Below are 56,186 nucleotides of genomic sequence, written 5' to 3' on the forward strand. Positions count from 1 at the left end.
ATTTGCCCTGGCTTCTTCATGACGAAGATGGCCGCCGGCCTGATCAAGTCGCTCGGTGAGGAAAAGATGGCCTCGCATGCACCGCTCGGCCGGCTGGGCGACGAAGAAGACCTGAAGGGCCTGACGCTGCTGTACGCAAGCGATGCCGGCAAGCACATTACCGGCCAGTGGCTGGCGGTGGACGGCGGTGTCAGCGTGGTGCTCGGTGCGTAAGCTTGGTACGCAATGGCTGAAGATTCCACCGACATCAACATCCGCTCGTACACGAGCCAGATTCCGTTTGCGCGCCACCTGGGCTTCGAGCTCACCAGGTTCGAGGGTGGCGAATCCGAAATCGTCTACACCGCCAAGCCCGAGCACCTGAACACCTTCGACGTGACCCACGGCGGCGCCTGCATGACGCTGCTCGACATCACCATGGCGGCCGCAGCGCGCAGCGTGGCGCCCGAGACGGGCGTGGTCACCATCGAGATGAAGACCAGCTTCATGCAGCCGTCGGTCGGCCCGCTGCATGCGCGCGGCACGCTCATTCATCGCACCGCGACGCTGGCTTTTACCGAGGCCAAGATCTACGACGAGCAGGAGCGCGTGTGCGCCCATGCCACAGGCACCTTCAAGTACGTGAAGCGCCGCCTGCCGACAGGGCCCGCCAGCGCGAATGCGATGCGTCCGCCCTCGACCGACTGAATCGAACCAACGACCGACCGAATTCCCAGGAGCCATACATGCCCACCAACAAACAGATCCACCTCGACAACCGCCCCGATGGCGAAGCCGTTGCCAGCAACTTCAAGCTCGTGACTGCCGAAACGCCCGCGCTGGCCGACAACCAGGTGCTGGTGCGCCACCACTACATGAGCCTGGACCCGTACATGCGCGGCCGCATGAACGACTCCAAGAGCTATGCGCAGCCCCAGCCGCTCGGCCAGGTGATGCAGGGCGGCACCGCCGGTGAGGTGGTGGAAAGCAAACATCCCAAGTTCGCCCCCGGCGACAAGGTGGTGGGCTTTGGCGGCTGGCAGGAATACAGCGTCGTCGACGCATCGCAGCCCGGTGCGCTCAAGAAGGTCGACACCACGCACGTGCCGCTGTCGCATTACCTTGGCGCCGTCGGCATGCCGGGCGTTACTGCCTGGTACGGGCTGGTGAAGATCATTGCGCCCAAGGCCGGCGAGACGATGGTCGTTACCGCCGCCAGTGGTGCGGTGGGCAGCGCGTTCGGCGCGCTGGCCAAGGCGCGCGGCTGCAGGGTGGTCGGCATTGCGGGCGGGCCGGACAAGTGCAAGTACGTGACCGACGAGCTGGGCTTCGACGCCTGCATCGACTACCGCCAGCATCCCGATGTGAAGAGCATGAGCGCCGCTCTCAAGGAAGCCTGCCCGAACGGCATCGACGGCTACTTCGAGAACGTGGGCGGCTATATCTTCGACGCGGTGCTGCTGCGCGCAAATGCCTTCTCGCGCGTTGCGTTGTGCGGAATGATCGCGGGCTACGACGGACAGCCGCTGCCGCTGGCCAACCCGGCGCTCATTCTCATCAACCGCATGAAGATCGAAGGCTTCATCGTGAGCGAGCACATGGAAGTGTGGCCCGAGGCTTTGACCGAACTCGGCACGCTGGTGGCCACCGGCAAGCTAAAGCCGCGGGAATCGGTGGCGCAAGGCATCGCGGCCGCCCCCGAGGCCTTCCTGGGTTTGCTCAAGGGCAAGAATTTCGGCAAGCAACTCGTCAAGCTGGTCTAGGCTGCCGGGGGCCACGCCAGCGGCCCGGCAAGGCCGGCGCCGCGGTTTTTCTGGAACTCGTCCATCGGAGGTTCTGTATGAAGAATGCTGGAACGCACGAGGTGTTCAACCAGCCCGAGCCGCTGGTGGATTACAACCTCTTCGAAACCAACAGGCCCCTGCGCGACGCGTTGCAGTTCAATGCACCGGCGCTTGAACTGGCGCAGCTGCATGAACTGGGTGCGGCTGTCGGCTCGGCAGACATGCAGGCGCATGCGCGCCTTGCCAACGCCCACACGCCCGAGCTGCACACGCATGACCGCTTCGGCCGGCGCACCGATGAGGTGGAGTTCCACCCCAGCTATCACGCCCTGATGAAGGCCGCCGTCGGTGCGGGCCTGCATGGCACGCCCTGGACCGGCACATCGGCTTCGCCGCATGTGCAGCGTGCCGCGGGCTTCATGCTCTTCACCGAGCTGGAGCCGTCGATTCTTTGCCCCATCTCGATGACCTATGCAGCAACGCCCGCGCTGCGGAGCAATGCGTCGGTTTACGCGGATTGGGGCCCCAAGCTCGGCAGCCTCTGGTATGACCCGGCGCTCAAGCCGCTCAAGGACAAGCCCGGCGTAACCATGGGCATGGGCATGACCGAGAAGCAGGGCGGCTCGGACGTGCGCGCCAACACCACAAGTGCCGTGCACGAGGGCAGCGATGCCTGGGGCGAGCGCTACGCGCTCACCGGCCACAAGTGGTTCTTTTCGGCGCCCATGTGCGACGCCTTCCTGGTGCTGGCGCAAGCGCCTGCCGGGCTGAGTTGCTTCTTCCTGCCTCGCGTGTTGCCGGAATGGATGGGCGAAGGCAGCCGCAACGCCATTCGCATCCAGCGCCTGAAGGACAAGCTCGGCAACAAGGCCAATGCGAGCTCGGAGGTCGAGTTTCATGGTGCCAGCGCGTGGCTGGTGGGCGAAGAAGGGCGGGGCATTCCGCAGATCCTCGAGATGGGCACCATGACGCGGCTCGACTGCGCGCTGGGCACCAGCGGCCTTATGCGCCAGGCGCTCAGCCTTGCCATCAACCACACCGTGCAGCGCAACGCCTTCGGCAAGCCGCTGGTCGAACAGCCGCTCATGAAAAACGTGCTGGCAGACCTTGCGCTCGAAAGCGAAGCCGCTACTGCGCTGGCCGTCCGGCTTGCACGCGCCTTCGACCGCCAAGGCGACGAACACGAACGCCTCATGGCGCGCCTGCTCACGCCGGTTGCCAAGTTCTGGATCTGCAAACGCGGCAGCCACTTTGCGCAAGAGGCGATGGAATGCCTGGGCGGCAACGGCTATGTGGAAGAGGGCGGCGAAGGCACCATGGCCCGCATCTATCGCGAGATGCCGCTCAACTCCATCTGGGAAGGCGCCGGCAACATCATGGCGCTCGACCTGCTGCGCGGCCTGCGCAAGGGCGATGCCGTGGCCGCGCTCGCCAACGAGCTGGCGCCTGCGCGCGGCCAGCATGCCGCCCTCGACCGGCTGGCCGATGCACTGCCTGCGCGCATCGAGGCAATGGCCTCCGAAACCGAGGCGCGCCGTCTGGCACAGGACGTAGCACTGGCCGTGCAGGCTGCGTTGCTTGCACAGACCGCGCCACCGGCCGTTGTGGGCGCCTTTTGTGCGTCGCGCCTTGGCGGCGATTGGGGCAATGCCTTCGGTACGCTGGGTACCGGCACCGATTTCGATTCGATCATCCAGCGCGCCAGCCCCCGCTGATCGCAGCCCCCCGAACAATTCAAGAAAAGCGCAAAAGGACCCCGATGGCCGAACTCATTCTCCACCACTACAACACCTCGCCGTTTTCCGAGAAGGTGCGGCTCATCCTCGGCGCCAAGAAGCTGCCGTGGAAGTCCGTTCTCATTCCGGCCGTGATGCCCAAGCCCGAGGTGGGAATACTCACCGGCGGCTACCGCAAGACGCCGTTCCTGCAGATAGGGGCCGACATCTACTGCGACAGCGCGCTCATCGCCGATGTGCTGGAGCATCTGCAGCCCGAGGCCACGCTCTATCCGGAGCCCGAAAAGGGCATGTCGCGCATCCTCTCGCAATGGGCGGACACCACGCTGTTCTGGGCCGCCATGGCCTGGAACATGCAGCCACGCGGCGTGGCCGAGGTGTTTGCCAAGGCTCCGCCCGAAGCCGCCAAGGCCTTCGGCGAAGACCGGGCGAAAATGAGCACGGGCAACATGACGCGCCTGCGCCCCGCCGATGCAACCAGTGCGTACAAGTCTTACCTGCGCCGCCTGTCCGACATGCTCGACGACAAGCCTTACCTGCTGGGCGAAGCGCCGTGCATTGCCGACTTTTCGGCGTACCACCCGCTCTGGTACACGCGCCGCATCGATTCGGTGCGGGGCATTCTCGACCTCACGCCCGCAGTGGTCGACTGGATGGACCGCATGGCAGCCATTGGCCACGGTGCGCCCGAAAGATCGAACCCCGACGAAGCCATTGCCATAGCCAAGGCTGCAACGCCGCACACGCTGCTGACGGACAGCACCTTTCAGGACGACCACGGCATTCCCCTCGGCAGCGCCGTGACGGTCCGCGCCGAGAGCTTCGGCCTTGAAGAAACGCCCGGCACGCTGGTGGCCGCCACGCGCACGCACTACACGCTGGAGCGCAGCCACGAGCGGGTCGGCACGGTGCACGTGCACTTTCCGCGCATCGGCTACGTGCTGAAGCAAGCCGAAGCCTGAAGATTTTTTGCGCGGGAACCTTCGTGACTGCGCCGCGGCGCTTTTCGTATTTCAATTGCGGCACCAACATCAGTCAGAGACAAACTTTCAACGCAAGAAGGACACCGGCAAATGATTCAGGACTTCAAGGGCAAGACGGCCGTACTCACCGGCGCAGGCTCGGGCTTTGGGCTGGAGTGCGCACGCATCGGGGCCGCGCGCGGCATGAACCTGGTGCTGGTCGATGTGCAGCAAGACGCGCTCGACAAGGCCCGCGCCGAGATGGAAGCCGCCGGCGCACAGGTGCTGGCCCGCAAGGTCGACGTGTCGGACGCCGCACAAATGGAGGCGCTGGCCCTTGCCGTGAAAGAACGCTTCGGTGCACCGCACTTCGTGTTCAACAATGCCGGCGTGGGAGCGGGCGGCCTGGTGTGGGAAAACACGGTGGCCGACTGGGAATGGGTGCTGGGCGTCGACTTGTGGGGCGTGATTCACGGCGTGCGCCTGTTCACGCCCATGATGCTCGAAGCCGCAGCCAAAGACCCGGCCTACCGCGGCCACATCACCAACACGGCCAGCATGGCGGGGCTGCTCACGCCGCCCAACATGGGCATCTACAACGCCGCCAAGGCCGCGGTGGTGAGCCTGACCGAAACGCTTTACCAGGACCTGAACCTCGTCACCGACCAGATCGGTGCAAGCCTGCTGTGCCCGTACTTCGTGCCCACGGGCATCACAAGCAGCGAGCGCAACCGCCCGAATGCGCCGAAGGAAACCGAGCTCACCAAGAGCCAGCTGATCGGCCAGGCCATGAGCAACAAGGCGGTGAGCAGCGGCAAGATCACGGCGGCCGAGGTAGCGGCGAAGGTGTTCGAGGCCATCAGCGACAACCAGTTCTACGTGTTCAGCCATCCGAAGGCGTTGGGCAATGTGCGAAACCGCATGGAGAACATCGTTGCGGTCAAGAATCCGGCGGATCCGTTCCTCGAGCGGCCCGAGATCGGGCAGAAACTGCGGGAGCAGTTGCGGGCTGGTTGATCGTTTGCGGCTACAACCGGGGCATGAATCCTTCGACTTCTCCCTCGATCCTTCAACTCCAGGACCTGGGCTTCGCATATCCGGACCAGCCCGCACTCGCGTCCGGTTGGTCCGTAGCCATCGGGGAGGGCGTCACGCTGCTGTATGGCGACACCGGCACCGGAAAGTCCACCTTGCTTCGCATGATGGCCGGCGCGCTGGCTGCGACCGGGCGGCTGACGGTAGTGGGCGCGCGGCTCGACCTCGCACCCGATGCCTATCGCCGGAACGTTTTCTTCTGCGACCCAACGACGGAAGCCTTCGACCAGGTAACCGCCCACGCATGCACGGCAACGCTCAGCGAAGGTGATGCGGATTTCGATGAGGCTTCATGGCACGGCCTCGTCGAAGGCTTCGCGCTGACCCCGCATCTCGAGAAACCGATGTACATGCTCTCGACCGGCTCGAAGCGCAAGGTGTGGCTGGCGGCAGCACTGGCATCGGGACGCCCGCTGGTGCTGCTCGACGAGCCTACGGGCGCGCTCGATGCGCGATCGATTCATCACCTGTGGAATGCGCTGGCCAGGCGCGCCGCGCAGCCCGGCCGCGCCGTCGTCATAGCGAGCAGCGAACGCGTTACCGCGGTGCCGCTTGCGGGCTGCATCGAGCTGCCGCTGCGCTGAAGCTTTCAGGCCGCCGACGCTGACGGAAGCTGCTTCTCCAGCAGCCGCAAGCCGAATGCCATGACCAGGAAGATCACGGCAACCACCACCGAGTTGAGCACCGCACGCCCGAACCCCAGCGCACCGACATCCATGAACGGATACGGATACCAGCTGACAAACGCACCGCGCGCGAAGGTGTAGACGATCCATGCCAGCGGCAGCAGTACCGAAAGACCGATGGTGCCGCCGTCGATGCGCGGCCGCGGGCCGACGAGCAACCAGCCAAGCACCGCGACGACCGGTGTCACCGTGTGCAGCAGAAAGTTGGCCAGTTGCCCGGACGGCGTCAACTCGCGCAGCCCCGTGAGCACGGTGTGGAAGACGATGCCCGTCACGGCAATGCTCAGGACGGCGGTCAGCCGCAGCGGACGGAACAGCCGGCCATCGTGCGCGGGACGAAAAGCGAGCAGAGCGCTCACGCCGCCGATGAGGATGTTCGCGTCGATGGTGAAGTAGCTGAAGAGCCGCACGAAGCGCTCGAGATGCGTCGGGGCGGCTCCCGCGCCACCCGTGATTGCCGCGGAGAGTTCGAGGCCGATGCCCGCCAGCGCGGCGAATGCGACAACGCCGTGAAGAAGGCGCGCCAGTGCGACGTTCATGTTCTTCATCTTGGGTGCCTTTCAGGTATGTGAGGCTGCATCAGGCAGCTGCCGCGGGCTGCGACGCGATCCAGTCCCAGACGCCGCGAATTGCTGGTTCATTTTCGCGTCCCTGCGCCGTCGCGAGAAAGTAGCTTCCGGTGTCCAGCGCCGGCCCGAAGGGTTGCACCAGCGCGCCACTGCGCAGCTCTTCGGCCGCGAGGGTAAGGCTGAGCAGCGCCACGCCATGGCCTGCGAGGGCGGCGAGGATGGCGTGGGTTTCGTCCGAAAACGACAGGCCTGCAGCCTTCATCGACCGGCCGCGAGGTGGCGCAATGCCGGCCTCGCGAAACCAACGCGGCCAGGTTGCGGGCGCAGCGGCTCCCGGCTGCCAGTCAGCGTGAATCAGCTGGTGCTTCGGCAAATCGCTTGCGCGCTTCAGGCCGAGCATCGGGCTGCACAGCGGTGCGTACTGTTCGGCCATCAACTCGCTCACCGTGAGGCCGGGCCAGTTGCCGCTGCCTGACCGCACGGCAATATCGGCGTCGCCGCGCGCGAGGTCGACCAGGTTGTCGCTGGCGTGCAGCCGCAGCTCGATGCCCGGGCATGCCTTGCGAAAGCCGGCCATGCGGGGCAGCACCCAGCGGGCGGCAAAAGCGGTGTTGGTGGTGAGCGTGACGGCCTGCAGTGCGGCTGGCTGTCGCAGCCTTTCGATTCCGGCTTCGAGCGCGTCGAATCCTGCGCGCAAGTCGTCGAAAAGCCTCTGACCCGCGGGTGTCAATGCCAGTTGCCGCGTGAGCCGGCGGAACAGCGGCCGGCCGAGCGTGTCTTCGAGCGCGCGCACCTGGTGGCTGATGGCCGAAGGCGTGACGGAAAGTTCGTGTGCCGCACGCTGGAAGCTCAAATGCGCGGCAGCTGCTTCGAATGCACGCAGCGAGAGCAGGGGTGGCAAGCTGCGCGGCCGCCGAGCAGGTGAGCCAATTTCATTCATCGGTGGAGAAAAGATCGTTCGTCGCAAGCGTGTTGCATCCCTAGATTAATGCCTGTGCAGCCATTTTGATGCACCAGACAGAACAGACCAATTCATCCATCAAAGACCATGAACCTTCTCCATATCGACACCAGCGCCCGCCCCGGACTTTCAGGTATCGACCCTCACGGCTCGCACACGCGCCGGCTGTCCGCGCGCTTTGTCGAGCGTTGGCGCCAGGCCCGCCCGAACGATCGCATCGACTATCTCGACGTAGGCCAGCACCCGCCGGCACACGTCAACGGCCGCTGGATACATGCGGCGTTTACACCGCCCGCCGAACGTGAACCCTGGATGGCCGGCGCACTGGCCGAGAGCGACCGGCTCGTCGACCAGCTGATTGCCGCCGACCTGATCGTGGTGGGCTTGCCGATGTACAACTTCAGCGTGCCCGCGCAGTTCAAGGCCTACATCGACAACATCGTGCGTGTGGGCCGCACATTTGGCTTCGACCGTGCACGCGGCGCCGTGCCGTACTGGCCGATGCTCGCCGATGCGGGCAAGCGCATGGTGCTGCTCGGCGCTCGCGGCGATCACGGCTATGGCCCGGGTGGACGCATCGCGCACCTGAACCATGTCGAAAGCTCGGTGCGCGCCGTGTTCGGCTACATCGGAATTACCGATGTCTACGAAGCAGCGGTGGAGTCCGACGAGTTCGGCGGCGAGGAGCTCGCGCAATCGATTCGCAAGGCCGAGCAGGAAGTCGACCGGCTGGTAGGCTTGCTCAGCGGCACGCTGGCAAATGAGCGCACTGTCGACGCCACACCGGAGTAGGCGGTTCTCTACCACCCGGGTGACGTGCTTCGCAGGACGTCGGCGAAGAGTGCTGTGACGCAACGTCTTGGAGGTGCCGCAGGTGGTGGTGGGCATTTGTCACGGCACTTTGGTTTAGATGTGCGGTGCGACGTCATGTCAGGATTGGCGGGATACATTCGGCCAATACCGGTTTTCATCCGGAAGCCTTGGTGGTGCGGCGATCACGTCCGCTTGTCACGGCGTCTTCTTCCCCCGTTAGATATGGCCAATCGTTCTTACCTCTACAGCCTCAGCAATCGGCCCAGTTCATTTGCGGATCGTCCAGAGACGATTTCGGGCCTGTCCGAATGGGCATACGACGTACCGTTCATGTACCGCGTTCTCATGTCTGGCGATCCGCAGTTGTGTGCTTCGCTGGCGGCGGATGGCCTGGACGATGACGAGCCTGGGCACCACAGCATGCTTCGCGCGATCAGCAGCCGCTTCGATCTTGGCTTCGGGCGCATGCAGCGCTTTGCCGACATCGTACGGGCCTCGCTGGCTGAGCACACGCCGGCGCCCGAGCCGCAAGTTACCGTTGTGGCGCAACCAGTGTCCTTGCTCGGGCGTCTCAGAGGGCTTGTTTTTCCGCAGAGAGAGGCCGCGCCCACTGTATTGAAGGCGACGCCTGCTGCCGCGATGCAACTGCCGGGTTGGCTGGACTGGACGGTCGCCTTCCTCGAAGCCCATCGCGACCGCTACTTGCTCTTGGAGACGGTTGAGCTCGACATCATGTCTTATGGAGAAGAAGCGACGCTGCGGTCCTGCGTGGAGCAGGAGATCGCGCGATGCCTTCATGTGGGTGCCGCCATCGACGCTCTGCCGAACGACATTGCGGAGGCAGGGCGGCAACTAAAAAGGGCGGTCGCACAGAAGTGCGAAGCCCCACTTGATGCCTTTTTCGGGCTTCGGCTGGATGACGATTGCGACAGCACTCGCACTGGCGCCACGGAGCACCCGCTCGGCTTGCAGTGGTCCGACGTGCTGTACTTCAGTCTGTCCAACCGGGCCGAATACGAGGCGCAACAAGGCTAGCCGCCTGCGCGACTCAGTCGGTCGGGCCTCCCATCTAGACCGCGATGGGCGCACGCTCGGCGAACTGCCCGTTCCAGTACGGGTAGTAAGGGTAGGGCGGCGTGACGGCGCTGGCCGCGTCGAGCCGCTTGATCTGGTCGGCGCTGAGCTGCCAGCCGAGTGCGCCGAGGTTCTGCTTGAACTGCTCTTCGTTGCGCGCACCGATCAGCACGCTCGAAACAGTGGGCCGCTGCAGCAGCCAGTTGAGCGCAATCTGCGGTACGGTCTTGCCGGTTTCCTCGGCCACCTGGTCCATCGCATCGACCACGCGGTACAGGCGCTCGTCCTCCACGGGCGGTGCGAAGCCGGCGGTTTCGTGCAGGCGGCTGCCGGCAGGCAGCGGCTGGCCGCGCCGCACCTTGCCCGTGAGGCGGCCCCAGCCCAGCGGGCTCCAGACGATGGCGCCCAGGCCCTGGTCGATGCCGAGCGGCATCAGTTCGAATTCGTAGTCGCGGCCGATCAGCGAGTAATAGGTCTGGTTGGCCACAAAGCGCTGCAGCCCGAGCCGGTCGGAGGCGGCAAGCGATTTCATCAGCTGCCAGCCCGAGAGGTTCGACGCGCCGATGAGCCTCACCTTGCCCGCGCGCACGAGGTCGTCGAGCGTGTCGAGCACCACTTCGACGGGCGTCATTGCATCGAACGCGTGCAGCTGCAGGATGTCGATGTAGTCGGTGTCCAGGCGCTTGAGCGCGGCCTCTGTTGCCGCAATGAGGTGGTGGCGCGAGGCGCCGACGTCGTTCGGCCCGTCGCCCGCGCGCAGCGAGAGCTTGGTCGAGATGATCGCCTTGTCGCGCCGGCCCTTGAGCGCGGCGCCGAGTATCGATTCCGATGCGCCGTTCGAATACACGTCGGCCGTGTCGAACAGCGTTACGCCGGCATCGAGCGCCAGGTCGACGATGCCGCGTGCGCCTTCGACGTCGGTGTTGCCCCAGGCGCTGAAGAGCGGGCCTTGTCCGCCGAAGGTGCCGGCACCGAAGCCGAGTGCCGGAACCTTGAAGCCGGAGCGGCCGAGAAAGCGTTGTTCCATGATGGTGTCCTTGTAGTTGTCGTTGAGTCGTGGTGTTTCAGGCCTGCGCCGAAGAGGCGCAGTCGGCCGGAGCGCCGTTGTTGCTCTCGCGTCGGTCGAGCGAGCGGCTCCAGAGTGCAATCGCCAGGCCCACCAGCGTGAGCAGCGCAGCCACCCAGCCGAGCGAGCGCAGGCCCGGGCCGTGGTCGATGACGGCGCCGCCGGCCCACGCGCCGAGCGCATTTCCCAGGTTGAAGGCCGCGATGTTCAGGCTCGACGCCAGGTTCTGCCCGGAGCCCGAGGCCTTCTCGAGCACGCGCAGTTGCATGGGTGCCACCGTCGCGAAAGAAGCGACGCCGAGCAGGCCGACGAACACCACCGCGGTGAATGGCGTGCCGATGGCGAACTGCATTGCGCCAAGCACGGCGGCGAGCGCCACCAGCGTGCCGATCACAGCGGGCATCGTTGCGCGGTCTGCCAGCTTGCCCCCCAGAATATTGCCCACGGCAAGGCCGCCGCCGAACACCAGCAGGATCGGCGACACCGCCGATTCAGGCAAGCCGGTGACTTGCGTCAGCAATGGCTGGATGTAGGTGAACACCACGAACACGCCGGCAAAGCCGAGCACCGTCATCGCCAAGCCAAGCAGCACTTGCGGCCGGGCAAGCACCGCAAGCTCGTCGCGCAGCGGCGCCGGCTTGGATTCGGCCTTGACGCGGGGCACGAACAGCGCGAGCACGGCAAATGCCAGCACGCCGATCAGGGTGACAGCCCAGAAGGTGGCGCGCCATCCGTACTGCAAGCCCAGCCAGGCACCGGCAGGCACGCCAAGCAGCGTGGCCGCAGTCAGGCCGGTGAACATGACGGCAATGGCGGACGCGCGGCGTTCGGGGGACACCAGGCCCATGGCCACCACGGACCCCACGCCGAAGAACGTGCCGTGCGCAAGCGATGTGATCACGCGGGCGGCCATCAGCAGCTCGTAGTTGGGCGCGAGCGCGCAGGCCAGGTTGCCGAGCGTGAAGATCGCCATCAGCGCCAGCAGCACGGTCTTGCGCGGCAACTTGCGCGTGGCAATCGTGAGCATGGGCGCGCCTACCGCAACGCCCAGCGCATAGCCTGATATCAGCAATCCGGCCGCGGTAATCGAGACATGAAGATCCGCCGAAACCTGCATCAGCAGGCCCATGATGACGAATTCGGTGGTGCCTATTCCGAAGGCACCGGCGGTAAGGGCGAGTAGGGCAATTGGCATGATGGCTCTACTGTGCGGGTTATCCCCATGGATGACTAGAATGCCGCCTGTACATAGACTTGTGAATTGAAGTCACAGTAATGAGGAGCAAGGAGCCGCCATGCCGCGCATCGATGTCAACCGCTCCGGTGAGATGGAAGCCTTTGTGCAGGTGGTCGAATCCGGCGGCTTTTCCGCCGCGGCAAGGCTGCTCGACATGACGCCTTCCGCGGTGAGCAAGCTTGTCGCGCGGCTCGAATTGCGCCTAGGTATTCAGCTGGTGCACCGCTCCACGCGCAAACTGCAGCTGACGCCCGAAGGCCTGCACTTTTATGAGCGCAGCACGCGCGTGCTGGCCGACATGGACGAGGCGGAGCGTTGCGCCGCAGCGGGCGCCGCGCCGCGAGGGCGGGTGAGCATCAATGCAAGCGTGTCTTTCGGGCACCACAAGCTGGTGCCGCTGGTGCCGAAGCTGCTCGAACTGCATCCGCAAATTACGCTGGACATTGCGCTGACCGACCGCATCGTCGACCTGATGGACGAGCGTGCCGACATCGCAATCCGCTGGGGGCAACTGCCGCCTTCCGACCTTGTGGCGCGCCGCCTCGGCGAAACCAGCCAGGCGATCGTGGCTTCACCCGGCTATCTTGCGAAATACGGCACGCCTCATACGCCGCAAGAACTCGAGGCGCACAACAGGCTGGGCTGGAGCTACAGGCGCAATACGCCGGACTGGCCGCTGCGTGTCGATGGGCGAATGATCTCGTTGCCCGTGGCCGGCCCGGTGCGCGCGGGCGATGGCGAAACCTTGCGGCAGCTGGCCATTGCCGGCGCGGGCGTGGCGCGGCTGTCGCTGTATCACACCCAGCACGACATCGACGCTGGCCGGCTGGTGCCGCTGCTGCACGAATTCAACCCCGGCGAAGTGGAGCCGATCCACGCGGTGTACATCGGCAAGGCCGGCACCTTGCCAGCGCGGGTGCGCGCGGTGCTCGACTTTCTGGTGGCGTGCTCGGACGTGGGGGGAGGGCGCTACACAATCAAGCGAACCGAGCCGATGCCCGCAAATTCCGCCGTGACCTGATCGCCGCGGCGGCAGGGCAAGATGCCAACCCACGAGCCGGTGGTAACCACGGTTCCGGCCGGCGCGGTGTGGCCGTGGCGCGTGATGTGGCGCAGCCAGATGGGCAGCAGCCATGCGGGGTCGGCCAGCGGATGGGTGCCTTCGCGCACCACGGTTTCCGAAGCGCCGACTTTGGTTTCGCAGCGCTGCGAAGCCCAGTCGACGGCCGCGTAAGGTTGCCATTGGCCGATCACCAGTGCCCCGTGCACTTGCGAATCGGCAAGGCGAAGCAATGGAGGCGTAGCGGCCAGGTCTTTCCAGCGCGAGTCGACGACTTCTACCGAGACTGCCATGGCGCCTATCAGTGAAGCCGCGTCTTTGTGGTCGAGGTTCGCGGCCATTTCCGGTGTCACGTCCTGTCCAAGCCGCAGGGCGATTTCAGCTTCGATGCCGGGTGCGTGGAACGTCAGGTCGCTGAAGTCCGCAGGGCTGGTGCGCACGCCGTGTGGCGGCAGTGGCGCATGCGTGAGGGTCGCGTTTCTGGAGGCGCCGCCGGATTTCCAGTGAGCCGGAACGGTGGTGTTACCAAACCAGCCTAGCGCCGAGGCGACTGCGTCCTGGACTTCGTAGGCTTGGGCTGCGTCTTGCAGCGCGTCGGTCCAGGGTGAGGCATCGAGGGTGGTGTTGCTGCGGCGGGCTGCAACGAGCGCATCGGTCAGGGCTGTCATTTGTGAGGTCATTTGGAGATTTTGTCAGTTGAGTTTGGGGCGAGTGCAAAGGCCATCGGGTACGCGCCCGAATCTCCTGAATCCCTGAACAACGCAGCAAGTCAAGTATCGACATGCACCTTGCCATCCTTCACCACCTTGGCCCACTTGGCGATCTCGGTGGCAATGAACTGCTTGAACTTGTCCTGCGAGCCGCCGCCGTCCTCCGCGCCATAGGTGTCGAGCTTTTCCTGCACATCGGGCATCGCAAGCACCGTGTTGACGTCGCGATTGATCTTTTCGGCCACGGGCTGCGGTAGCTTGCCCGGGCCTGCGAGGCCGTACCACGTGGTGGCCTCGAAACCCGCGAAGCCTTGCTCCTGCATCGTGGGCACGTTGGGGTGGCCCTTGGCACGTTTGGCCCGGGTCTGCGCCACCGCCAGAACTCGGCCGCTTTTTACGTGCGGCGTGGCTGCGGTCATGGTTTCGAAGCTGTACTGAATCTGGCCGCCCATCAGGTCGGCCAGTAGCGGGCCGCTGCCCTTGTACGGCACATGCAGCGCATCCACCTTGGCCTGCAGCTTGAACATTTCGAGTGCCAGGTGCTGCGCCGAGCCCGCGCCCGCGGAGCCGAAGCTCACCGTGCCGGGAGAGGCCTTGCATGCGGTCACGATGTCGTTGACCGTAAGCGCCTTTTGCGCCGGGCTGGCAATCAGCAGGTTGGGCGTGACACCCACGAGAACGATCGGGACAAAGTCGCGCTCCAAGCTGTAGCGCAGCTTGGGCTGCAGGCTTGGCGCGAGCGCATGGCTGTTGATGTGCGCCATGAGGAGCGTGCTGCCGTCGCTGGGTTGCTGCGCCACATATTCGGCCGCGAGCACGCCCGCCACACCGCCCTTGTTCTCGACGATGACCTGCTGGTTCCACATTGTCGTGAGCTTTTGCGCCACCACGCGTGCGAGCGCATCGGTGCCCCCGCCCGGCGGAAACCCCACCACGATGCGCACCGGCCCGCTGGGCCACTCTTGCGCGAAGAGCCGGGGCACGCCCAGCGTGGCGGCCGCGGCGCCTGCGGCTTGAATCAGCGAACGTCTCTGCATCATCTTTGTCTCCAGTGTGTGGTGGGTCCGATGCGCGCCGGTGTCGTGTGCGACTACGCGGCTTTTTGCAGGCTGGCGGGCGCTGCCGCGTGACTTGCAAAATGGTCCATTGCCGCGTGCACGCCGCTGCCCGCCAGCTTGATGCCCGCGAGCTTCATGCCCATTTCAACGCCGGCAACCATGGCCACCAGCGTCAGGTCATTGCTGTCGCCCAGATGGCCCATTCGGAACATGCGGCCCTTGAGCTTGCCGAGGCCGGTGCCCAGCGAAAGATCGAAGCGCTGGTGAATCAGGCGGCGCAGCGCGTCGGCATCGACGCCTTCGGGCGTGATCACGCCGGTGAGCACTGGCGAGTACACCGCCGGGTCGGCGCATTGAATCGGCAGGCCCCAGGCATCGACCGCCGCGCGCACGCCGGCAGCCCAGCGCTGGTGGCGCGCAAACACGTTGTCCAGCCCTTCGCCGAGCAGCATGTCGAGCGATTCCGAGAGGCCATAGAGCAGGTTGGTATTGGGCGTGTAGGGCCAGTAGCCGTCCTTGTTCATCTCCACGATCTCGTCCCAGGCCCAGAAGGCGCGCGGCAGCTTTGCGCTTTTCGAGGCTTCGAGCGCTCGCGGCGAGAGCGCGTTGAAGCTGATGCCGGGCGGCAGCATCAAACCCTTTTGCGAGCCGCTGATGGTGACGTCCACGCCCCATTCGTCGTGCCGGAAATCTGCGCTCGCGAGGCCCGAGATGCTGTCGACCATCAAGAGCGCGGGGTGGCCCGCCGCATCGATTGCCTTGCGCACCGAGGCAATGTCGGACGTGACGCCGGTGGAGGTTTCGTTGTGCACCACGCACACGGCCTTGATTTTCTTTTCAGTGTCTTTGCGAAGGCGCGCCTCGATGAGGTCGGCCTGCACGCCGCGGCGCCAGCTGGGCGCGGCGGGCAGCTGCTCGTCCTTGCCCGTCCACGCGAGGAACTCGGTCGAGAGGCCGAGCCGCGTGGCCATTTTTTGCCACAGCGATGCGAAGTGCCCTGTTTCGTACATCAGCACGTGGTCGCCAGGGCTCAGCGTGTTGGCGAGCGCCGCCTCCCATGCGCCCGTGCCCGAGGCGGGGTAGATCGCAACCGGATGCCTGGTCTTGAAGATCTGCTTGATGCCGCCGAGCACCTTGAGGCCGAGCGTTCCGAATTCGGGCCCGCGATGGTCGATGGTGGGCAGGCTCATGGCCCGCAGGATGCGGTCGGGCACCGGGCTCGGGCCGGGAATCTGGAGGAAGTGGCGGCCGGTGGGGTGGATGTCGAGTTGCAGCATGGGCTGTCCTTTCGCTTTCAGTTTTGCATTCAAAATTGAATAAAGCATGATGGTTTACCCTTAACCAGACCGATTGCGGCTGTGGTTTTTTGCATTCAAAATGCATTCAAGGGAAACAGCCATGACCGCCGACATCATCGAAATCTCACGCCTCGCACTGCACGACCAGGTGGCTTCGCGCCTGCGCACGATGCTGGTCGAAGGGCACATTGCCCCGGGCGCAAAGCTCAACGAGCGCGAGCTTTGCCTGCAGTTGCGCGTGTCGCGCACGCCGCTGCGCGAGGCGATCAAGCTGCTTGCGGCCGAAGGGCTGGTCGACTTGCTGCCAAACCGCGGCGCCGTGGCGGTAAAGCTCACCGAGGCCGATGTGCTCAACACCTTCGAAGTGCTGGCCATGCTCGAGGGCATGTCGGGCGAGTTGGCGGCCAAGCGGATTACCGATGAAGAACTGGCCGAGGTGCGCGCGCTGCACTACGAAATGATGGCCTGCTTCGCGCGGCGAGATCTCTCGGGCTACTACCGCCTCAACGCGCGCATTCACACCGCCATCAACGAGGCCGCGGGCAACCCGGTGCTGGCCAGCACCTACCGCTCCATCAACGCCCGCGTGCAGTCGCTGCGCTTTCGAACCAACCAGAACGACGCCAAGTGGAAGCACGCCGTCGAAGAGCACGAACAGATGATCGATGCGCTGGCCGCACGCGACGCCGGGGCCATGCGAAAGGTGCTGGTGTCCCACCTCATGCGCAAGCGGGACACGGTGCTGGAGCTGATGCGCGCCGGCGAAATTTATCCCCAGACCCACAAAGCGAGCTGACCCCCACACCATGCGCGTCGATCCCGCAAGCCATATCCAGCCCGCCGGAACCGTTCTTCCGCCCAATGAGACTTGCGACGCGCTCGCACGCCGGCTGCGCGCCGAAACGCAGGGCGAGGTGCTGTTCGACGACGGTTCGCGCGGGCGCTACGCCACCGATGCGTCGATCTACCAGATCACGCCGGTCGGCGCCTTCGTACCGACGAACGAGCAGGACATTGCCACCGCCATCGACATTGCGCGCGACCTGAAGGTGCCCGTGCTCGCGCGTGGCGGCGGCACCAGCCAATGCGGCCAGACCACGGGCGCGGCACTGGTGATCGACAACAGCAAGCATTTCCGCCGCGTGCTCGACGTGAACGTGCAAGAGGGCACCGCCACCGTCGAGCCCGGCCTGGTGCTGGACCACCTGAACGCGCAGCTCAAGCCGCACGGCTTGTGGTACCCGGTCGATGTGTCTACCAGTGCGCAGGCCACGCTGGGCGGCATGGCGGGCAACAACTCTTGCGGGTCGCGCTCCATTGCCTACGGCAACATGGTGCACAACGTGCTGGGCGCGAGCGCATGGCTCTCGAGCGGCGAGCTGGTCGAATTTGGACCGCAGGCCACACTGGGTGCGCGCGCGGCCGGCATTGCGCAGTTCGTGCACGGGCTGGCCGTCGAGCACCGCAAACAGATTCGCGCCAACTGGCCCAAGGTGCTGCGCCGCGTGGCCGGCTACAACCTGGACATCTTCGACAACCAGAGCGAGCGGCCCTATACGGCCGACGGCAGCGTCAACCTTGCACACCTGCTGATTGGTGCCGAAGGCACGCTGGCCTATACGAAGAGCCTGAAGCTCAAGCTTGCCCCGTTGCCGCGCGCCAAGGTGCTGGGCATCGTGAACTTTCCGACCTTCCATGCGGCCATGGATGCGGCGCAGCACATCGTGAAGCTCGGCCCCACGGCGGTGGAACTGGTCGACCGCACGATGATCGAGCTGAGCCTTGCCAACCCGGCCTTCAAGCCCACGGTGGAAACGGCGCTCATCGGCAAGCCGGCGGCCATTCTGCTGGTGGAGTTTGCGGGTGCTGAAAAAACAGGGCTGCTGCCGCGGCTCAAAGAACTGGTCGAGCTCATGGGCGATCTGGGGTTGCCCGGCAGCGTGGTCGAAATGCCCGACGACGCGCGCCAGAAAAACCTGTGGGAAGTGCGCAAGGCCGGCCTCAACATCATGATGAGCCTGAAGGGCGACGGCAAGCCGGTGAGCTTCATCGAAGACTGCGCCGTGCCGCTGGAGCATCTGGCCGAATACACCGACGCGCTGACCGAAGTGTTCGCCAGATACGGGAGCCGCGGCACCTGGTATGCGCATGCGTCGGTAGGCACGTTGCATGTTCGGCCGATTCTGGACATGCGCGCGGACGGCGGCGCCAAGATGCGCGCCATTGCCGAAGAAGCCGCCGCACTGGTGCGCAAGTACAAGGGCGCCTTCAGCGGCGAGCATGGCGACGGCCTGTGCCGCGGCGAATGGATCGAATGGCAGTTCGGCCCGGCCATCAACGAGGCGTTTCGCGCCATCAAGCACAAGCTCGATCCGGCCAACCTTTTCAACCCCGGCAAGATCATCGACACACCGCGCATGGACGACGGCGCGCTGTTCCGTTTTGCGCCGCCCACTGCACCCAAGCCCTACAGGCGCATCGAACTCAAGCCCGTGCTCGACTGGTCGGCCTGGAACGTCAACGCCGACCCGGTAACCGAGCAGACCACCGCACCCGGCACCGGCGGCGACACCACCGGCGGCCTGGCCAAGGCTGCAGAAATGTGCAACAACAACGGCCACTGCAGAAAGTTCGACGCCGGCACCATGTGCCCGAGCTACCGCGTGACGCGCGACGAGCAGCACCTGACGCGCGGCCGTGCCAACACGCTGCGGCTCGCGCTCTCGGGCCAGCTCGGCCCGGACGCCTTCACCAGCGAAGAGATGCACGAGACGATGGACCTGTGCGTCGGCTGCAAGGGCTGCAAGCGCGACTGCCCGACCGGCGTGGACATGGCGAAGATGAAGATCGAGTTTCTCGATCACTACAAAAAGCGCCACGGCCACACGCTGAAGGACAAGATCGTGGCCTACATGCCCGACTACGCCCGCACGGCCAGCCGCATGCCGTGGCTCATGAACCTGCGCAACACCTTGCCCGGCGCGGCCTGGCTGGGTGAAAAACTGCTGGGCTTTTCCGCCCGCCGTTCGCTGCCCGAATGGCGCTCCGACACCTTCTGGCGCGCCAAGGCCGACCTGCACGGCATGTTCGCCAGCCGAGAAGCGGTGCTTTCGGTACAGGCCAACGGCGGCAAGGCCGCGGTGCTTTTCGTCGACACCTTCAACGGCACTTTCGAAAGCGAGAACGCGTTGGCCGCGGCGCGCGTGCTCAAGGCTGCGGGCTACACGTTGCACACGGTCGAGAAAGACGGCGGGCACTACTGCTGCGGCCGCACCTTCCTGGCCAGCGGCATGGTGGCCGAGGCCAAGCGCCGGGCCGAGGCATTGATCGACGCGCTCAGGCCGCTTGCCTTGGCGGGCATTCCCATCGTCGGGCTCGAGCCTTCATGCCTGCTCACGCTGCGCGACGAAACGCTGGTAATGGGCTTCGGCAAGAAGGCCGAAGTGGTCGCCAGGCAGGCGCTGCTGTTCGAAGAGTTCATTGCGCGCGAGTTGAAGGCCGGCCGCTTTGCGCTTGCGCTCACGCCCGCCACGGCACCGATCCTGCTGCACGGCCACTGCCACCAGAAGGCGTTCGGCGCGGTAAGCCCGGTGCTGGAAGTGCTGCGGCTCATTCCCGGCGCCGAGCCCGAGCTGATCGAAAGCTCATGCTGCGGCATGGCAGGCAGCTTTGGCTACGAGGCGCGGCACATCGATGTGTCGATGCAGATGGCCGAGGCCAGCCTGTTGCCGGCCATTCGCGCGAAGCCCGGCGCAACAGTGGTGGCCGACGGCACCAGCTGCCGCCACCAGATCGGCGACGGCGCACAGCGCGAAGCCGTGCACGTGGCCGTGCTGCTGGAGCGGCACCTGGCGCCGCAAGCCACGGTCGGTTGAACGGCCTGTGCGGCTGGCACAAAATGGCGCAATGAACGATGAAGCAGCAGCGACAACACCAGCAGTTGCGGCGGAGCCCGGCTTCGCGCTGTTCGACACCGCCATAGGCACCTGCGCGCTCGCCTGGGGCCCGCGCGGGCTCATCGGCGTACAGCTGCCTGAAGAAAGCGGGGCTGACGCAACCCGCGCACGCATGCAGCGCCGCTTTCCGGATCTTCGCGAGGCGGAACCGCCCGAGAGCGCACAAAAGGCTGTCGCGGCCATTCAGGCCCTGCTGCAAGGCGCGCCCGACGACCTGGCAAACATCGAGCTCGACATGAGCCGCGTGTCGGAGTTCCATCAGCGCATCTACGCAATTGCCCGCCGCATTCCGCCAGGCCAGACGCGCACCTATGGCGAAATTGCGGCTGAACTGGGCGACAAGGGCCTTTCGCGCGCGGTGGGCCAGGCCATGGGCCACAACCCCTTCGCGCCGGTGGTGCCGTGCCATCGCGTGCTGGCCGCCGGCAACAAGCCCGGCGGGTTTTCTGCGGGCGGCGGCGCACTGACAAAGCTGCGCATGCTCGACATCGAGGGCGCGCGGCCGAACGGCATGGCGTCGCTTTTCTAGAAAAATCGGCGAAAGATCAAATCACATTCATGACCCACGCCATCGAAACCACCGAGCAGCTCGCAGCACTTTTCGGCCTGCCCGGCGAAGCCTCGCTCAAGAAAGAAGTGCAGTACCTGCACCCGGCCTACCAGGCGTTGATTGCCGCGTCTCCGTTTGCGGTGCTCGCCACCTGCGGCCCCGGCGGTCTCGACGCTTCGCCGCGTGGAGACGCACCGGGCTTTGTGATGGTGCAAGACGAGAAGACGTTGTTGCTGCCCGAGCGCCGAGGCAACAACCGCATCGACAGCCTTCGCAACATCGTGGGTGACCCGCGCGTGGCATCCTGTCGGCGCGGACCGATGCGGCGTTCGACGGCGCAACCTACGACCGCGAACTGCCGGCACGGCAGCGCGCCACCTTGTACTAGCGGCTAGCTGGCGGCCTGGGGGAAGTTCTTCCGACCGGAACGTGCACGTTCCATGGCTTGTGGGGCAGCGCGACCTGGGCGCAGCTGACCATCACATTGCGTCCCGTCATTCCGTAGCTGCGCGGTGTCCACTGCGTCTTGAGAGGAACCGCGCACCTGGCGACGAGAATTTTCAGATTGGGATCGAGCGCAATCCAATCGCCTTGCCCCGTTGCGTTTTCCCTGGCGACAAAGCGGCGGGCTTCTTCCCGTATCTCGTACAGGCCGTGAATCTCGGCGGTGGAGCGGGCGTCTTCAATGCTCCATGAAGCCAGGCAGGGCGCCGATGCAGCCAGCAACGCGAGAGGCGGGAGCAGGGTAAGAAACCTGCGCCCGCCAGCGGCGCGCTTCCTCATTCCTGCTTCGAACCCGCCTGTTCCGCCCTCATGATCTGGTGCCGCTGCCAGTAGTGGCCGACAACGCCCTTGAAGTTGTCTTTCTGTTTGCCGAGTCCGGCCACCTTCACTTTGGTGGTGCGCGCGCCGAGCATGCCCTTGTCGTGGTGCGTCACGACCAGCACATCGCCGAAGGTGTTGTCCTGGTAGGTCAGGTCCTTGACCTCGTCCCATCCGATGGTCGAGCCGCCGTCGACGCTCTGGTGCAGGCCCTCGTAGCTCACCTGCACGCTTTCATCGTTCTTCAGTGCAAACTCCACCGGCGGAAAGTGGCGCAGCACCACGGCGCGTTCTTCTTCCGTGGCGGGTTCGTAGCGGTAGGCAAGGCTCAATTCGTGGTTCTGCACGAAGCGCTGCTCGTAGTCGCTCCACAGGCGCGCCTCGATGTCGGCGGCAGTTTCGATCTCGTCGGCCCATGAGGCTTGCGGCGCGGTCGAAACGATGGTGCCGTAGTCGCTTTCGGGCACGTGATGCCCCACGTTGCGCATGCGCTCGAGGAGCGGCGGATGGGTGTCGTAGGGATGCGGCACGTCGGCGGTTTTCATCGTCTCGATGAACGCCTCCGAGCCCGCGTACGGCGGCAGGCCGGCGGCCACGAAGCCGGCAATGCCAAGGGCACCGTCATGCTGGCGGTTGTGCTCGAAGAGTTTCTGCTCCACGTCGTTGCGATAGCTGGCGTAGGCCGAAATCTTGATGAGCGATTGCACGATGGCGTTTGGCGCCGTCAGGCCCGCGGAGACGCGGTCGGCCTTGAATTCGCGCTCGCGGCTGTCGCGCGCCAGGGCAAACGAAAAGATCATTCGATACAGGCGCAGCAGAAAGTGCGCAACGATGGTCAGGCCGCCGCTGCGCATTTCCCAGGTGTACTGGTCGAACTGCTGCAGCTTGGGGCCGAGTGCGGCGCTGCTTTTGGTGTCGCCGCCGCCCAGGTGGGCCAGCTCGTGCGCGAGCACCGCGTCGGCTTCGGTCTGGTCGAGCACGCGCAGCAGCGGAATGCTCACGAACAGCGTGCGGCCGTGCAGGGTTTGGCCGCGAACATCGCAGGGCGTCTCGGTCACGAAAAAGTTGGTGTCGATGCCTGCGACGACGTGGTCGGGCGGCGTGGTCTTCACGCGGGTGGCCAGTTCGCGAATGCGGTTCCACAAACGCGGCGCATCGGCTTCGGCAACCACCTCGCCTTCGATCGCGTTGCCGAAGGGCAGCTTCTTGAAGATCGTGTAGATCGCATAGAAAACCGCCACCGCGGCCGCAATGCCCGCAATGGCGATCAGCTTGATGTAGTAGCGCTCCATGAAGTACGCGGTGAGCCAGAACGACAGCCACACCAGCATGGAGCTCTGCAGCACGACCTCGACCGCGCTGGACACGGTCATGAGCCGCCAGCCCGCCACAAAGCTGGCATAGCGAAGGCCGCGGTTGGCAAAGGCGAGGGCGCCCAGCACAAGTGCGGCCGCCAGCAGCGCGGCGCCGAGCGCCAGCGTCCAGATGGCGGCGCGGTCGGCCCAATGGAACTGCCATTGCATCGAATAAGGACTGCACACCTGGTCGTGAAATTTCTTGTCCTCGGGCGCCGTGGCTGTGCATGCCGTGGACAGCGGGTGGCTGCGATAGAACTCGGTGGTCAGCGCCTTGTCGCCGGCCGACAGGCGGGTGTCGGACGCGATGCGCGCTTCGATTGCCTGCAAGAACTCGGCGTCTTGCGAGCGCAGCGCATATTCGGTGAAAACCAGGGTCGCCGCCGGAATGGCGAAGAGCGACACCAGGGTGAGTAAAAACACGCGAAAAAGGTCTTTATGGATCGTGCGCGCGACGGCCATGGGTACTCCCTCCAGGAGACAGTTGTTGTGAATCGTTGTAAATATCCGGGAAGCCGATAGCGTAGCCGCCGTTTGCTTTCTTGCGAATATCGGACAGCGCCCGTGCAAGCGGCGTGAATACCAAGTTCGTACTCTTTGTCCAGAATTAGCAACGGCCCGGCGTCGACCCCACGCCTGCACCGTTCGCCGCGCTTGGCGACAATCGGTTCAATGCGTTCTTCTCCCTTCTTCAAGATGGCCCTGCTGCTGGGCCTGCTCTCCGCCATCGGCCCCTTTGCCATCGACATGTACCTGCCCGCGTTGCCTGCCATCGGGCAAAGCCTGCACGCCGATATCGGCGCGGTGCAAATGAGCCTTACGGCGTTTTTTCTCTCGCTGGGTGCGGGCCAGCTGCTGTATGGGCCGGTCTCCGACATGGTCGGGCGCAAGCCGCCGCTCTATGCCGGGCTGGTGCTTTTCGCGCTGGCGAGCATCGGCTGCGCACTGGCAACCGATATCCAGACGCTGATCGTGCTGCGCTTTGTGCAAGGCCTGGGCGCTGCCGCGGGCATGGCGATTCCGCGCGCGGTGGTGCGCGACCTGCACACCGGCACCGACGCGGCTCGGCTGATGTCGCTGCTGATGCTGGTTTTCAGCGTGTCGCCCATCCTCGCGCCCCTGGCTGGCAGCGCCGTCATTGCGGTGGCGGGCTGGCGCGGCGTGTTCTGGGCCGTGACCATTGCCGCGGCCGCCGGCCTTGCAATGATGGTTGCGCAGCTGCAAGAAACGCGGCCACGGTCAGAGCGTGTTGAAAGCAGCCTGGGCAGCGCCTTGTCGGCCTACTGGCTGCTGCTGCGCGACTGGCACTACCTTGGCCTGGTGTTCATCGGCGGCTTTGCGCTGGCCGGCTTTTTCACGTACCTGGCGAATTCGTCTTTCGTGATGATCGACCACTACGGCCTGTCGCCCACGATGTACAGCGTGGCCTTCGGCGTGAATGCGGCCGCCTTCATCGGTGCCTCGCAGCTCACCGGTTCGCTCGGCGAGCGCTTCGGGCTGGTGGGCCTCGTCAAGTTTGGCGTGGTGGCCTCGTGCACGGCCATGGTCGCCATGTTCATCTACTTTGCGACGGGCGGTGACAGCCTTTGGGTGCTGGTCGTTCTCTACTTCATTGCCTCGGGCTTCATGGGCCTGGTGATTCCGACCACCGGCGTGCTGGCGCTCGAAATGCACGGCGCCATTGCCGGCACGGCCTCGGCGTTGCTCGGCACGCTGCAGATGCTGACCGGCGCGCTGGCCATGGCGGTGGTGGGCCTGTTTACCGACGGGCGCCCGCTGCCCATGGTGACGGGCATGGCCGGCGGCGCACTGATTGCGCTGGTGCTGACCGGGCTTACGCTGGGGCGCGTGCCTTCGCAGCCCACGCGCAACGCACAAGGAGCGCAAGAGGCTTGAACACCACGCGCGCAGGCGCCGAGGCTCGGGCGCCAGAAAGCAACGAGTCCGCGCAGCCCGTCGACGGGCTGGAGCAACCCGCGCGCCGCCGTGCGATGCTGGTCATCATCCTCGGCATCATGGTGGCGGTGCTCGACGGCACCATCGTCAACCTTGCGCTGCCGGGTATCGCACGCGAGCTCCAGGCCAGCCCCTCGCATGCGATATGGGTGGTGAACGCCTACCAGATTGCCACGCTGGTCATGCTGCTGCCGCTGGCGTCGCTCGGCGACCTGGTTGGCTACCGGCGCGTCTACCTGGTGGGCATGGCTGTGTTCACGGTGGCATCTGTCGGCGCCACTTTCGCCGATTCGCTCGGCACCCTGATTGCCGCCCGCACGTTTCAGGGTCTGGGGGCGGCGGGCATCATGAGCGTGAATGCGGCGCTGGTGCGGCTGACCTTTCCCTCGGCATTGCTGGGGCGGGGCATGGCAATCAACTCGATGGTGGTGGCCACGTCTTCGGTGGCCGGGCCCTCGGTGGCGGCGGCCATCCTGTCGGTGGCTTCGTGGCCGTGGCTCTTTGCCATCAATGTGCCGCTCGGGTTGCTCGTCTTCACGCTGGGAATGAAGGCGCTGCCGTTCAACCGCGTGGCGCCGGCAGCAGGGCTGCGCTTTTCGCCCGTGGATGTGGCGCTGAATGTGCTGATGTTCTCGCTGGTGTTCCTGGGGGTGGACCGCCTGGGGGTGCGCGAGGGCGCCGCGGGCGCATCGCACGCGTCCGCCTGGCTCATCCTGCTGGCCGGCCTGGCGGTGGGTTTCTTCTACCTGCGGCGGCAGCGAACGCTGGCGGTGCCGCTTTTTCCTATCGACCTGCTGCGCATTCCGGTGTTCGCGCTTTCAATGGGCACTTCGGTGGCCGCTTTCTGTGCGCAGATGCTGGCCTATATCGGGCTGCCGTTCCTGCTGCTCGATGTGTACGGCCGCAGCCACATCGAGGCCGGTTTGCTCATTACCGCCTGGCCGCTGGCCATTGTGGTGATGGCGCCGCTGGCGGGCCGCTTGATCGGGCGCTACCCCGACGGGCTGCTGGGCGGCATCGGCCTTGCCCTGCTTGCCGCCGGGTTGGCGCTGCTTGCGGCGCTGCCGGCCCATCCGGGCAACGCCGACATTGCCTGGCGCATGGCGCTGTGCGGCCTGGGGTTCGGCCTGTTCCAGTCGCCCAACAACCACACCATCGTGACCTCGCCGCCGGCGCACCGCAGCGGCGCGGCCAGCGGCATGCTGGGTACGGCGCGGCTCACGGGCCAGACGCTGGGAGCGGTGGTGCTGGCGGGCCTATTCAGCTTCTGGAGCCCGCACGGCGGCCACGGGCCGGTGGTAGCCCTGGTGCTGGCGGCCTGCTGCGCCGGCGTGGCGGCGGTTTTCAGCACCCTGCGGCTAAAGACGACGGGACAGCATGGCTGAATAGGGTAGGGTACGGCCCCATGACGGAAGTACCTGAAACCGTGGTTTGCCCGGGCTGCGATGCGGTCTTCAGCCGCGCGCCCCTCGCGCCGCGCGAGGTTTCGCGCTGCGCCCGATGCGGTACCGAGCTTTACCGCCATGCCGGCGACCAGCAGCGCCGCATCCTGCCGCTGACGGTGGCGTCGCTCATCATGTTTGCCATTGCCAACCTGTTTCCGATCGTCGAGATCGAGCTGAAGGGCCTGCGTAGCGAAACCACCCTGGTCGGCGCCGTGCTGGTGCTGAGCACCGAGGGCATGTCGCCGGTGGCGCTGCTGGTGCTGGCGACGACGCTTCTTTTTCCGTTGCTGCAGCTTTGCATATTGGCCTATCTGCTGGTTCCGCTGCAGCGCGAGCACCGGCCGGCGGGTTTTGCCATTCTGGTGCGCGCCATGCAGACGCTGCGGCCCTGGGGAATGGTCGAGGTGTTCTTGCTGGGCGTGCTGGTGGCCATCGTCAAGCTGTCGAGCATGGCCACCGTGGTGGCCGGGCCGGCGCTCTGGGCGTTCATTGCGCTCACTGTCATGCTCACTGCCGTGCTTTCGTTCAATCCCAACGCCTTCTGGGAGATGACGTTCAGGCCGCCCGGTGAACCCGCGGAACCTGAAAGGGACGCGGCATGATCGGCCGTTTTCGCCGCATTCACGCCCATGAGGACAGCCATGGCGACCCCAGCGACTACGGCGACGAAGCACCGGTGGCCACGGCCGCCTCGCTCGGCCTTGTGGCCTGCCCGCATTGCGACGCCGTGTGGCGCGACGCCGCCGAAGGGGAACCCTGCGGCCGCTGCGGCACCCGCCTGTACACGCGCAAGCCCTACAGCCTGAGCCGCACCTGGGCCTTTCTCATTGCGGCCTGCATCATGTACATACCGGCCAACCTGCTGCCGGTGATGATCACGCGCACGCTGTTCGGCGCACAGTACGACACCATCCTGAGCGGCGTCATCTACTTCTGGGTTTCGGGCGCCTACGGGCTCGCGGCCATCATCTTCATTGCGAGCTTTCTGGTGCCGCTGTTCAAGCTCACGGTACTGATCTTGCTCGCGCTGCTGGCCCAGCGTGCAAGCGATTGGCGCAGACCCGAGCGCGCGAGGCTCTATCACATCGTCGAGATCATCGGCCGCTGGTCGATGCTCGACGTGTTCGTGGTGTCGCTGCTCACCGGGCTGGTGCAGATCCAGGGCTTTGCAGTCATCAACGCAGGCGTGGGCATTGCGGCGTTCGGCTCGGTGGTGGTGCTCACCATGCTGGCCTCGCTGAGCTTCGACCCCAGGCTCACGTGGGACAGCAAAGAGCAGCAGCAAGCCGTGCGGCAGCGAAAAGAACCCGCACCCGACAACAGGGAAGAAAAGCCAGCATGAGTGAAGAAGAAGACGTCAAACCGAACGACAACCAGGCCCCGCCCGGCTTGCCGCCGCCGCGCGTGGTGCGGCGGCGCCAATGGCTGCCTTCGCTGATATGGCTGATTCCCATCGTCGCCGCGCTGGTCGGCGTGATGCTCATCGCCAAGATATTGCTGGAGCGCGGCCCCGAGATCGTGCTCACCTTCAACACTGCCGAAGGCCTGGAGGCCGGCAAGACGGCCGTCAAGTACAAAGACGTGCAGATTGGCACCGTGCAAAGCCTGCGGCTTGCGCGAGACCGCTCGCACGTGCGGGTGATCGTGCAGCTGAGCAACGAGGCCAAGGGCTTCACCGCCGAAGATTCCCGCTTCTGGGTGGTACGGCCGCGGCTCGACACGTCCGGTATTTCTGGGTTGGGCACTTTGCTTTCGGGCGCCTACATCGGCGCCGATGCGGGCGTGTCGACGGAAACCGCCAGCGAGTTCAAGGGCCTGGAGGTTCCACCCATCGTCACGCGCGACGCCTCGGGCCAGCAGTTTCTGCTGCGCGCCACCGACATCGGCTCGCTCGACGTAGGCTCGCCTGTGTATTTCAGGCGCATCAAGGTGGGCCAGGTCGCCGCCTATGAGCTCGATGGCGACGGCCGCGGGGTCACGCTGCGCATCTTCGTCAATGCGCCGTACGACAAGTTCGTGGGCGTGAACACGCGCTTCTGGCAGGCGAGCGGCATCGATGCGCAGCTGAGCGCCAGCGGCTTTACCCTGCGCACGCAATCGCTTGCCACCATCTTGCTTGGCGGCATTGCCTTCAAGGCACCGGACGACGCCATGGGCGCGCTGGCCAAGGAGAACACGGCGTTCACGCTTGCAGAAGACGAAACCACGGCCATGAAGGAGCCCGATGGTCCGCCGCAGACGCTGTTGATGTACTTCAACCAGTCGCTGCGCGGCCTCACGCCGGGCGCACCGGTCGACTTCCGCGGCGTGGTGATCGGCGAGGTCAAGTCCATTGGCGTTGAGTTCGATCGCGCCGAGCGGGAGTTCCGCATGCCGGTGCTGGTGCAGGTCTACCCAGACCGCCTGCGCCGCCGTGCCGGCGAAAGCGGCGTGGAGTCGCGTGCCTCGCAGCAGGAGCGCTTGCGCTTCCTGGCCGAGAAGGGGCTGCGCGCGCAGCTGCGCAACGGCAACCTGCTGACCGGTTCGGTGTACGTCGCGCTCGACTTTTTCCCGAAGGCACCGCCGGCGAAGATCGATCTCGAGAAGAACCCGATCGAACTGCCCACCGTGGCCAACAGCCTCGACGAGATCCAGTCGCAGGTACAGGAGATTGCAAGCAAGCTCAACAAGGTACCTTACGAGCAGATTGCGGCCGACCTGCGCACCACGCTCGCCACGCTGAACAAGACGCTCGCCAGCACCGAGCAGGCCGTGACGCGCATCAACACCGACGTAACGCCCGAGCTTGCCGCCGCCATGAAGGACGTGCGCAAGACGGTCAACAACGCCGAGCGCACGCTGGCCGACGATTCACCGCTGCAGCAGGACATGCGCCAGACACTGCGCGAACTGACCCGGGCTGCCGGTTCGGTGCGCGTGCTGACCGACTACCTCGAACGCCATCCCGAGTCGCTGCTGCGCGGCAAACCGGACGACAAGAAATGAAGAAAAGACAACCGTTCCTTTTCGGTGCCTTGGCCGCAGCGCTGCTGGTGCTCGCGGGTTGCGCGAGCAAGCCCGACAACTACTACACGCTGGCCAGCACGGTGCCGGCCGCAGAAGCCGCACCTTCGACCATCGGCACCGCATCGCCGGTCTACATTGAACTGGCGCCGCTGGCGGTACCCGAGCGGCTTGCACGGCCGCAGATGGTGGTGGGGCGCGCCAACGGCAGCGTGCAGGTCGACGTGCTCGAGCAGCACCGCTGGGCGGCATCGTTCGAGAATGAGCTGCGCGATGCACTGGCCAGCGGCATTGCCGCCCGGCTCGGCGCGCTCGACGTGACCAAGGGCGGACGGCAAACGTCGCAACCCGTGTGGCGCATTGCGGTGCAGGTGCGCCAGTTCGACGCCGTCGATGGCGGGCGCGTTGACGCAGGCTTCAGCTGGACGCTGCGGCGCTCCGACGAAACTCGCACCATGGTGTGCCAGCTGAACGTGGGAGAGGGCGTGGCAAGCGGCATCGATGCGGTGGCCGAGGGCGCGCAACGCATCACGGCGGCAGCGGCGGCTGCCATTGCGCGCAGCGTGGGCGCGGCAAGGGCGAACCCTGCCGCAACGGTCTGCCCGGCCTGAAAACTCCATAGCCAGGAGCAAACGCCATGGCGCAAATCGGCAAGGACCCCTGCGACAACACGTTGATCCTGCATGGCACCAAGCCGCAAGATGGCGTCTGCCCCGATGCTTCCAAACCGTGGGTGCTGGCCGCAGCAATCGTGGGCTCCAGCATGGCCTTCATCGACGGCACCGTGGTCAACGTGGCGTTGCCGGCCATTCAGGCCGACCTGCGGGCAACCGCATTCCAGGCGCAATGGGTGGTCGAGTCTTATGCCTTGCTGCTTGCGGCGCTGTTGCTGGTGGGCGGTGCGCTCGGCGACCATTTCGGGCGGCGCCGCATCTTTGCCATCGGTGTCGGCATCTTCGCGGTGGCATCGGTCGCTTGCGGGCTGGCGGCCAATGTGCAGCAACTGATTGCCGCGCGCGCAGTGCAGGGCATTGGCGGTGCCTTGCTGGTGCCTGGCAGCCTGGCACTCATCAGCGCGGCGTTTCCTGAAAAAGAACGCGGCAAGGCCATCGGCGTGTGGTCGGGCTTCAGCGGCATTACCGCGGCTGCGGGGCCGGTGCTCGGCGGCTTTCTGGTCGACCAATTCTCGTGGGCCTGGGCCTTTTTCATCAACGTGCCGATGGCACTGCTGGTGCTTTGGATCGTGTGGCGGCACGTGCCCGAAAGCCGTGGGTCTTCCGCAAGCGGCGGGCTCGACTTCTTGGGTGCGCTGCTCGCAACCGCCGGGCTCGGCGGCATCGTCTACGCATTCATCGAGGCACCTACGCAGCACTGGAACTCGCCGGCGGTGCTGGTCGCCCTGGTCATTGGTGTTGCGGCAAGTGCGGGCTTCATTGCCGTGGAGCGCAGGGCGCAAACGCCCATGCTGCCTCTCGCGCTGCTGCGCATCGGCAACTTCAGCGGGGCCAACCTGCTTACCTTGCTGCTGTATGCCGCGCTCGGCGGTGGGCTGTATTTCTTTCCGCTCAACCTCATTCAGGTGCAGGGCTACTCGGCCACGGTGGCGGGCGCGGCGCTGCTGCCGTTCATCTTCATCATGTTCGCGCTTTCGGGCTGGGCCGGGCAGTTGGTCGACCGCTTCGGGCCGCGGCTTCCGCTGGTCATCGGCCCCTCGATTGCCGCCGTCGGCTTTGCGCTGTTCGCAGTGCCCGGCGTCGGAGCGAGCTATTGGAGCGGCTTTCTTCCGGCAGTGGTGGTGCTGGGCTTCGGCATGACGGTGACGGTGGCGCCGCTCACCACCACGGTAATGAACGCGGTCGGCCCGGAGCAGGCTGGCGTGGCTTCGGGCGTCAACAACGCCGTGTCGCGAGCAGCCGCGGTGCTGGCCATTGCAGTGTTCGGTCTTGTCATGGCCTGGGCTTTCGATAGCGCCCTCGCCGAGAACCTGCGCGGCATGAAGGCCTCGGCGGAAGTGTCGGCATTTCTGGTGGGCGAGCGTGACAAGCTGGCCGGCGCCGCGTTGCCGCCGGGCGTGGATGCGGCAACCGCCTCGGCATTGAAGAGGGCCGTGGCCGAATCCTTCGTGGCGGGCTTTCGGTGGGTAATGCTGCTGAGCGCCGGGCTGGCGGTGCTCAGCGCGCTGAGTGCGTGGCTGATGATTGGCGGCGGCGGGGCTGCGCCGGTCGTCCAGGAAGCCACCGGCGCTCGGCCGAAGTGAAGACTTCTCGCTGACAGGCGCTGCACGGGTTGACAAAATCCTTGCCTCTCCGCAATACTGAACCTACAGGTTCATTATTAACATTCAGGAGATTCCCATGCAGACAATCGTTCCCTGCCTCTGGTTCGACCGCAACGGCGAAGACGCGCTGAAGTTCTACACCAGCATCTTTCCCAATTCGCGCCTCACCCAAAAACAGTTCTGGGGCGACGAGAACCCCAGCCTAAAGGGCTCGCTGCTCACCGCGATGTTCGAACTCGACGGGCAGGAGTTCATGGTGCTGAACGGCGGGCCGCAATACAAGTTCACGCCGGCCATCTCGATGCTGGTGCGTTGCGAAACGCAGGCCGAGGTGGACAACTACTGGGACAAGCTGCTCGAGGGCGGCGGCCAGCCGGTGCAATGCGGCTGGCTCACCGACCGCTACGGCGTGTCGTGGCAGGTGGCGCCCACGCCCATCCTGCGCATGTTCCAGGACAAGGACCCGGCCAAGGCCGCCCGCGCAATGCAGGCGATGATGAAGATGATCAAGCTCGACATCGCCACCGTGCAGAAGGCGTTCGACGGCGAGTGATTCGCCGCCCCGTGCCGCGCCATGCGGCTACACCAGCCGCTTGATCGCCTTCTTGCGCCACACCAGCCGGTAGTAGGCCGTCTGCAGCAAGAGCATCGCGCCAAAGGTCACGGGGTAGGCATACCAGATGCCGTTGAGCCCGATGCGGTGGCTCATGAACCAGGCCACGGGCACCTCGATACCGATGAGGCAGAGGATCGAGATAGCCGTGGGCACCAGCACCGAGCCGCTGGCGCGCATGATCCCCGAAATGGCTGCGGCCATGCCGAATATCACCAGGCTCCACAGCATGATGTGCAGCAAGGTCTGCGCAATTTCGATCACCGGCGCGCTGGTAATGAAAAAGCCCATGAGATGGCGCGAGAACAGGTAGCCCAGCAGCACCAGCCCGCCCGTGAGCGCAAGGTTCATCAGCAGTGCCGTCTTGGCAATGGCGCCGAGCCGGTCTGCACGGCCGGCGCCGATTGCCTGCGCCCCCAGGATCGAAGCCGTAATGGCAATCGAGATGGCCGGAAACTGCACATAGGCCACCACCTGGTTCACCGCGCCATACGCCGCGGTGGCGCCGGAGCCATAGCCGTTCACCAGCGAGAGCAGGGCAATTTCGGCAAGCGCCACCACGATCATCTGCACGCCCGTGGGCACGCCGACCTTGAGCACCGCCTTCAATAGCTTGGGGTCGATGCGCAAGTGGCGGATCAACTCTGCGTCCGGTGCCAGCGGACTGTTGCGGCTGCGCAGCCGCCAGCCCAGCCACAGGGTGGCGACCACGAAGGCCACCACCGTGGCCCAGGCGCCGCTTGCAACGCCGAGTTGCGGCAAGCCGCCCCAGCCGCGAATGAGCGCCGGCGTGACGACAAGGCCCGTCACCGTCGAAATGATCAGCGTGAGCAGCGGGGTGACCGTGTCGCCCACACCGCGCAGCATGGCGGTGGACAGCAGAAAGACGAACAAGCCCGGCATCGCGATCAGCATGATGCGGGCATAGCTCGTCGAGTCGGCCAGCACGTCTGGCGGCGTGCCGAGCAGTGCCAGGAGCGGCGTGGTGAAGGCGCCGCCGAACACCGCCACGGCAAGCCCGAGCAGGATGCCGACCGCCAGGGTAGTGCCGGCCACGGCCTTGGCCTTTGCAACGTCGCGCGCGCCCCAGGCCTGGCCGATGAGCACCGAGGCGCCGGCCCCCAGGCCGATGACGAACGCGATGAAGAAGAACATCACCGGAAAAAAGCTCGACACCGCTGCCAGGGCGCTCACCCCGATCATCTGGCCGATGTAGATGTTGTTGATGGTGCCCGACAGCGACTGCAGGATGTTGCTGAGCAGCATCGGCGCTAGAAAGAACAGGAAGGTCTTCCACAGCGCGCGCGGCGCGCCGACGGCAGCCACGGGGGTGCCGCGCAGGCCGCTCTTGTCCTCGGGTGCTTCGTTGGTGGTGGTGGTGGTGGTGGTGGTGGGCGTGGTGCTCATGCGGCGCTCCATGCGGTGGCTGCGAGCTTCTGCAGATGCACCTTGACGTCTTCGGGCCATGGCGCGGTCAGCTCATTGAAGCGTTCGCGTTCACCCGCGAACAGCGCACGCGTGGCTTCCTCGAAGCCGGCCAGGTCGCCCGCAATGGCCGTCATGAAGCGGTAGGCGGCCTCGCGTGCGGCGCGCACGGTGTCGCGGTCGGCGTGCACTCGGCGCGCGTCGTCGATGAGGCGCCGCAACGCGACCGAGGCGCCACCCGGTTGGCGGCCGAGCCAGTCCCAGTGGCGCGGGAGCAGGGTGACTTCGCGTGCCACCACGCCGAGCTTGGGGCGCCCGACGGTGCGCGGTGCTTCGTCGTGGGCTTCGGGTTCGGCGGATGCGGCTTCTTCGCGCATGTCGAGGTCGAGTTGTGCGCCGGTCGAATCGTCGAAAAGCAGCACCGGCGCGGCATCAGGAAGCTGGCGCAGTTGCGCGATGACTTCGCTTCTGGTGCCGCCCGCAACACGCCGGAAACCGGAAAAGGCGGTAATGGTGGTGCTGGCCATGGCTGTTGGAGTTGTTTCGGCTGGCATGGAGGTGTTCATGCTTTCTATTTTATCCGGGTAAAACAATCAAAGGCAATATACCCGGGTAAAAATATCAGAACGCTTGGCCGCGCAGGCGGCGCCAGAAGCGATGCACACGCCGGTTGAAGGCGCGCACCACGCGCCAGGGGCGGCTCTCGCGTACAAGCGCCAGCACGTGGTCCTTCCACGCTTTCCAGCGCGGGTACCAGCGGGCAAACAGCGGAATGCGCATGAGCGCCCCTTCGACCAGCTGAAAAATACGCGCCACGATGGCGGTGCCTGCCAGCTTGGCGATGACCAGCAAGCTGACGGCGGTTGCCGAGTGGCCGTGGCCGAACAGGTAAAGCGCCAGCACCTTTACCGGCAACAGCAGCAGCACCGGCAAAAAGAAAGCCAGTAGCGCCCCCCATGGAGGCAGGTTGCGCAGCCAGTCTTCCGCGCGGGCCCAAAGCGGCAGGCGCGCCAGCCGGGCGGCCAGGGCAGCCAGCGGCACCCAGCCCCATTCTTCGAACAGCAGCACCGGCACCAGCAGCACAGCCATCAGTGTGCGCAGGAGCTTTCGCAGCGCCGATGCGGAGCGAGGGCCGGCCGGCGGGGGAGCGGATGGGGGAGGGGTTTGCACCGAGCGGATTGTGCGGTCTGCCGGCAGCGTCCATCGAATGGCCGCCTTCCGCCCTATGGCAAACTTCAGCGCTTTATTCGCCAAGCACCGTCGGCACCGCCGGCCGTGCGTGACAGGGACGTCATTCAGAAATGCAGAAAATCATTCGCCAGCTTGCCGCCGAGATCAAGGTAGGCGAGCACCAGGTGAAGGCGGCCATCGAACTGCTCGATGGCGGCGCCACGGTTCCATTCATTGCCCGTTACCGCAAGGAGGTCACGGACGGCCTCGACGACATTCAGCTGCGCGAGCTCGAAGCACGCCTGGCCTACCTGCGCGAGCTCGAAGACCGCCGCGCCGCAGTCATCAAGAGCATCGACGAGCAGGGCAAGCTCACGCCCAAACTGCGCGCCGCCATCGAATTTGCGCCGACCAAGCAGGAGCTCGAAGACCTGTACCTGCCGTTCAAGCAGAAGCGCCGCACCAAGGGCCAGATTGCGCGCGAATTCGGCATCGAGCCGCTCGCCGACAAGCTGCTGGCCGACCCGATGCTAGACCCCGCGGTGGAGGCCAAGGCCTTCCTGCAGCCCGCCACCACGCTCGACGACGGCAAGCCGGGGCCTGATTTCTCGACCGTGCCGGCCGTGCTCGACGGCGTGCGCGACATTCTTTCGGAACGCTGGGCCGAAGATGCGGCCCTGGTGCAGAGCCTGCGCGAATGGCTGTGGGCCGAAGGCCTGCTCAAGTCGACGCTCATGGCGGGCAAGGACGAGAACAACGCCGATGTCGCCAAGTTTCGCGACTACTTCGACTACGACGAGCCCATTGGCCGCGTGCCTTCGCACCGCGCGCTGGCCGTGTTTCGCGGCCGCGCGCTGGACATTCTCGACGCCAAGCTGGTGCTGCCGGTGGAGCCCGAGCCGGGCAAGCCCAGCATTGCCGAAGGCAGGATCGCGCTGCATCTGGGCTGGAGCCATGCAGGCCGCCCGGCCGACGACCTCATTCGCAAGTGCGTGGCCTGGACCTGGCGCGTGAAGCTCGCGCTTTCGACCGAGCGCGACCTGTTCACCCGCCTGCGTGAAGACGCCGAGAAGGTTGCCATCAAGGTGTTTGCCGACAACCTGCGCGACCTGCTCCTGGCCGCCCCGGCCGGTCCGCGCGTGGTCATGGGCCTGGACCCGGGCATTCGCACCGGTGTGAAGGTGGCCGTGGTCGATGCCACCGGCAAGCTGGTCGAAACCGCCACCGTGTTTCCGCACGAGCCGCGCAAAGACTGGGAAGGATCGCTGCATACGCTCGGCAAACTCTGCGCCAAGCACGGCGTCAACCTGATCGCCATCGGCAACGGCACCGCGAGCCGCGAGACGGACAAGCTCGCTGCCGACCTCATCAAGCTGCTCGCCAAGATGGCCGCCCAGGCCGGCGCGCCCGAGATGAAGGTCGACAAGGTGGTGGTGAGCGAGGCCGGCGCTTCGGTGTATTCGGCCAGCGAATTCGCCTCGCAGGAAATGCCCGATGTCGACGTGAGCCTGCGCGGCGCGGCCAGCATTGCGCGCCGTTTGCAAGACCCGTTGGCCGAGCTCGTGAAGATCGACCCCAAGAGCATCGGCGTGGGCCAGTACCAGCACGACGTGAACCAGAGCGAACTGGCCCGCACGCTGCAGGCCGTGGTGGAAGACTGCGTGAACTCGGTGGGCGTGGACCTCAACACCGCAAGCGTGCCGCTGCTCAGCCGCGTCTCGGGCCTATCGGCCAGCGTGGCCAAGGCGGTGGTGCGCTGGCGCGAATCGAATGGTGCGTTCTCCACCCGCAAGCAGCTGCTCGACGTGACCGGCTTCGGTCCCAAGGCCTTCGAGCAGAGCGCGGGCTTCTTGCGGATTCGCGACGGTGCCGACCCGCTCGACATTACCGGCGTGCACCCCGAAACCTATCCGGTGGTGGAACAGATCATCGTGAAGACCGGCAAGCCGATCTCCGAGCTGATGGGCCGCGCCGAGATGCTCAAGACGCTCAAGCCCGAGCTGTTCGCCAACGATAAATTCGGCGTCATCACGGTGAAGGACATCCTCGGCGAACTCGAAAAGCCGGGCCGCGACCCGCGCCCCGACTTCAAGGTGGCCCGCTTCAACGACGGCGTGGACGACATTGCCGACCTGAAGGAAGGCATGATCCTCGAAGGCACCGTGAGCAACGTGGCGCAGTTCGGCGCCTTCATCGACCTGGGCGTGCACCAGGACGGCCTGGTGCATGTGAGCCAGCTGAGCCACAAGTTCGTCAACGACGCGCGCGAAGTGGTGAAGACCGGCGACATCGTCAAGGTAAAGGTGATGGAAGTGGACGTGGCGCGCAAGCGCATCGGCCTCTCGATGAAGCTCGACGCCGCTCCGGCCCGCCGCGATGGCCCACGCGACAACCGCTTCGAAGGCGCCGGGCGTGGCCAGCAGCAGGGTTCGCGCCGCGACAGTGCGCCGCAACCCGCGGGCCAGATGGCCAGCGCGTTTGCCAAGCTGCAGGGGCTGCGCAAGTAAACCGTGCCGCACGGTTCTTGCTGATGCAGCCGGCATGACGATGAAAGCACTGCGCATCTACGCCGGCCCCGCGGCCCGCAAGCACATCGAGGCGAACGGCCTGCGCCCGCAAGACGTGCGCACCATTCCCGGTGCGGCGGGCGGCCCCAAGGGGCTGATCCTCGGGCCGCTCGACCGCTTCATTTTCGGGCGCTGGCTCGCGCAGTCGAGCCAGCCGGTGCATTTGGTGGGCGCTTCGATCGGCGCCTGGCGGCTTTCAACGGCCTGCCTGTCCGATCCGCAAAAAGCCTTCGAGCGCTTCGAGCACGACTACGTGCGCCAGCAGTTCGATGTGCCCCCGGGTCAGAAGCGCCTCAGCCCCGACCAGCTGAGCGCACGCTTTGCCGAAAGCCTTCACGACTTTTATGGCGGACGCATCGGCGAGGTGCTGGGCCACTCGCGCTACAAGCTCCATGTGGTTACTTCGCGCGGCCGCCACATTCTTGGGCGCGAGGGCAGGGCGCGCACGCCATTTGGCTACCTGGGCGCCTTTGCCACCAACAGCCTGCACCGCAAGAGCCTGGGCGCATGGCTGGAGCGCTGCGTGTTTTCCACGCCCGGTGCGGCGCTGCCTTTCGGCACCAAGGACTTTCGCACGCGCCAGCATGCGCTGAGCGAAGAAAACTTCAACATGGTGCTGCAGGCATCGTGCTCGATTCCGTTTCTTCTTGCGGCGGTGCACGACATTCCGGGTGCGCCGCGCGGCGCGTATTGGGACGGCGGCATTACCGACTACCACCTGCACCTTGATTACCAACCCGCCGACGAAGGCATCGTGCTGTACCCGCATTTCCAGCGCTCCGTGGTGCCGGGCTGGCTCGACAAGGGCCTGCGCTGGCGGCACAAGTCCACCGGCTTTCTCGACCGCATGGTGGTGCTCGCGCCCGACGCCGACTGGGTGCGTTCGCTCCCCAACGGCAAGCTGCCCGATCGAAAAGACTTCATTCGTTTTGCGAACGACCCACAGGCCCGCATCGGCGCCTGGAGCAAGGCCACGCGCGAGGCGCAGCGGCTTTCGGATGAGTTCGAGGCTTGGCTTTCAAGCGGTCGCACGCAAGAACTCCTGCCGCTCTGAATGAAACCGCATCGCCGGGGCAAACCCTGAGCTTGCGGGCGCGCAGCGGCTTCGAGAATGGCCGGCTCACTCTTTTCAGAGAAAGCCGACCCACATGCAGCAGGCCCCAATTTCGCGCCGCCGATTCACCCTTGCCGCCACCGCGGCCGCAACCATTCCGTGGCCCGCGCTCGCGCAAAGCGCCTGGCCCAGCAAGCCGATCCGCATCATCGTGCCGTACACGCCGGGCGGCTTTACCGACCAGATGGCGCGGCTGGTGCAGGTGGGCCTGCAGGCGCGGCTCGGCCAACCCGTGCTCGTGGACAACAAGCCCGGTGCCAACAGCCTGATCGGCGTCGATGCCATCGCCAAGGCCGCACCTGATGGAACGACCTTCGGGGTGGTCATTGCGGCCTACGCGGCCAACACCACGCTGTACCCCAAGCTGCCGTATGACCCGAAGAAGGACTTGAGCGGTGTTTCATTGATGGGCGTGTCGCCGCTGCTGGCGGCGGTCAACGTCGATGCGCCGTTCAAGTCTGCGCGCGAACTCATCGACTACGCGCGCGCCAATCCGGGCAAGGTGAGCTTCGGTTCGTCGGGCAACGGCTCGGCCGCGCACCTGACGACCGAGCTGTGGAAGTCGCTCACGCAGACCTACATGATCCACATACCCTACCGCGGCGCGGTGCCGGCGCTCACGGACCTGATGGGCGGCCAGATCCAGCTGTTCTTCGATGCGCCCACGGGCCTCATCAACCAGGCCAAGGCCGGCAAGGTGCGGCTGATTGGCGTAGCGGGCGACAAACGCCTGGCCGCCGCGCCCGATGTGCCGACCTTCATCGAGCAGGGCTTTGCGGGCTTCACCGGCAGCACCTGGGCCGGCATGCTGGCGCCCGCGGGCACGCCGCGCGACATCGTCAAGCGCATGTCGGAAGAGGTGGCGCGCGTCATCAAGAGCGACGAGACGCGCGCCAGGCTCGACGCCATGGGCACCATTCCGGCGGGCAGCACTCCGGAAGAATTCGACGCCTTCATTACCGCCGAAACCACCAAGTGGGCCAAGGTGATTCGCACCGCCGGGGTGAAGGCGGAATAGCGAACAGGCCGAAAAAAGAAAGCCTCAGGCCGCGAGCACCAGCACCTTGAACTGGCTCGGCACGATGCGCATGCCGACGATGTTGCAGCGGTTCTGCACCGACAGGCTGGTCATGCGCGTGCAGGGCGTGCCCTTGAGCAGCACGGTGAATGCGCCGGTAATGTGGCGCGAAGGCCCCATCACCGTTTGCGACACCACGCCCATCAGCACGCCCGCGTTGTCGCCATTGGTAATGGGCGTGACAGTGGCCATGTTGTGCGCCGGCGTGCCGCCATAGAGGATGTTCCAGGCGTTGGGAATGGCTGTCGGCCCGAGCGCGATGTTGGGGTAGGGGATGGGGAGCGCCGGCGGCGTCTTGCAGACGTCCGGAAAGGCCAGGTCCACGCCCATCATCTGTGCATTGGCAAACATGTCGATGTTCCTTCTTGGTTGATCAACCCATGTGGATCTGTTCGGCGTCCACCTTGACGAGTTCCTTGCTGCTTACCAGGGTGTTCTTGGCATGCAGGCGCAGGGTGTTCCTGGCCTCGTAGTCGATGTGCCCCGCACGCACCTGTTCCACTTCCTCGGTGAGCCGGAAGCTGGACCGCGTGAGCACGCTGAGCCGGTCGAGCACGGCCTCGCAGGTGCGGCCGACGAAACGTGCGACCAGCGTGGTCATGCGCACCTCGGCGCCGCGGTAGTCCATTTCGTTCACCTCGACCTGGGCCTTCCTCGCCTCCAGGGTCAGCTCGGACGAACGAAGGTCGAGCTGCGTATCTGCATGCAGTGCGATGCCTCCCTGCCGTGCATGCAGTGTGAGATTGCCGTTCACCACCAGCTGCGAACGGCCAGGATCGGCCTGCGTGATGACGGCAATCAGGTAGACCTGCTCGCGCTGCGGGCCGGCTACAAGCACCGTGTCGCCAATGTCCGGCTGCAGCAGGCAGCTTGCCGCGCGCGTGCAATGCCAGCGCTCTCCACCTGGCTGCACCTCTACCAGGTAGCCGTCGTCGGGCAGTGCCTGTGTAACCCGGCCAAGGGCGCTGCCGGCCCACCCGGCTGCTGCTCCACCGGGCAGGGGTTTGTGGAGCAAGGCTCGCATGTCGTGCGCGCCGGCGTCTGCAGGCGCGGCATTGGCTGTGCTGCCGAGGTTTTCGCGGACGGCGTCGTGGCTCATGGGGCGATGTCTCCAGCAACGGAAGGCGAAGGGGGCAGCGGCCGGCCAAAGTTGTCGCGGCTGGCACGCTGCGGAGGGCTCTGGCGCGCCGCCGAAAAGCGCTCGGCCTCGAACAGCGCCGGATCGCTGTCGAGCACGCCGATGCGGTCGCTCCAGCGGGTGCCGCCCTGCAGGGCGCGATGGACTTGCGTGCGCTGGAACGACGCGCCTCGCATGTCGGCGTCGCAGAGGTCGGCGTACGAGAAGTCCGCATACACCAGATGGCTCCGCGCGAAAGAAGTGCGCCGGCATTCAGCGCGGTGGAACACGCATTGCGCGAGCCGGGCACCGGAGAAGTCGGCGTCGTCCAGCCGCGCGCCTATCCAAAGGCTCTGGTCGAAATGCCCGCCGCGGCCGTCGGCGCGGCGAAGGTCGGCCTCCGGAAAGAGGCACTGCGGCGCCTGCACCGAGGTGAGCACTGCGCGCTCCAGCTTCGCCCCCTTGAAGTTGCACTGGCTCAGCCGCGCACGATCGAAGTTGCAGCCGCGCAGGTCGGCATCGATGAACTGGCACAGGTGGAAGGACTGCGCCGAGAAGTCCTGCTCCGAAAGATCGGCCTCGCTGAAGATGACGTTGTGAAAGCTCGCGCCCGTGAACCGTGCACCGCGCAGCGCCGCCCTGTAGTACACGGTGGTGTTGAGCGAGACCTCGTCGAAGCGTGTGTCGGCAAGGCTGGATTCACCGAACACCGCCTTCGTGAGGTCTGCGCGCATGAAGCTCGCGGCGTCGAGCATGCTTTGGTGAAAGGCCGTCAGGTCTGCCGTGGCATTCGCTAAATCTGCCGCTCGCAAGTCGCACTCGCTGAAGGCGGATCGGGTCATTGCGGCGCCACGCAGGCTCGCGCCCGGCAAGGCGCACTTGTAGAAAGCTGCGCGCTGCAGGTCGGCGCCGTTCAGGGCCGCGCCGTCGAACCGGCAGGTGTCGAAGGCCGACTCTCCGAGCTGCGAGCCGCAAAGGCTGGCTCCCGAGAAGTCGCACTCGCGCAGCACACCTCCGCGAAGATCGAGCCCGTCGAAGTTCATACCCTTGAAGTCCTGCCCCTGGATGTGTTCGCCGGTGCGGAGTTTCTGTGCAGCGGTTTCCGGCGTCATTGCACCGGGTCCGCCGCGCGGCGCGGAAGCGTCTTGACCTGTTCAAGGTACGCACCGTGCGTTTCGGTGACCGTATCCATCGTGGTCTGCGATACGTCGGCGCGGAACAGGTTGGCTTCGCGCAGATCCGTCCCCATGAAGCGGGACTTCTGCAGATGCGCGTTCATGAGATTGGCGCCGCGCAGCGACGCGTTGGTGAAGTCGGCGCGAATGAAGAGGCTGTCGGGCGCGTCCATTGCGCTCAGGTCGGCGCCCACCAGCATGCAGGACGAGAGATCGCAGGTGTCGAGCGTTGCGCGCACAAAGCGCGCGCCTTCCAACGGCATTTCGCGCAGGCTGCAGTGCACCAGCGTGGCACCCTCGAAGTCGGCGGTGCGCAAGCTGCTGCTCCCCACGAAGCAAGTGGTGCGCAAAGTGGCGCCGCGAAACACCACGCCGGTGTCGCCGCCGGTATGCGCCCAGGCACAGGCTTCGAACGAGGCGTGCGAAAAATCGAGGCGTTCGACCTGGCAGGAGATCAGCCCGAACTTGTGCAGCCGCGCATTGCGAAAGCTGCAGTCGACAAGACGGCTGCCTTCGAGCAAGGTGACGTAGTCGAAGTGGGCACCGTCGAACCGGCACGCCTCGAAGTGCATGCCGAAGAGGTTCAGGTGCTGGAGGTGCGCACCGCTGAAGTCGCAGTGGTCGAAACGGGTTTTCTCGATGGTGGCTTCGTGCAGCTGCGCGTTCACGCAGGAGGTGTGCTCGCAACGCGCGAGGCTCAGGTTGGCACGGTGCAGAACGCATCCCGCGAGCGAAGCCCGGGTGAGGTTGGCGCGCACGAGCACGGCCTCGATCGCGTTGGCGCCGTCGAGCCGCGCACCCGTGAGATTTGCGCTTTCGAGCAGCGTGCGGCGCAGCGTGGCGCCCCGCAGGTCGAAGCCCGACAGCTCGGCGCCTGTCAGGTCCATGCCCGAGAGGTCTCGCGTGGTGTCCATGATCTCGCGTACCCGGGCTCGCACTTCCTGGGCCCGGTCGCCGTCAAGCGCATCGGCAGCGGCCTGGTGCTGCGCGCCGAGCCTGTACATGTCGATCAGGCCGCGCCGGCCGTTCTCGGCGGCCCGCTCGAGATCGCGCTGCTGCTCCGGCGGCATCTGCGGGCTGCGTGTGGCGGGCGCGATTCCAAGCATGCCCTGGATCACAGCCTTGGCGTCGAAGGCCGGCGGGCCCTTGACCTGGGTATTCCGCGTGTCGGCAGCCATCCTGCCGGTGTCGAAGCCAACCTTGCGCGATTCGGCGGCGTTGGCTTTCGCGAGCTGTTCGATGTCGCGCTGGCCTTGCTCGAGCTTGGCCATCTGCTCGCGTTCATAGGCCTTGGCGCGCACCATGAATTCCGGCAATTCGCTCAGCGCCGGCATCTTGGTGAAGGGCTCTGGCGCCGTGCGCTCCTTGAAGTGGCGGGCCTTGTGGCCGGCCGCCATGCCTTTTTGCGACAAGTCTTCGCGCAGCAGGCGGGCGCGTTCGCGCATGTTGCGCAGGAGCGGAGATTCGTCTTCGTCCTCGACCTGGTCGACCCAGGGGCCGATGGTTTCGGCGGGCAGCAGTTCGTCGTCGCGAAAGGTATGGAGCACGCCGGTTTCGGGATTGCAGCGGCGCTGGAGAATTTCGAAGTAGTGGGCCAACGGGCGCGGCGGCTCCGCCGCCGGCTCGATGGCGGGCATGACATGCGTCACGTCGGCGGCGTCGTCTTCGGCAATGGCTGTTTCGCCATGAAAGATCAACGCAATCTGCTCGCGGTGCGGAAAGAACCATGCGGTGGTGAGCCGCAGATCGACCTCTTCGAAGCGCTCGGGGTCTGCGCTGCCCGTTGCCGCATTCGCCGCTCTGCGCGCAATGAAGCCGCGCGCCCGCCAGTCGGGCAAGACGCCGCGGAGAACCGGCTGCTCGGGGTGCATGTTCCAGATCTCGTAGGGTGTGCCGCCCGGAATGCGATCGGCTTCCGCCCAGCGCTGCTCGGGCGCGGCGGCATTGAAGAGCCGCCAGTCCATGTCCTCGGCAAAGCCTGGAAACAGGTTCTCGCGCCAGTGTGTGCCGTAATCGCTGCCGATGAGCCGCATGCGGGCCGGCCAGCTCACATCGACCGGGCCGAGGCAGGCCGGCTCCACCACGCGCGATGGCCGGTCGATGCGTCGATCCGGGCGCTCCACGTTGGGCAGCCGCTGCACATGCATGCCATTGACGAGCTCGGGCTGGTGCCCGATGCCGAGCGGGTTGTCGGGAAAGGCCGGGCCTCCGTAGGCGCGCGTCCAGTCCAGCCGCATCGATTCGAAGGGTTGCGGCGCGCTCGCGCGGCCGTCGATCCAGTAACGGTCGCCAAACACCACGAGTTGCCGCGACAGGGCACCTACCCGCACCGCGACCGCGCAGGCCGTCTTGTCGGCCTGGTGGTGGGTGTAGGCATGACCGGTGGCCAGGAACTCGGCACGCATCTTGGGCATGCCCAGGTCGATGGCTCCGGTCGGGCCCAACTCATCGGAAACCGTTTTCCAGAACTCCGTTTCGGGCAACAGCACCGGCTTTTCGCTCATCGAGACCATGCCCATTACCGTGAGTGCAAGGCGCTGGTGGCCGGTGCGAAGAAAAGGGCGCGTGATGACGCTCAGCCGCAGGGGTTTGACTGTTTTCACGAAGTGGGCGCGGTCACGCCGAAGCGCGCGGAATTTCGAGCGGTGTGCGCGAGCGGTCGATGGCGAGAATCGAGGCGTCGTTCGGGTCGCGCAGCAAATGCACCGGCTTGCCCGGCACCGCAAACTGCGGGATCAGCCCTTCGTCGATCAGCGTGCGAACAACGGCGGGGCGGTTACCCGCGGTGGCGTCAGCGTCGACAACACGCAGCGCCAACTCGACCGCATACACAGTCTGGCCCTGGGAGCCGCCGCGCGACAGTTCATTTTCGGACCGCTTGAGCGACTCGACCACCGCCTCTGCCGGAATGCCGGTCTGCTCGAGGCGCGCCCATGTCTTTGCCTCGGCCGAGTAGATGCGGTTCTCGCGTGTGGCCACGATCGCCACCGAGGCTGCCACCACCAGCACCGAGCCCATCAGTATTGCGAAGACGATCCACAGAAGGATTTCCATCGTTGTTGCAGTGTGCTCCGTCCGTCTCAGACCACCAGGGTCAGCACCTTGAACTTCGCGGCCAGCCCGCCGGTGGCAATCAGCATGCCTTTGTTCGCAATGGCCAGGCCCTTGGCACTGACTTCGAGCGGCTTGTTCTTGAGCGAGAAAATGGCAACGTCGAGCTTGACGGTGGCAAGCTGCGCATTGAGCGCTGCGTAGTACTGCAGGCGCGCGCCCCACACATCCAGCGACATGCCCACAAGGCTGAGCCGAAACCCCACACCGCCCGCTCGGTAGAGCCGCCAGTCGCCGCTCGAAGCGTAGTTGTTGTTGTAGACCGTGGAGTTGTTGGTGTAGTTGTTGGTGGTGTTGTTGTAGGTGGTCGACGTCGTGTTGTAGACGTTGGTGTTGATGACGTGCTGCGTCGTGTTGTGGATGTGGTTCGTGGTGTTGAAGATCACGTCGGGCGAGGTGTGCACCGTGGGCCCCGTGACCACCGTGGTCGACGGCCCATTCACCTTCACGTTGTTGCCGGTGTTGATGGTGTCGTCGCGCCCACCGCTCACAAAGCGGATCTCCTGCCCATCGATGGTGCCGTGGAACCCGCCGGTGATTGCCAGGTTCACGCCCCCGCTGATGGTGTCGTTCAGCCCGCCGCTGAGCGTGCGCTTCTTGCCGCCCGAGATGGTCTGGGTAACGCCGCCGGCCACGGATTCGGTAAAGCCGCCCGTCACGTCGCGGGTGTCGCCGCCGGTAATGGTTTCTTTGGCACCCGCGGTAATGTCGCGCGTTTCGCCACTCTTGTAGGTGGCCGATTCGTGGCCCTTGATGAGCGTGGTGCGCGTGCCGTCGGTGGTGTGCGTTTCGTCGGCTTCCACCTCGACGTCGAGGTTGCGCTCGGCGTGCAGCAGGATCTGCTCGGCGCCGGTGCGGTCTTCAAAGCGAAGCATGTTGGCCTGGTTGGCCGCGCCGCCGCTGCTAGAGCGCGTGAGAATCCCGCTGGCAGTGGCGTTGGCCGGCAGCTCCCACGGGGGCATCTGGTCGTTGTTGTAGACCCGGCCGGTGATGATGGGGCGGTCGGGCTCGCCGCCGATGAAATCGACGATCACTTCCTGGCCCACGCGCGGCATGTGCATGGTGCCGTAGTTGGCGCCGGCCCAGTTGCTCGACACACGCACCCAGCACGAGCTGTTTTCGTCCGCCTGGCCGTAGCGATCCCAGCGGAATTGCAGTTTCACGCGGCCGAAGCGATCGGTCCAGATTTCTTCGGGGCCGACCACCGTCGCGGTTTGCGGGCCGTTGGTGCGAGGCTTGGGCGTCTTGCGCGCGGGCCGGTAGGGCACGTTCGATGGCAGCACCGTAAAGTCGAACTGGCAAACCGATTCCATGCCGCTGCCGGTGGAGTATTCGGGCTCCTGCAAGTCGTAGCGGGTTTCGGTGACCAGGTATTCGCGGTTGTCCGGCTCGCGCGGGCAATGCGTCATTTCGAACAGGTAGCCGGGCGCCATGCCGATCACGTTGGTGTGGCCCGCGGCAAGCTCGTGTGCGCACTGCAACTCCTGCAGGCGAATCTTCGCGTAGGTGTCGCCTTGCTGGTGCTCGCTGTAGCCGCCGAGCCATTCATACACTTCGTAGGTCGAATGGTCGTGGCCCTTGGGATCTTGCCGCACGCTTTGCAGCGAGGCGCGCGACTTCTTGAAGTCGAAATCGTCGAGCATCACGCGGCCGGAGGTAATCTGCTCGGCTACGCGCCATTGGTCGATGCAGGGCTCCATCGCGTGCAGCACGCGATCGCGCGGACGATACGGAATGGTGGCGTAGCCCGCAAGTTTGCGGTAGCCGCCGGTGTCGTCGGCCAGCACCAGAAGGTGCGAGTTGTTGGCGTGCTCGAAGTGGTAGGCAATGCCTTCGTGCTCCATGAGGCGGCTCACAAAAGCAAAATCGCTCTCCTGGTATTGAACGCAGTATTCCCAAGGGCGGTAATTGCCCGTCAGGCGCTTTTCAAACTCGAAGCCATACTTGCCCAGCACTTCGTCGAGCACCTCGGGCACGCTCTTGTTCTGGAAAATGCGGCAGTCGGTGGTCCTCGTAAGGTACCAAAGCCAGGGCTGCACCAAGGCGCGGTACACATAGTGGCGGCCGGTTTCGTTGGCGCGGCCCACCAGCTCGAAACGCACCACGGTACCGTTGAGAAAGCGCAGCGCTCCGCCGTCTGTCAGCTCGATGGTGAGAGAAGTACCAAGCAGCTTCTTCAGGTCAAGATTGAAGCTCGGGCTGACCATGTCGACCTCGAACTCGAACAACTGCGACAGCGCTTCCCGCCCGCGCATGGCGCGAAACTTGAGCTGCTCGGCGCTGAGTACGGTGTGGACCTGGACGGTACGCGTCATTCGGAATTTCCCTCGCCCTTGGGGCTTCTTCGGATGCAAAGCCTTTGGAGGGGAGTCTAGAAATTCCTTGTGTCATATGGATGACGCGGCTGTTCGGAGGCGCTGCTGTTCAGGGCTGTTGTTGCAAACAGCTCCTACATCGAGGCCTCAAGCATCGCCCTGTAGTCGTCGCGCGTAGCCAATCGCGGATTCGTCTTGTGGCAATGGTCTGCCATGGCGCCATCGATGATCTTTTCGAAAAGGTCGGGCGTTACGCCCACTTCGGCCAGTCCCTTGGGCATACCCAACCGTGCATTCATGTCACGGATGGCCTCGGCCAGATCGCCTGCGGAGTCGAGATGCATGGCCTGCGCCATGCGCTGCAATCTCTGTTCTTTCTGCACCGACTCAGCCCCCGCATTGAAGTGGATCACCGCCGGCAAGAAGAGAGCGTTGAGCGTGCCGTGGTGCAGGCGCGGATCGACTCCGCCCAGGCTGTGGCTCAGCGAATGCACGCAGCCCAGGCCCTTCTGGAAAGCCATGGCGCCTTGCATCGACGCGCTCATGAGGTTCAGGCGCGCCTCGCGGTCGCTGCCGTCTTTGGTGGCGCGCTCGATATGCAGCCACGCGCGCTCCAGGCCATCGAGCCCGATGCCGTCGGCCGGCGGGTTGAAGGCCGCCGACATGAAGGTTTCCATGCAGTGCGCAATGGCATCCATGCCCGTGGCGGCCGTAAGGCGGGGCGGCAGGCCGAGCGTGAGTTCGGGGTCGCAGATGGCCGCCTTGGGCATGAGGAACCAGCTGTGAAAGCCGAGCTTGCGGTGGTCGTCCACGATGACGATGGCGCCGCGCGCCACCTCGCTGCCGGTGCCACTGGTGGTGGGCACCGCAATGATCGGCACCACGCGCTCGGTGATCTTGGGCGAGCCGCCTTCGATGGTGGCGTAGGTCTTGAGCGGGCCTTCGTGCGTGGCTGCAATGGCCACGCCCTTGGCGCAATCGATGGCGGAGCCGCCGCCCACTGCAATGAGCCCGTCGCATCGCGCGCTGCGATACAGCTCGACGGCCGCGCGAACGGCAGCTTCGGTCGGGTTCGAAGGCGTCTGGTCGAACACCGCCACCTCGAGATCGGCCACAGCGTCGAGCGCTTTTTGCAGCACGCCGGCGGCGCGCACGCCCGCATCGGTCACGATCAGCGGACGGGTGATGCCTATGCGCGCGCACTCGCTGGACAGCAGCTTGATGGCGCCGAACTCGAACTGGATCTGGGTGAGGTATTGGATGAGGGCCATGGGCGTTGATGCTTGGGGCGGTACGATTGCCGACCATTCGAATCTAACAAGAGCAAACAGTCTTGCACATGAACAAAACCCTTGCCGCTGTCGCGTCGGGCACATTGCTGACGGCCAAGATGGCGGGCGTGGTCGAGCGCATGGCCCGTGCGGGCCACCCGAGCCTCGACCAGCTTTCGCCCGAAGAGGCCAAGGCTTCCTACGAGAAGGGTGCCGGCGTGCTCGAGGTGCCCAAGCCCGAGCTTGCGCGCATCGAGGACTTCAGCATTACTGCGCGCGACGGCTTCGAGATTCCGGCGCGGCTGTATGCACCGTCGCCGGCAAAGCTGCCGGTGCTGGTGTACTTTCATGGCGGCGGCTTCACCGTCGGCAACATCCGCACGCACGACACGCTGTGCCGCGTGCTCAGCCTGAAAAGCGGCTGCGCGGTGGTGTCGGTTGATTACCGCCTGGCCCCCGCACACAAGTTTCCGACCGCTTCCGACGACGCCTGGGACGCCTTCGCTTTTGTTGCGAAAGAAGGCGCGCGCCTCGGGCTCGACGCCAGCCGCCTTGCGGTGGGCGGCGACAGCGCCGGCGGCACGCTGGCCGCGGTGTGCGCCATTCTTGCGCGCGACGCGGGGCTGCCGCTCGCGCTGCAAATGCTGATCTACCCTGGCACCACGGGGCACCAGGACACCGCCTCGCACCAGCTGTATGCCAACGGGCCGCTCCTGACCAAGGCGCTGATCGACTATTTCTTCGGCCAGTACGTTCGCACGCCGGCCGACCGTGACGACTGGCGCTTTGCGCCGCTGCTGACGGACGATGTCGAGGGCGTGGCGCCTGCCTGGATAGGGCTTGCCGAATGCGATCCGGTGGTGGACGAAGGCATTGCCTATGCCGACAAGCTGCGTGCGGCCGGCGTGGCGGTCGACCTTGAAATCTATCGCGGCGTGATCCACGAGTTCTTGAAAATGGGCCGCGCCATTCCCGAAGCGCTGCAGGCGCAAAACGACGCAGCGCGCGCACTCGAAGAAGCATTGAAGCCATGACCGAATCCGTAGTACCCCAGAGAAAAGACTTCCGTTTCTTTCACCGCCTGCGCGTTCGCTGGGCAGAAGTCGACATGCAGAAGATCGTGTTCAACGCGCACTACCTGATGTACTTCGACACCGCCATTGCCGACTACTGGCGCGCGCTTGCGCTGCCTTACGAAGAGGCCATGCATGCGCTGGGCGGCGACCTGTATGTGCGCAGGGCCACGGTGGACTTTCAGGCTTCCGCGCGCATGGACGACGTGATCGACGTGGGCATGAAGTGCGCGCGCATCGGCAACTCGTCCATGGTTTTCCAGGGCGCGCTGTTCCGGCAAGACCAGTACCTGGTGGGCTGCGAGCTGGTCTATGTGTTTGCAGATCCGGCCACGCAGACTTCCAGGCCGGTGCCGGCCGCACTGCGCGAAATTTTGACCGGCTTCGAGGCCGGCGAGCCGATGCGCACGGTGGAAACCGGCAATTGGAAAACCCTCGGCGAAGGTGCAGGCGCCTTGCGCCGCGCCGTCTTCATCGAGGAACAGAACATTCCCAAGGAACTGGAATGGGACGAGCACGACGCCGTGGTGCTGCACGCGGTGGCGCGCAACCGGCTCGGCCAGGTCATTGCGACCGGCCGTTTGCTCGATGCAGTCGATGGCACGGCAATGCTGGGCCGCATGGCCGTGCACCGCGCCTTGCGCAGCGGCGGGCACGGCGCGGCAGTAATGGCGGCGCTCGAGGCGGCAGCCAGGGCGCGGGGCGATCGCGAGATCGGCCTGCACGCCCAGCGCAGTGCGGAGCGCTTTTATGCGCGCCTGGGCTACACGGTGCACGGCGAGCCCTTCGAGGAAGCGGGCATCCCGCACATCGAGATGCGGCGCGCGCTCAATCAATAGCGGGCCGGCGGATCGGGCACATAGCCCATCTCCGAACCCGGAAACGCCGACGGGCCTTCGGGTCGCGGCCAGCGCGGCTGAGGCGGCACGGGAATCACGCCGGCGGCAATGAGGTTTTCGCGGCTGTCGTAGCGGATGCGGACCACCTCGTCGGGCGTGGACTGCGCGCGCTCGAAGGTGGTGTGCCCCACGTGCGAGGTCTCCCGCCGGCCATGGCCGGTGCCCAGGCTCGGTGACGGCCGGGCGAGCCCGCCCTTGGCCGACGCGGCGGATTCGGCGCCCAGGGCGCTGTCGGCGGAGCTGGACTGCGCCGCAGGTGCGGCCGGCGCGGCCTCCGCAACCGCGGACGGCGCCTCGCTGCGGCGCTCCATCTTGCGGTTGCCGCTATAGCCGTCGCGTTGCGGCAGCACGATGGGCGGCGCAGGCGGCACGGGCATCTGCTCGCGAAACAGCGCAACGCCGATCACCCCCACGTCTGCGGGCCGGCCGGTGCGGCTCGCGTACGAGTTGCCGATGGATGTGAACTCGAAGGCCGCAATCTGCGAATCGCTCTTGCGCCAGCCGGTGATGTCGCTGCGCTCGCCGCCTGAAAAGACATAGCCGTTCTGCAGCACGCCCGCGGTTTCGCCGGTGACGATGTTCACGCCATCCACCGACATTACGGCCATGACGCGCTCGCCCATGGCATTGCGCGCACGTATTGCGTAGCGCGAGCCTGGCCGGCCGGCCACCCAGTATTCGCCGCGATAGCGGTAAATGGGCAACTCGCGGCCGGTGGCCCGATCGACCACGCTCACCTGCATGAGCGAGCCGAGGCGGTCGTATGTCAAGGGCGGCGAAGGCGGCCGTATCGGACTTTCGGCGCAAGCCGAGAGGGCGGCCAACGCGAGGGCGGTCGAGAAGATGAGTCTGCGCTTCATGGGGGTCTTCCTTGCCAGGAGTGGATCGGTAGGGCTTCTACGGGGCAGCACGTGAGGCAGGGTTAAACGCGCGCAAAAAAAAGCGCTGCCTCTTTCGGGGCAGCGCCGGGGGTGCGTTTTCAGGAACGCCGTGAAGCGGCAGCGCCTAGATGTCTTCGAGCAGCGGATACGGCAGCGGCTCGACCTTGAGGGCAGGGCCGTCGGCGCCGCCAGCGTGGAGGCCGCCGGTTTCAAGTGCCGAGATCTGCATGGAGATCAGCGCAGCCCAGCCGCCGCCCGGGGCCGGCGCAGCCTGGGCGACCGTGCCCACGGGTTGGTCGGCGTCGCTGGCCGCGAACACTTCCTGGCCCACGCTCACCGGCGCATCGGCTTGCACAAGGTAGGTGCGGCGCTTGAGGGTGCCGCGAAACTGGCTGCGAGCCACGATCTCCTGGCCCGGGTAGCAGCCCTTCTTGAAATTGACGCCGCCCACCGACTCATAGTTGATCATCTGTGGCACGAACGCTTCGACCACGGGGGTGGTCACAGTGACGATGCCGCTTCGAACCTCGCTCCACTGCCAGAGCTCCGGGTCGAGAGACGGCCCGGCGGGCGCGGGGTTGCCGGCCGGTGCAATCCACAGTGCGCGCGGCACGCCATCGGCCGGGTAGAGCGAAACCGCGCTGATGTCCGCGCCGATGGCGGTGCGCTGGCCGGGCAGGGCGGCGGCATCCAGGCCGTTGCCCGTCAACGCCGTGCCGGCAAGGCCGTAGAGCGCAAATTGATCGCTGGCGTCGGTGAGCTTGGCCTTGGCACGCAGCACATACATCGACAGGCGCTTGAGCGTGGCGGCCAGGATGTCCTTGCTGCAGACCAGCAACACCAGATCGGGTTGCGGCCGTATGCCGATGAAGCTGGCGATCACGCGGCCCTTGGCGGTGCAAAGGGCTGCCAGGCGGGCCTCGGCGGCGCCGAGCAGAGAAAAGTCCTGCGTGAGCTGGCCATGCAAAAAGCCGGCGGCATCCGGTCCTTCGGCGCGAATCACGCCGAGGTGCGAAAGGGCGGTAACACCATTGAGAACGACAGTAGTCATCGCTGAATTATCATGGTCGAAGCCGTTCCGTCCGGTCTGCAGGGAAACTTGCCGTTGTTCCCGCAGGGCCACCGACTTTTTGCGCCGAATCCTCGATTCGTTTTTCTTCTCTCCGTCATTCCATCGGACCCGTGCGCCGCTTCTTTCTTACGCTCTTTCTGCTCGCCGCCCTGGCTGCGCTCGGCCTTGGCGCCGCCGGACTGTGGTGGGTGCACCAGCCGCTAAAGCTGCCCGCGCCCAGCCTGGATCTTTCGGTGGAGCCCGGCACCACGCCGCGCGGCGTTGCGCAGGCGGTGGCCGATGCCGGCGCCAACGTGGAGCCGCAACTGCTGTACCTGTGGTTCCGCCTTTCGGGGCAAGACCGCCAGATTCGCGCCGGCAGCTATGAGCTGGAGCGCGGAATCACGCCCAAGATGCTGCTCAATGTGCTGGTGCGCGGCGAAGAGGCAACCCGCAGCCTGGTGCTGGTCGAAGGCTGGAACATTCGCCAGGTGCGTGCCGCCCTTGCCAAGGCCGAGCAGCTCAAGCCTGAAACCGTGGGCCTGCCTGACGACGCACTGATGGCCAAGCTCGGCAGGCCCGGCGTGCACCCCGAGGGGCGCTTTTTTCCGGACACGTACACCTATTCGAAGGGCTCCACCGACATTGCGCTGCTGCAGCGCGCCATGCGGGCCATGGACAAGAAGCTCGAAGCTGCCTGGGCCGCCCGGGCGGCCGACTTGCCGATCAAAACGGCCGATGAGGCGCTTATTCTGGCCAGCATTGTCGAAAAGGAGACAGGCAAGGCCAAGGACCGTTCCGAGATTGCAGCGGTGTTCGTCAACCGCCTGCGCACCGGCATGCCGCTGCAAACCGACCCGACCGTGATCTACGGCCTGGGCACCACCTTCGACGGCAACCTGCGCAAGAAAGACCTGCAGGCCGATACGCCCTGGAACACCTACACCCGCGGCGGCCTGCCGCCCACGCCCATCGCCATGCCGGGCAAGGCGGCGCTGCTGGCGGCAGTGCAGCCGGCGCAAAGCAAGTCGCTGTACTTTGTTTCGCGCGGCGACGGCACCAGCCAGTTCAGCACCTCGCTCGACGAGCACAACCGCGCGGTCAACCGCTACCAGCGCGGGGGCGGCGAACCCAAACCTAAGATCGCGCAATGAGTGAAGGCCTGTTTCTGACGCTCGAAGGCATCGACGGTGCCGGCAAGTCCAGTCATCTCGACGCAATGGAAGCGCTCCTGAAAGCGCAGGGCCGCACAGTCGTGCGCACGCGCGAACCCGGCGGCACGCCGTTGGCGGAAACCCTGCGCGGGCTCATCCTCGAACAGCCGATGGACCCGCTGACCGAATCGCTCCTGGTTTTCGCGGCGCGACGGGACCACGTCATGCAAGTCATAGCGCCCGCATTGGCCCGCGGCGACGTGGTGCTGTGCGACCGTTTCACCGATGCCACTTTTGCTTACCAGGGCTCAGGCCGCGGCTTCGATGAGCAGGTGCTGTCCACCCTGGAGCACTGGGTGCAAGGGGGCAGGGGAGCGGCAGGGCTGCTGCAGCCCCACATCACGCTGTGGTTCGACCTGGCACCCGAAATTGCCGCCCAGCGCCTGGCTGGAGCGCGCTTGCCCGACAAGTTCGAAGCCCAGCCGGTCGAGTTCTTCCGGCGTGTGGCGGCCGGCTACGCGGCCCGCGCGGCCGCCGATGCGCAGCGCTTCGTCCGAATCGACGCCAGCCAGACACGCGACCAGGTCTGGCAACAGGTCGAGGCCGCGCTCGTCGCGCGTGGCGCGCTGGCACCCGCGAGCGGAGCTGCATTGTGAGCACGCCGGCACTTTCGCCCTGGCTTCAGCGCCCGCTCGCAGAGCTCTTGCGCCAGCGTGGCCATGCCTGGCTGCTGCAGGGGCCGTCGGGCCTGGGTCAATACGAACTCGCGCTGGCGCTTGCCGCCGCATGGCTTTGCGAGCAGCCCAGGACAGAAGAGGGCGGCACCGCGTGTGGCCAGTGCCCGAGCTGCCACGCCATCGAGGTTCGAACCCATGCCGACCTGTGCGTGCTGATGCCCGAAGTCGCCATGCAAGAACTCGGCTGGCCGCTCGATGAAAAAGCCCAGGCCGACATCGACGACAAGAAGCGCAAGCCCAGCCGCGAGATCCGCGTCGAAGCCATGCGCGATGCGGTCGGCTTTGCCCAGCGCACGAGCGCCCGCGGCCGGGGCAAGGTGGTGCTGGTGTACCCGGCCGAACGCATGAACACCATCACCGCCAACGCGCTGCTCAAGACGCTCGAAGAACCCGTCGGCGACGTGCGCTTTGTGCTGGCGAGCGAGGCCGCCTGGCAATTGCTGCCGACCATTCGCAGCCGTTGCCTCGGCTATACGCTGCCGTGGCCTGCAACCGCCGAGGCCGAAGCCTGGGTGGGTTTGCACGACGTACCCGCAGCCGACGCCACCGCCTTGCTGCGTGCGGCGGGCGGCCGGCCCAGCGACGCATTGCGGCTGGCCCGCTCCGGCCAATCGCCCAAGGCCTGGTCGCTGCTGCCCAAGGCAGTGTTGCGCGGTGACGTCGCCGCGTTGGCGGACCAGGCGCCCTCGCAAGCGATCAGTGCGCTGCAAAAGCTTTGCCACGACCTGATGGCCGTTGGCAGCGGCGCTGAACCGCGGTTTTTCGAGGCAGCCGACCTGCCGGCGGCAGTGCCTTCGCACCTGGCGCTGGCCCGCTGGTCGAAGTCGCTTGCCAGTGCGGCAAGAACCGCCGAACACCCTTTTAATGCCGGCCTGATGCTGGAAGCGCTTGTGAGCGAGGCGCGAACCACCCTAAACTCTGCTACTCGCCGACCATGAACCAACCAGCCGCCCCCGCCGCCGCCGCTACGCCTCAACGGCCAAGCGTGATCCAGCTCGCCATCAAGGAAAAGGGCGCGCTCTATGCCGCCTACATTCCGCTGTTTGCCGAAGGCGGCATCTTCATTCCAACCTCACGTGAATACCGGCTGGGCGACGACGTCTATGTGCTGCTGACGCTGCCCGAAGACCCGCAGCGTTATCCGGTAGCTGGCAAGGTCGCATGGATCACGCCTCAGCGCGCTGCCGGCAACCGGGCGCCGGGCGTCGGCATCCGTTTCCCGTCCGACGAAAAGTCGCGCCAGCTCAAGGCGCGCATCGAGGCGGCGCTCGGTGGCTCGATGGCTTCCGATCGTCCCACACAGACCATTTAGCCCACAGAGCTAGGCTCGCCCCCAAGGCTGCGGCGCTCCGTGCCGCTTCGCCAACTCCCTACGGGAGGAAACGCCAGAGGCCCGGCATGGCCGGCTCCTCGGTGTTCCTGGCATCCGCCAGACAATCACCGCCATGTTTACCGATTCCCACTGCCACCTCACATTTCCCGAGTTCGCGGACCAGATGCCGCAAATACGCGCCGCCATGGCCGAGGCGCAGGTCGACCGGGCCCTGTGCATCTGTACCAAGCTCGAGGAGTTCGATGACGTGCAGGCGCTGGCCGCCCGCTACGACAACTTCTGGGCCAGCGTGGGCGTGCATCCCGACAACGAGGACATCGCCGAACCGACCCTCGACGACCTGGTGCGCCGTGCCGCCTTGCCCAGGGTGGTGGCCATCGGCGAGACCGGCCTCGATTACTACCAGATGGAAGAGCGGAAGGGCGGGCGCAGCATTTCCGACATGGCATGGCAGCGCGACCGTTTTCGCGTGCACATTCGCGCAGCCCAGCAAACCCGCATGCCGCTGGTCATTCACACCCGCGAAGCATCTGCCGATACGCTGGCCATCCTGAAGGAGGAGGGCGAAGACGGCTCCGGCAAGGCCGCGGGGGGCGTATTCCACTGCTTTACCGAAACCGCCGAAGTCGCCCGCGCGGCGCTCGACCTG

51 protein-coding genes and 1 pseudogene (2 of these 52 cut by a window edge) are annotated in these 56,186 nt (G+C 65.7%); 32 read left to right on the top strand and 20 right to left on the bottom strand.

Annotation, left to right across the window (positions count from 1 at the left end; genetic code table 11):
- From J2X67_RS23715 to J2X67_RS23745, 7 genes are all read left to right on the top strand, one after another.
- Nucleotides 1-213: the 3' end of an SDR family oxidoreductase gene (locus J2X67_RS23715; RefSeq protein ID WP_309957095.1), read on the top strand. Its footprint begins 582 nt before the window's first position; the window shows 213 of its 795 coding nt (coding positions 583-795); its start codon lies beyond the left edge, outside the window; its stop codon occupies nt 211-213.
- Between the two features lie 12 nt (nt 214-225).
- Nucleotides 226-687 carry a PaaI family thioesterase gene (locus J2X67_RS23720; protein ID WP_309957097.1) on the top strand — a complete coding sequence of 154 codons (462 nt, stop codon included), beginning with the start codon at nt 226-228 and terminating at the stop codon, nt 685-687.
- A 38-nt stretch (nt 688-725) separates the two neighbouring features.
- The gene (locus J2X67_RS23725; RefSeq protein ID WP_309957099.1) at nt 726-1,742 is read left to right on the top strand and encodes an NADP-dependent oxidoreductase; all 1,017 of its coding nucleotides are present in this window, start codon (nt 726-728) and stop codon (nt 1,740-1,742) included.
- Between the two features lie 77 nt (nt 1,743-1,819).
- Nucleotides 1,820-3,478, top strand: coding sequence for an isovaleryl-CoA dehydrogenase (locus tag J2X67_RS23730; RefSeq protein ID WP_309957101.1), 1,659 nt, complete (start codon nt 1,820-1,822; stop codon nt 3,476-3,478).
- 44 nt (nt 3,479-3,522) lie between these two features.
- Nucleotides 3,523-4,461, top strand: a complete 939-nt coding sequence (locus J2X67_RS23735) for a glutathione S-transferase family protein (protein ID WP_309957102.1) — start codon at nt 3,523-3,525, stop codon at nt 4,459-4,461.
- Between the two features lie 111 nt (nt 4,462-4,572).
- The gene (locus J2X67_RS23740; protein ID WP_309957104.1) at nt 4,573-5,478 is read left to right on the top strand and encodes an SDR family oxidoreductase; all 906 of its coding nucleotides are present in this window, start codon (nt 4,573-4,575) and stop codon (nt 5,476-5,478) included.
- A gap of 23 nt (nt 5,479-5,501) precedes the next feature.
- Nucleotides 5,502-6,140: an ATP-binding cassette domain-containing protein gene (locus tag J2X67_RS23745; protein WP_309957106.1), complete on the top strand. Its 639-nt coding sequence runs from the start codon at nt 5,502-5,504 to the stop codon at nt 6,138-6,140.
- A 5-nt stretch (nt 6,141-6,145) separates the two neighbouring features.
- Here J2X67_RS23745 and J2X67_RS23750 read toward each other — a convergent pair whose 3' ends face one another.
- Together J2X67_RS23750 and J2X67_RS23755 are read right to left on the bottom strand one after the other, a co-directional pair.
- On the bottom strand, nt 6,146-6,790 hold the full coding sequence (locus J2X67_RS23750) for a Pr6Pr family membrane protein (RefSeq protein WP_309957108.1): 645 nt from the start codon (nt 6,788-6,790) through the stop codon (nt 6,146-6,148).
- Nucleotides 6,791-6,821: 31 nt separating this feature from the next.
- Nucleotides 6,822-7,751, bottom strand: a complete 930-nt coding sequence (locus tag J2X67_RS23755; RefSeq protein ID WP_309957110.1) for a LysR substrate-binding domain-containing protein — start codon at nt 7,749-7,751, stop codon at nt 6,822-6,824.
- Between the two features lie 108 nt (nt 7,752-7,859).
- Here J2X67_RS23755 and J2X67_RS23760 point away from each other — a divergent pair, with 108 nt between their 5' ends.
- Nucleotides 7,860-8,564 carry an NAD(P)H-dependent oxidoreductase gene (locus J2X67_RS23760; RefSeq protein ID WP_309957112.1) on the top strand — a complete coding sequence of 235 codons (705 nt, stop codon included), beginning with the start codon at nt 7,860-7,862 and terminating at the stop codon, nt 8,562-8,564.
- Nucleotides 8,565-8,807: 243 nt separating this feature from the next.
- Nucleotides 8,808-9,620, top strand: coding sequence for a hypothetical protein (locus J2X67_RS23765; protein WP_309957114.1), 813 nt, complete (start codon nt 8,808-8,810; stop codon nt 9,618-9,620).
- 34 nt (nt 9,621-9,654) lie between these two features.
- Here the strand turns inward: J2X67_RS23765 and J2X67_RS23770 are convergent, their stop codons facing one another.
- Both J2X67_RS23770 and J2X67_RS23775 read right to left on the bottom strand, forming a co-directional pair.
- Nucleotides 9,655-10,686 carry an aldo/keto reductase gene (locus J2X67_RS23770; RefSeq protein WP_309957115.1) on the bottom strand — a complete coding sequence of 344 codons (1,032 nt, stop codon included), beginning with the start codon at nt 10,684-10,686 and terminating at the stop codon, nt 9,655-9,657.
- Nucleotides 10,687-10,723: 37 nt separating this feature from the next.
- Nucleotides 10,724-11,920 carry an MFS transporter gene (locus J2X67_RS23775; RefSeq protein WP_309957117.1) on the bottom strand — a complete coding sequence of 399 codons (1,197 nt, stop codon included), beginning with the start codon at nt 11,918-11,920 and terminating at the stop codon, nt 10,724-10,726.
- Between the two features lie 100 nt (nt 11,921-12,020).
- Here J2X67_RS23775 and J2X67_RS23780 point away from each other — a divergent pair, with 100 nt between their 5' ends.
- Nucleotides 12,021-12,983, top strand: coding sequence for a LysR substrate-binding domain-containing protein (locus J2X67_RS23780; protein WP_309957119.1), 963 nt, complete (start codon nt 12,021-12,023; stop codon nt 12,981-12,983).
- On the opposite strand, the gene J2X67_RS23785 is transcribed toward J2X67_RS23780, so the two are convergent.
- The 3 genes from J2X67_RS23785 to J2X67_RS23795 form a co-directional block, all read right to left on the bottom strand.
- On the bottom strand, nt 12,932-13,702 hold the full coding sequence (locus tag J2X67_RS23785) for a fumarylacetoacetate hydrolase family protein (RefSeq protein ID WP_309957120.1): 771 nt from the start codon (nt 13,700-13,702) through the stop codon (nt 12,932-12,934). The genes J2X67_RS23780 and J2X67_RS23785 overlap by 52 nt on opposite strands.
- An 89-nt stretch (nt 13,703-13,791) precedes the next feature.
- Nucleotides 13,792-14,769 carry a tripartite tricarboxylate transporter substrate binding protein gene (locus J2X67_RS23790; RefSeq protein WP_309957367.1) on the bottom strand — a complete coding sequence of 326 codons (978 nt, stop codon included), beginning with the start codon at nt 14,767-14,769 and terminating at the stop codon, nt 13,792-13,794.
- Nucleotides 14,770-14,822: 53 nt separating this feature from the next.
- Nucleotides 14,823-16,067, bottom strand: a complete 1,245-nt coding sequence (locus J2X67_RS23795; RefSeq protein WP_309957122.1) for an aminotransferase class V-fold PLP-dependent enzyme — start codon at nt 16,065-16,067, stop codon at nt 14,823-14,825.
- Nucleotides 16,068-16,188: 121 nt separating this feature from the next.
- On the opposite strand from J2X67_RS23795, the gene J2X67_RS23800 reads away from it, so the two are divergent.
- The 4 genes and pseudogenes from J2X67_RS23800 to J2X67_RS23815 form a co-directional block, all read left to right on the top strand.
- A complete protein-coding gene (locus J2X67_RS23800) occupies nt 16,189-16,884 on the top strand; it encodes a GntR family transcriptional regulator (RefSeq protein ID WP_309957124.1) in 696 nt (231 codons plus the stop codon).
- Between the two features lie 10 nt (nt 16,885-16,894).
- Nucleotides 16,895-19,963 (top strand): FAD-linked oxidase C-terminal domain-containing protein, encoded by a 3,069-nt coding sequence (locus tag J2X67_RS23805; protein WP_309957127.1) that lies wholly within the window; start codon nt 16,895-16,897, stop codon nt 19,961-19,963.
- 31 nt (nt 19,964-19,994) lie between these two features.
- Complete coding sequence (locus J2X67_RS23810) at nt 19,995-20,573, top strand: methylated-DNA--[protein]-cysteine S-methyltransferase (protein WP_309957129.1); 579 nt, start codon at nt 19,995-19,997, stop codon at nt 20,571-20,573.
- Between the two features lie 29 nt (nt 20,574-20,602).
- A pseudogene (locus tag J2X67_RS23815) lies at nt 20,603-20,896 on the top strand (pyridoxamine 5'-phosphate oxidase family protein); the annotation flags it as partial.
- 477 nt (nt 20,897-21,373) lie between these two features.
- Here the strand turns inward: J2X67_RS23815 and J2X67_RS23820 are convergent.
- Nucleotides 21,374-23,233 (bottom strand): M48 family metallopeptidase, encoded by a 1,860-nt coding sequence (locus tag J2X67_RS23820; RefSeq protein ID WP_309957131.1) that lies wholly within the window; start codon nt 23,231-23,233, stop codon nt 21,374-21,376.
- Nucleotides 23,234-23,443: 210 nt separating this feature from the next.
- Here J2X67_RS23820 and J2X67_RS23825 point away from each other — a divergent pair, with 210 nt between their 5' ends.
- From J2X67_RS23825 to J2X67_RS23860, 8 genes are all read left to right on the top strand, one after another.
- Nucleotides 23,444-24,667, top strand: coding sequence for a multidrug effflux MFS transporter (locus tag J2X67_RS23825; RefSeq protein ID WP_309957133.1), 1,224 nt, complete (start codon nt 23,444-23,446; stop codon nt 24,665-24,667).
- Between the two features lie 95 nt (nt 24,668-24,762).
- Nucleotides 24,763-26,112 carry an MFS transporter gene (locus J2X67_RS23830; RefSeq protein ID WP_309957369.1) on the top strand — a complete coding sequence of 450 codons (1,350 nt, stop codon included), beginning with the start codon at nt 24,763-24,765 and terminating at the stop codon, nt 26,110-26,112.
- 20 nt (nt 26,113-26,132) lie between these two features.
- Nucleotides 26,133-26,774: a paraquat-inducible protein A gene (locus tag J2X67_RS23835; RefSeq protein ID WP_309957135.1), complete on the top strand. Its 642-nt coding sequence runs from the start codon at nt 26,133-26,135 to the stop codon at nt 26,772-26,774.
- Complete coding sequence (locus tag J2X67_RS23840) at nt 26,771-27,514, top strand: paraquat-inducible protein A (protein WP_309957137.1); 744 nt, start codon at nt 26,771-26,773, stop codon at nt 27,512-27,514. The genes J2X67_RS23835 and J2X67_RS23840 overlap by 4 nt, the downstream gene beginning before the upstream one ends.
- On the top strand, nt 27,511-29,157 hold the full coding sequence (locus J2X67_RS23845; protein ID WP_309957140.1) for an MlaD family protein: 1,647 nt from the start codon (nt 27,511-27,513) through the stop codon (nt 29,155-29,157). The genes J2X67_RS23840 and J2X67_RS23845 overlap by 4 nt, the downstream gene beginning before the upstream one ends.
- On the top strand, nt 29,154-29,786 hold the full coding sequence (locus tag J2X67_RS23850) for a PqiC family protein (RefSeq protein WP_309957142.1): 633 nt from the start codon (nt 29,154-29,156) through the stop codon (nt 29,784-29,786). The genes J2X67_RS23845 and J2X67_RS23850 overlap by 4 nt, the downstream gene beginning before the upstream one ends.
- 26 nt (nt 29,787-29,812) lie before the next feature.
- Nucleotides 29,813-31,432 (top strand): MFS transporter, encoded by a 1,620-nt coding sequence (locus J2X67_RS23855; RefSeq protein WP_309957143.1) that lies wholly within the window; start codon nt 29,813-29,815, stop codon nt 31,430-31,432.
- A 97-nt stretch (nt 31,433-31,529) separates the two neighbouring features.
- A complete protein-coding gene (locus J2X67_RS23860) occupies nt 31,530-32,006 on the top strand; it encodes a VOC family protein (protein ID WP_309957145.1) in 477 nt (158 codons plus the stop codon).
- Nucleotides 32,007-32,033: 27 nt separating this feature from the next.
- On the opposite strand, the gene J2X67_RS23865 is transcribed toward J2X67_RS23860, so the two are convergent.
- The 3 genes from J2X67_RS23865 to J2X67_RS23875 all read right to left on the bottom strand — a co-directional run bounded on the left by J2X67_RS23865 (nt 32,034) and on the right by J2X67_RS23875 (nt 34,580).
- Nucleotides 32,034-33,473: an MATE family efflux transporter gene (locus J2X67_RS23865; protein WP_309957147.1), complete on the bottom strand. Its 1,440-nt coding sequence runs from the start codon at nt 33,471-33,473 to the stop codon at nt 32,034-32,036.
- Nucleotides 33,470-34,045 (bottom strand): DUF2239 family protein, encoded by a 576-nt coding sequence (locus tag J2X67_RS23870; protein WP_309957149.1) that lies wholly within the window; start codon nt 34,043-34,045, stop codon nt 33,470-33,472. The genes J2X67_RS23865 and J2X67_RS23870 overlap by 4 nt, the downstream gene beginning before the upstream one ends.
- Before the next feature lie 67 nt (nt 34,046-34,112).
- Entirely contained in the window at nt 34,113-34,580 is a 468-nt protein-coding gene (locus J2X67_RS23875; protein ID WP_309957151.1) for a hypothetical protein, read from the bottom strand.
- A 212-nt stretch (nt 34,581-34,792) separates the two neighbouring features.
- Here J2X67_RS23875 and J2X67_RS23880 point away from each other — a divergent pair, with 212 nt between their 5' ends.
- From J2X67_RS23880 to J2X67_RS23890, 3 genes are all read left to right on the top strand, one after another.
- On the top strand, nt 34,793-37,168 hold the full coding sequence (locus tag J2X67_RS23880; RefSeq protein ID WP_309957153.1) for a Tex family protein: 2,376 nt from the start codon (nt 34,793-34,795) through the stop codon (nt 37,166-37,168).
- A 40-nt stretch (nt 37,169-37,208) separates the two neighbouring features.
- The gene (locus J2X67_RS23885; protein ID WP_309957371.1) at nt 37,209-38,282 is read left to right on the top strand and encodes a patatin-like phospholipase family protein; all 1,074 of its coding nucleotides are present in this window, start codon (nt 37,209-37,211) and stop codon (nt 38,280-38,282) included.
- 94 nt (nt 38,283-38,376) lie between these two features.
- The gene (locus J2X67_RS23890) at nt 38,377-39,360 is read left to right on the top strand and encodes a tripartite tricarboxylate transporter substrate binding protein (RefSeq protein ID WP_309957155.1); all 984 of its coding nucleotides are present in this window, start codon (nt 38,377-38,379) and stop codon (nt 39,358-39,360) included.
- Between the two features lie 24 nt (nt 39,361-39,384).
- Here the strand turns inward: J2X67_RS23890 and J2X67_RS23895 are convergent, their stop codons facing one another.
- The 7 genes from J2X67_RS23895 to J2X67_RS23925 all read right to left on the bottom strand — a co-directional run bounded on the left by J2X67_RS23895 (nt 39,385) and on the right by J2X67_RS23925 (nt 48,409).
- Nucleotides 39,385-39,771, bottom strand: coding sequence for a DUF4150 domain-containing protein (locus J2X67_RS23895; protein ID WP_057590264.1), 387 nt, complete (start codon nt 39,769-39,771; stop codon nt 39,385-39,387).
- Nucleotides 39,772-39,793: 22 nt separating this feature from the next.
- On the bottom strand, nt 39,794-40,519 hold the full coding sequence (locus tag J2X67_RS23900) for a DUF3540 domain-containing protein (protein WP_309957160.1): 726 nt from the start codon (nt 40,517-40,519) through the stop codon (nt 39,794-39,796).
- Nucleotides 40,516-41,649: a pentapeptide repeat-containing protein gene (locus J2X67_RS23905; protein ID WP_309957162.1), complete on the bottom strand. Its 1,134-nt coding sequence runs from the start codon at nt 41,647-41,649 to the stop codon at nt 40,516-40,518. Before J2X67_RS23905 ends, J2X67_RS23900 begins: the two co-directional genes overlap by 4 nt.
- The gene (locus J2X67_RS23910) at nt 41,646-44,315 is read right to left on the bottom strand and encodes a DUF2169 domain-containing protein (protein ID WP_309957164.1); all 2,670 of its coding nucleotides are present in this window, start codon (nt 44,313-44,315) and stop codon (nt 41,646-41,648) included. The genes J2X67_RS23905 and J2X67_RS23910 overlap by 4 nt, the downstream gene beginning before the upstream one ends.
- A 13-nt stretch (nt 44,316-44,328) precedes the next feature.
- Nucleotides 44,329-44,766: a hypothetical protein gene (locus J2X67_RS23915; RefSeq protein WP_309957166.1), complete on the bottom strand. Its 438-nt coding sequence runs from the start codon at nt 44,764-44,766 to the stop codon at nt 44,329-44,331.
- 26 nt (nt 44,767-44,792) lie between these two features.
- The gene (locus J2X67_RS23920) at nt 44,793-47,138 is read right to left on the bottom strand and encodes a type VI secretion system tip protein TssI/VgrG (protein ID WP_309957168.1); all 2,346 of its coding nucleotides are present in this window, start codon (nt 47,136-47,138) and stop codon (nt 44,793-44,795) included.
- Nucleotides 47,139-47,272: 134 nt separating this feature from the next.
- Nucleotides 47,273-48,409 (bottom strand): iron-containing alcohol dehydrogenase, encoded by a 1,137-nt coding sequence (locus J2X67_RS23925; RefSeq protein WP_309957170.1) that lies wholly within the window; start codon nt 48,407-48,409, stop codon nt 47,273-47,275.
- Nucleotides 48,410-48,477: 68 nt separating this feature from the next.
- Here J2X67_RS23925 and J2X67_RS23930 point away from each other — a divergent pair, with 68 nt between their 5' ends.
- Nucleotides 48,478-49,443, top strand: a complete 966-nt coding sequence (locus tag J2X67_RS23930; protein ID WP_309957172.1) for an alpha/beta hydrolase — start codon at nt 48,478-48,480, stop codon at nt 49,441-49,443.
- On the top strand, nt 49,440-50,321 hold the full coding sequence (locus J2X67_RS23935; protein WP_309957174.1) for a YbgC/FadM family acyl-CoA thioesterase: 882 nt from the start codon (nt 49,440-49,442) through the stop codon (nt 50,319-50,321). The genes J2X67_RS23930 and J2X67_RS23935 overlap by 4 nt, the downstream gene beginning before the upstream one ends.
- On the opposite strand, the gene J2X67_RS23940 is transcribed toward J2X67_RS23935, so the two are convergent.
- On the bottom strand, nt 50,315-51,241 hold the full coding sequence (locus J2X67_RS23940; RefSeq protein ID WP_309957176.1) for a hypothetical protein: 927 nt from the start codon (nt 51,239-51,241) through the stop codon (nt 50,315-50,317). The genes J2X67_RS23935 and J2X67_RS23940 overlap by 7 nt on opposite strands.
- 145 nt (nt 51,242-51,386) lie before the next feature.
- Nucleotides 51,387-52,313 carry a folate-binding protein gene (locus J2X67_RS23945; RefSeq protein ID WP_309957178.1) on the bottom strand — a complete coding sequence of 309 codons (927 nt, stop codon included), beginning with the start codon at nt 52,311-52,313 and terminating at the stop codon, nt 51,387-51,389.
- Between the two features lie 131 nt (nt 52,314-52,444).
- On the opposite strand from J2X67_RS23945, the gene mltG reads away from it, so the two are divergent.
- The 5 genes from mltG to J2X67_RS23970 all read left to right on the top strand — a co-directional run.
- Nucleotides 52,445-53,467 (top strand): endolytic transglycosylase MltG, encoded by a 1,023-nt coding sequence (mltG, locus tag J2X67_RS23950; protein ID WP_309957179.1) that lies wholly within the window; start codon nt 52,445-52,447, stop codon nt 53,465-53,467.
- Nucleotides 53,464-54,123: a dTMP kinase gene (tmk, locus tag J2X67_RS23955; RefSeq protein WP_309957181.1), complete on the top strand. Its 660-nt coding sequence runs from the start codon at nt 53,464-53,466 to the stop codon at nt 54,121-54,123. The genes mltG and tmk overlap by 4 nt, the downstream gene beginning before the upstream one ends.
- Nucleotides 54,120-55,142 (top strand): DNA polymerase III subunit delta', encoded by a 1,023-nt coding sequence (locus J2X67_RS23960; protein ID WP_309957184.1) that lies wholly within the window; start codon nt 54,120-54,122, stop codon nt 55,140-55,142. Before tmk ends, J2X67_RS23960 begins: the two co-directional genes overlap by 4 nt.
- Nucleotides 55,139-55,516 (top strand): PilZ domain-containing protein, encoded by a 378-nt coding sequence (locus tag J2X67_RS23965; RefSeq protein ID WP_055806688.1) that lies wholly within the window; start codon nt 55,139-55,141, stop codon nt 55,514-55,516. Before J2X67_RS23960 ends, J2X67_RS23965 begins: the two co-directional genes overlap by 4 nt.
- Nucleotides 55,517-55,649: 133 nt before the next feature.
- Nucleotides 55,650-56,186, top strand: the 5' portion of a protein-coding gene (locus tag J2X67_RS23970) for a TatD family hydrolase (RefSeq protein WP_309957186.1). 273 nt of this gene lie beyond the right edge of the window; only the first 537 of its 810 coding nucleotides appear in the window; the start codon lies at nt 55,650-55,652; its stop codon lies off the right edge, out of view.

This window comes from Variovorax sp. 3319, from assembly GCF_031456585.1.
GTDB classification, from domain to species: domain Bacteria; phylum Pseudomonadota; class Gammaproteobacteria; order Burkholderiales; family Burkholderiaceae_C; genus Variovorax; species Variovorax paradoxus_P.

Bases quoted from the DNA above. Each gene is read 5' to 3' on its own strand.
- J2X67_RS23720 (WP_309957097.1), top strand. From the start codon at position 226: ATGGCTGAAGATTCCACCGACATCAACATCCGCTCGTACACGAGCCAG.
- J2X67_RS23725 (WP_309957099.1), top strand. From the start codon at position 726: ATGCCCACCAACAAACAGATCCACCTCGACAACCGCCCCGATGGCGAA.
- J2X67_RS23730 (WP_309957101.1), top strand. From the start codon at position 1,820: ATGAAGAATGCTGGAACGCACGAGGTGTTCAACCAGCCCGAGCCGCTG.
- J2X67_RS23735 (WP_309957102.1), top strand. From the start codon at position 3,523: ATGGCCGAACTCATTCTCCACCACTACAACACCTCGCCGTTTTCCGAG.
- J2X67_RS23740 (WP_309957104.1), top strand. From the start codon at position 4,573: ATGATTCAGGACTTCAAGGGCAAGACGGCCGTACTCACCGGCGCAGGC.
- J2X67_RS23745 (WP_309957106.1), top strand. From the start codon at position 5,502: ATGAATCCTTCGACTTCTCCCTCGATCCTTCAACTCCAGGACCTGGGC.
- J2X67_RS23750 (WP_309957108.1), bottom strand. From the start codon at position 6,790: ATGAAGAACATGAACGTCGCACTGGCGCGCCTTCTTCACGGCGTTGTC.
- J2X67_RS23755 (WP_309957110.1), bottom strand. From the start codon at position 7,751: ATGAATGAAATTGGCTCACCTGCTCGGCGGCCGCGCAGCTTGCCACCC.
- J2X67_RS23760 (WP_309957112.1), top strand. From the start codon at position 7,860: ATGAACCTTCTCCATATCGACACCAGCGCCCGCCCCGGACTTTCAGGT.
- J2X67_RS23765 (WP_309957114.1), top strand. From the start codon at position 8,808: ATGGCCAATCGTTCTTACCTCTACAGCCTCAGCAATCGGCCCAGTTCA.
- J2X67_RS23770 (WP_309957115.1), bottom strand. From the start codon at position 10,686: ATGGAACAACGCTTTCTCGGCCGCTCCGGCTTCAAGGTTCCGGCACTC.
- J2X67_RS23775 (WP_309957117.1), bottom strand. From the start codon at position 11,920: ATGCCAATTGCCCTACTCGCCCTTACCGCCGGTGCCTTCGGAATAGGC.
- J2X67_RS23780 (WP_309957119.1), top strand. From the start codon at position 12,021: ATGCCGCGCATCGATGTCAACCGCTCCGGTGAGATGGAAGCCTTTGTG.
- J2X67_RS23785 (WP_309957120.1), bottom strand. From the start codon at position 13,702: ATGACCTCACAAATGACAGCCCTGACCGATGCGCTCGTTGCAGCCCGC.
- J2X67_RS23790 (WP_309957367.1), bottom strand. From the start codon at position 14,769: ATGCAGAGACGTTCGCTGATTCAAGCCGCAGGCGCCGCGGCCGCCACG.
- J2X67_RS23795 (WP_309957122.1), bottom strand. From the start codon at position 16,067: ATGCTGCAACTCGACATCCACCCCACCGGCCGCCACTTCCTCCAGATT.
- J2X67_RS23800 (WP_309957124.1), top strand. From the start codon at position 16,189: ATGACCGCCGACATCATCGAAATCTCACGCCTCGCACTGCACGACCAG.
- J2X67_RS23805 (WP_309957127.1), top strand. From the start codon at position 16,895: ATGCGCGTCGATCCCGCAAGCCATATCCAGCCCGCCGGAACCGTTCTT.
- J2X67_RS23810 (WP_309957129.1), top strand. From the start codon at position 19,995: ATGAACGATGAAGCAGCAGCGACAACACCAGCAGTTGCGGCGGAGCCC.
- J2X67_RS23820 (WP_309957131.1), bottom strand. From the start codon at position 23,233: ATGGCCGTCGCGCGCACGATCCATAAAGACCTTTTTCGCGTGTTTTTA.
- J2X67_RS23825 (WP_309957133.1), top strand. From the start codon at position 23,444: ATGCGTTCTTCTCCCTTCTTCAAGATGGCCCTGCTGCTGGGCCTGCTC.
- J2X67_RS23830 (WP_309957369.1), top strand. From the start codon at position 24,763: ATGCTGGTCATCATCCTCGGCATCATGGTGGCGGTGCTCGACGGCACC.
- J2X67_RS23835 (WP_309957135.1), top strand. From the start codon at position 26,133: ATGACGGAAGTACCTGAAACCGTGGTTTGCCCGGGCTGCGATGCGGTC.
- J2X67_RS23840 (WP_309957137.1), top strand. From the start codon at position 26,771: ATGATCGGCCGTTTTCGCCGCATTCACGCCCATGAGGACAGCCATGGC.
- J2X67_RS23845 (WP_309957140.1), top strand. From the start codon at position 27,511: ATGAGTGAAGAAGAAGACGTCAAACCGAACGACAACCAGGCCCCGCCC.
- J2X67_RS23850 (WP_309957142.1), top strand. From the start codon at position 29,154: ATGAAGAAAAGACAACCGTTCCTTTTCGGTGCCTTGGCCGCAGCGCTG.
- J2X67_RS23855 (WP_309957143.1), top strand. From the start codon at position 29,813: ATGGCGCAAATCGGCAAGGACCCCTGCGACAACACGTTGATCCTGCAT.
- J2X67_RS23860 (WP_309957145.1), top strand. From the start codon at position 31,530: ATGCAGACAATCGTTCCCTGCCTCTGGTTCGACCGCAACGGCGAAGAC.
- J2X67_RS23865 (WP_309957147.1), bottom strand. From the start codon at position 33,473: ATGAGCACCACGCCCACCACCACCACCACCACCACCACCAACGAAGCA.
- J2X67_RS23870 (WP_309957149.1), bottom strand. From the start codon at position 34,045: ATGCCAGCCGAAACAACTCCAACAGCCATGGCCAGCACCACCATTACC.
- J2X67_RS23875 (WP_309957151.1), bottom strand. From the start codon at position 34,580: ATGGCTGTGCTGCTGGTGCCGGTGCTGCTGTTCGAAGAATGGGGCTGG.
- J2X67_RS23880 (WP_309957153.1), top strand. From the start codon at position 34,793: ATGCAGAAAATCATTCGCCAGCTTGCCGCCGAGATCAAGGTAGGCGAG.
- J2X67_RS23885 (WP_309957371.1), top strand. From the start codon at position 37,209: ATGAAAGCACTGCGCATCTACGCCGGCCCCGCGGCCCGCAAGCACATC.
- J2X67_RS23890 (WP_309957155.1), top strand. From the start codon at position 38,377: ATGCAGCAGGCCCCAATTTCGCGCCGCCGATTCACCCTTGCCGCCACC.
- J2X67_RS23895 (WP_057590264.1), bottom strand. From the start codon at position 39,771: ATGTTTGCCAATGCACAGATGATGGGCGTGGACCTGGCCTTTCCGGAC.
- J2X67_RS23900 (WP_309957160.1), bottom strand. From the start codon at position 40,519: ATGAGCCACGACGCCGTCCGCGAAAACCTCGGCAGCACAGCCAATGCC.
- J2X67_RS23905 (WP_309957162.1), bottom strand. From the start codon at position 41,649: ATGACGCCGGAAACCGCTGCACAGAAACTCCGCACCGGCGAACACATC.
- J2X67_RS23915 (WP_309957166.1), bottom strand. From the start codon at position 44,766: ATGGAAATCCTTCTGTGGATCGTCTTCGCAATACTGATGGGCTCGGTG.
- J2X67_RS23920 (WP_309957168.1), bottom strand. From the start codon at position 47,138: ATGACGCGTACCGTCCAGGTCCACACCGTACTCAGCGCCGAGCAGCTC.
- J2X67_RS23925 (WP_309957170.1), bottom strand. From the start codon at position 48,409: ATGGCCCTCATCCAATACCTCACCCAGATCCAGTTCGAGTTCGGCGCC.
- J2X67_RS23930 (WP_309957172.1), top strand. From the start codon at position 48,478: ATGAACAAAACCCTTGCCGCTGTCGCGTCGGGCACATTGCTGACGGCC.
- J2X67_RS23935 (WP_309957174.1), top strand. From the start codon at position 49,440: ATGACCGAATCCGTAGTACCCCAGAGAAAAGACTTCCGTTTCTTTCAC.
- J2X67_RS23940 (WP_309957176.1), bottom strand. From the start codon at position 51,241: ATGAAGCGCAGACTCATCTTCTCGACCGCCCTCGCGTTGGCCGCCCTC.
- J2X67_RS23945 (WP_309957178.1), bottom strand. From the start codon at position 52,313: ATGACTACTGTCGTTCTCAATGGTGTTACCGCCCTTTCGCACCTCGGC.
- tmk (WP_309957181.1), top strand. From the start codon at position 53,464: ATGAGTGAAGGCCTGTTTCTGACGCTCGAAGGCATCGACGGTGCCGGC.
- J2X67_RS23965 (WP_055806688.1), top strand. From the start codon at position 55,139: ATGAACCAACCAGCCGCCCCCGCCGCCGCCGCTACGCCTCAACGGCCA.